Below are 57,126 nucleotides of genomic sequence, written 5' to 3'. Positions count from 1 at the left end.
CGTGCAACGCGGCGCTCCAGCTGGAACTTGTTGTCGTTGAAGATCCAGGTGCTCGGTGGCTGCACACTGCGCCGACGATCGCGGGTTTGCGCATTGGTCGTGCTGCGCATGTGGTAGTGCACATCCTCGGACAGCAGGTCCAGCCAGTCACGGAACTGCCAGTCATCCAGCAGTTCGGCTTCCTGGTACAAAAAGTCGGCAATCTCGTGATGCAACTGCATGTCGACGATGGCCGCTTGAGTCGGCTCTTGAATGACGGCGCTCATTTCACCAGCTCCTCTTCGTAGGCACGGCTGCGTTCCAGTACTTCATCCCAGGTCTCGGACACCATCAGGTCGGCCCAGTACTTGTACAGGCCACGGGCGGCGGTCTCGGAGAAGATGTAATTGGTCACACCGGGTACGCCATCGCTGCGCAGCCCTTCGTTACCCAAGCCCATTTCCATGCACAGTTGCGTGCCGCGAGCGCGTTTGCCACGCAGGATTTTCTGGATTTCAGCCCAGTTCTCGGAGTCGTCCTGTTCCAGGAAACCGGCGGGACCGAAGGCGCGGGTAGCGCTGCGCTCGAAGGCGGCTTTTACATCGTCGGGAGCGGCTGCATCGGCAATGCAAAAGGCCCAGACTTCTACCTGATTGGGGCCACGGGGATGCCAGACGCGTAGTGTGGCGGTGCCGTTCAACCAGCTCAGGGTAGGGAACATATTGTTGTGACCGGCCAGGCGCAGGGCGCGGACTTCACCCAGGCGTTCGTGGGCTTCGGCATAGGTGTCGCGGAAGTACTGGGAGACTTCACCGTCCACCCACACGTTGGCGTCAGGCTGCTCGGTAAAGAAGAAGCCACTGCCATGGCCGCGCTGGCCGTACTGGACGGCGTCCTTGGCGGTTTCCCAAACCGGGCGTGCGGTTTGTCCGGCGCCCAGAGCCTTGTCCTCGTCACCGGGTTTCTGGCCCAGCACTTGCACGGCAGAGGCGTGCGAGAACAGGGCGTGATACTGGTCGGAGGCAAACTGTTCGGCGGGGAATTTCCAGTTGCATTCGATGGTCCATTTCTGAACACCACCGATGATTTCAGTGCCGCCTTCGCGTCGGTCCAGCACACCGTCCAGGTACCAGGCAATGTCGCCCATGTACTCTTCCAGATCAGGCGCTGTGGCGTCCCAATTGCCAAAGACCAGGCCTTTGTATACTTTGACGCGGGTTACTTCCTGCAGGCCCCACTTTTCCTTGCACAAGCCTTGCGGATAAGCGCGCGGCTCCAGCGGTACATCCACCAGATCGCCGTTGGTGCCGTAGCTCCAGCCGTGGTAGGGACAGGTAAAGGCTTTGGTATTGCCCGAGTCTGCATAAGACACGCGCATGGAGCGGTGTCGGCATTGGTTCAGGAAGGCCTTGATCGAGCCGTCTTTCTGACGAACCACGATGATCGGGTCCTCGCCCATATAGGTATTGAAGAAGTCTCCCGCTTTGGGAATCTGGCTGGTGTGGCACAAGAACAGCCAGGTGCGGCCAAAGATGCGCTCCAGCTCCAGCTCATAAATATCCGGGTCGGTGTAAATGGAGGGGGTGACGCGTCCATTACGTGCATCGACCAAGGCTTCGATTTTTTCAGGGTTGATTCCCATCGTTTGCTCCTCGCTATTGCAATGCGTGCTTTTGCAAAACAGGTTTTTGTCGCTAGCGGCAAAATGTAGAAGCTTGAAATGAATCCGACCAATACTTGCTTTAGATCGGGTGATCGGCAAACCCGATAAGTCCCTCTAAAACCCCTTGCTTGCATGTGGGTTTCGGGTTCAGGCCAGTATTGATGCGGCTTTGGCGACACCTAGGGTTTACGCTAGCTATGATTGCTGCGCTGCAGCATTGAAGATTGGGTCTGCTTTTCAGGGCGTGGGAGCGGCGACAATAGTGCCTAAAAGAAAGGCTTGTTTTGGTCCTCACAGCAGGCTGCGTCCAACGCTGTGCAGGTACGTTCCGGGCAGGGAACGATCAATTTGACAGGAGACAAACTTGGAGTTGCGACACTTGCGTTACTTCGTTGCAGTCGCGGAAGAGTTGAATTTCACCCGTGCTGCCGAGCGGCTGTATACCTCTCAACCCTCCTTGAGCGAGCAGATCCGAAATCTGGAAGAGGAGATCGGTTATCCGTTGCTGAACCGCACGCGCCGTAAAGTCGAATTGACCGAAGCAGGTGTGATTTTTCTGGATGACGCGCGCGAGATCCTGCACAAGGTGGAGGAGGCCGTACAGCGGGCCGGCAAGGCGGCCTCGCAGGCGCGGGAAGTGCTGACGATAGGCTTTGTGCCCGCGGCCGAGGTGCGTATCTTTCCAGCAGTGCTGCCCGCTTTTCGTGCAGCCTTTCCTCAGGTCGATGTAGTGTTGCGTAGCCTGACTTCCAATGAGCAGGAGGGAGCGCTGGCGCGTGGCGAGCTGGACCTGGGGTTCATGCGCGGCCCGGTGCGCGCCACCAATGTGTTCAGCGAAGTGGTGCTGGATGAGCCCTTGCGAGTGTATCTGCCTCAGGGGCATAGCCTGGAGGCTTATAGTCTGATCCCGCCGGCACGCCTGAATCGCTTGCCCATGATTGCGGTGGATCGCTCCTATGGCCGCTCCATGCACGATGTGCTGGCCCGCTATCTGGCTCATCATAAAGTGGTGCCCGAGCACACCTATAACTCGGCCAACCCCCTGATGAGTATTAATCTGGTCGCTGCTGGCCTGGGCTATACCTTGCTGCCTACCTACGCGGAATACTTCATGCCCAAGAATGTGGTGTCGCGCCCCTTGATCGGTGGCGGCCCGCGCTGTGAATTATTGATGGCCTATCCACGAGATACTGGCTGCATGAGCGAGGCTGCGGTCAGCCTGATAGAACGTATACGGGAGCTGGCTCGCTGGCACGGTTCGGGCCCCTCGGCTGCCAGTCATTTGAAACTGGCTCCCAGCAAAATCGCCTGTATGTAGTTGCACATACAGGCGAGGGCGTTTTTCAAAAATACGGGCTCTATCTTATTGTTTGATAATGTGGATCTCGTTTGACAGTTCAGGCGTATTTATTATTGTGTCCAGAACTGGGCAGGTTCTTTCAATGAAATTGACGAATTCTTCTATTTCTTCATCATTGTTATTGGCCTGGATATAGTATTTGCACGTAATTTGATGAAATCCCATTTTGGCCTCTTTATTGATCCCGTAGAAGCCATCTGTGTCTATTTCACCGTCCATCTCGATTTTGATGTCGATTAAGTCAATTTTTTGACTCTTTGCAAAGCTTTTTGCAGCAATGCATTTACAGGCGCCAATTGCTGAAAGCAGGGCCTCCAGGGGAGTCATCCCGCCGCTGCCATTATCTCTCTTGCCGGGTTCATCCAGAACAATGGAAAAATCCCTGGAAGTGCATTCAATCTTTAGTTGGTCTATTAACGTTGCGGTTGCAGAAAAAACGTGGTTGCTCATGGCTGTTCCTTTTGCTTATAGCTTGTTAATTGGCTAATGATTCCAGGCTTCTGTCTCTTTTTTAAAATTGGATAAGGGTGTGCTTTAGTGTGCTCCGGTGGGAGCGTGCGGCGCTTTTGGGCTTGAAAGGTAGTTTATATATTTTTTTTGGCTGCGGCATTTATTTTGAAAATTAGCTGCCTAAGCTAATAACTGCCTGGTATGGCACGAGCTGCTGCTTGCAGACTCGGCAACGGCACTGGCTATTGCTTCCAATAGGTTATGGTGCTGGCGTTGCCGGTCCTTGGTTCAGGGACTGTCGCTGCCCTATTTATTTATCTTCTACAAAGCGCATGCGAAAGCGTCGGCCTTTGATGTTGGCGTTGGCAATGCGGTCAAAATATTGACGTGCAATCTTGCGGTCCAGCGCCACGTAGGAACGGGCGTCGGTAATCGCAATCTTGCCGACTTGCTCACCTTTCAGGCCCACATCGCGGGTCAGGGCACCAAGCAGGTCGCCGGGGCGCAGCTTGTCTTTTTTGCCACCCTGAATTTCCAGCGTCATCATGGGTGCGCGCAGCGGCTCTTTGGATTGAGGGCGCAAGCCTTTCAGATTGCTCCATTTCACTTCGCTGCCCTGGAACTCCTCGATCAACTTCACCCAGCGCTGCTCGCTGCGCGAGACCAGATTCAGGGCCAGGCCTTTCTGATCACCCCGGCCGACCCGACCCACGCGATGGATATGCACTTCGCTGTCTTTGGTGACGTCTACGTTGATGACGGCCCCCAGATTCTGAATGTCCAAACCGCGTGATGCCACATCGGTCGCGACCAGCACGGCACAGCTCTGGTTGGAGAACTGCACCAGAATCTCGTCGCGATCACGTTGTTCCAGGTCGCCGGTCAGAGCCAGGGCCTGGATGCCTTCGGATTGCAGTTCTTCCACCACTTCCTGGCAACGCATCTTGGTGTTGCAGAAAATCAGGGTAGAGGCGGGGCGGAAGTGCTCCAGCAGGGTCACCACGGCAGATAGACGTTGCTCAGGGTGAACTTCATAAAAGATCTGTTCGATCTGGCTGGCATCGTGCAGCGCTTCCACTTTGACTTCTGCAGGGTTTTTCAGAAAGCGGGCGCTGAGCTTGCGGATATTTTCCGGATAAGTGGCGGAGAACAGCAGGGTTTGACGGCGTGGTGGGCAGTGCGAGGCAATGGCCACGATGTCATCGTGAAAGCCCATATCTACCATGCGGTCGGCTTCGTCCAGGACCAATGTTTTCAGGGCGGACAAGTCCAGATTGCCGCGCTCCAGATGGTCCTGAATACGGCCCGGCGTTCCCACCACCACGTGCGCACCATTGCGCAAGGCTTCGGTTTGCGGACGTGAAGGCACACCACCGCACAAAGTCAGCATGCGCACGTTAGGAATCTGGCGGGCCAGACGACGCAGTTCCGTGGTGACCTGATCGGCCAGCTCGCGCGTGGGGCAGATCACCAGGGCTTGCGGAGTCAGCTTGCTGGGGTTGAGGGTTTGCAACAGACCCAGGCCAAACGCGGCGGTTTTGCCGCTGCCGGTCTTGGCTTGGGCGATCAGGTCGCGGCCTTGCAGAATCAAGGGCAGGCTTTGTTCCTGAATGGCCGTCATTTTTTCAAAACCCAGGCTATCCAGGGTTTCAAGCAAGGCGGGCAGAAGGGGAAGGGTACTGAAAGAGGTATGGGGCACGATGGGTGACATCAAAAAGGACTGCAAAATAAAGGATTTAGCGACAGTTTACCGTTTGCGGGCCGATCGCTGGGAAATAGAAAGCAGGGAAGATGGTTGGATGTTGGCAAGCAAGTAAGCAAGTAAGCAAGCAGGCAGGCAGGCAAGCAGGCAGGAAGGTAGCGCAGCTCCTGCGATTTACTGGTTTTCTTGCAAGGCCTGGCGGGGGTGACAGTCCAGGCCAGGGTTCATAGGCCTGCGCTTTATAAACAAACTTCAGGGTAGATGCCGCTACCGCCTTCTGGATCAAGAAATAATTCAAACAAAAAGGGGCTGCTGATGCCGCCCCTTGTTTTTATAACGTGCTGTGCAGGCTGGAAAAAGCTTATGCCTTGCGCGACGCCCCCAGGCGTTCTGACAGGCGATTAGCCAGCTTGCGCATGGCTTCACCGGCACGGCGCTGGGCTGCTTCATCGGCTTCCTGGGTCAGCAAGCTGACGGCCACTCCGGCCACGGCAGCGCGGTTATTGGAATCAAACACGGCAGCTCCAAAGCAGTGCATGCCGTCACGTACGCCGCAGGCGTCCACGGAGTATCCCAGGCGCTGCACATCGTTCAATTCCACCATCAAGTCTTCCTTGCTGCGCGGGCCATGCACGGTAAGCGGTTCGGGCCAGGGGTGATTCAAGGCCTGCTCTAGCTCCGATCCCGGCAAGGTGCTGAGCATGGCTTTGCCGGTAGCGGTATAGACCGCAGGCAAGCGCATCCCGGCACGGAAGGTGAAACCCAGCGGGCGGGTTCCGTTGCGGCAGGCAATGTAGACCACGTCTTCGCCATCCAGAATGGACAGGGTGATGGTCTCTTCAGGCAGGACGCGCATATCGTCCCAAGCGGCAAAAAACTCCTGCGTCAGATCCAGCTGAGACAGGAAGGCATTGGCCCAGCCCATCACGTGTGTACCCAGGGTGAAACTGCCATTTTCCAGCTTACGGATCAGGTGCAGATCCAGCAAGGTGGTGCACAGACCATACAAGGAACTTTTGGGCATACCCAGGCGTTTGACCAGGTCCGTAAATGACAGGGGCTCCGGCGAGGCCGCCAATTCGTCCAGTACGGTGACTGCACGTACTACAGCCGGAACCAGTTTCTTCTCTTCCACTACGACTAACTCCATAACGACACACAGGAAGTCCAATAAGCCCGGATGGACAGGGCTGAACTCTGGGAACAGGGGCAGGGTTCTGTCAGCACAGCCAGAAGCATCTCATAGGGCAATCAGCCTACAGACCAGGCGTACAGGCCCTGAATTAGGCCAGATTTGCTGTCGGGATGCCAACTCTACATTGTGCCTTCAAATGCCCCAAAACAAAAAATACGGCGACTGATGTTCTACGGGTAAACCCGTAAGCCGATTCGTTGACGTCGCGATTTTTCGGCTCCTATAATTCTACCAAGTTCACTATAAGAGAAACGGGTTCAGCATAATGAACAATATCGCGGCATCATTGATTAGCAAACTGAAGGATCCCAGCCTGGCAAAAGATCAGTCCTGGACCGCTCAGGGTTGGGTCTCGGCAGGCGATGGCAATACCTTCGCCGTTCTTAATCCTGCTACGGGTGAGTGCCTGGCCAATGTCGCCAGCCTGGCCACAGCGGAAATCGAAGCGGTCATCAGCGATGCTGAAGTGGCCCAGCGCGAGTGGAAGGCACGTAGCGGGCACGAGCGTGCCAAGCTGTTGCGCGCCTGGTTCGATGCGCTGGTTGCCAACGCGGACGACCTGGCCACCATCATGACCATGGAACAGGGCAAGCCCTGGGCCGAGGCTCGTGGTGAAGTGCTGTACGCCGCTTCCTTTGTGGAATGGTTCAGCGAAGAAGCCAAGCGTGTGTATGGCGACGTGGTCGGTCACCCCCAGGCGGACAAACGCATTGTGGTGGTCAAGCAGCCCGTCGGTGTGTGCGCTGCCATCACTCCCTGGAACTTCCCTGCGGCCATGATTACCCGCAAGGTAGCGCCAGCTCTGGCTGCGGGTTGCAGCATTATTGTTCGTCCTGCCGACCTGACTCCCCTGACCGCCCTGGCGCTGGCCGTACTGGCCGAGCGCGTGGGTATCCCTGCTGGTGTGTTCCAGTTGGTCACCGGTCAATCCCGTGTGGTGGGCGCCGCTCTGACGGAAAGCCCTATTGTGCGCAAGCTGTCCTTTACCGGCTCCACCGAAGTGGGTCGTTTGTTGATGGCGCAGTGTGCTCCAACCATCAAGCGTCTGTCGCTGGAACTGGGTGGTAATGCCCCGTTCATCGTGTTTGACGATGCGGATCTGGACGCCGCCATCGAAGGCGCCATGGCCTCCAAGTACCGCAACAGCGGGCAGACTTGTGTGTGTGCCAACCGCTTCCTGGTGCAAGACGGTATTTACGATCGCTTTGCCAAAGCTCTGGGCGAACGGGTTGCTGCCCTGAAAGTGGGCAACGGTATGGAAGAGGGCGTGGAGCAAGGTCCGCTGATCGAGCAAAAAGCCGTCAACCGCCTACGCGAATTGATTGATGACGCCGTTGAAAAGGGCGCCAGCGTTCTGCAAGGTGGCCAGCCTCATCCTCTGGGCGGCACCTACTTCTCGCCCACCGTGCTGGGTGATGCAACACCGGCCATGCGCGTGGCCCGTGAAGAATTGTTTGGCCCTGTGGCGCCGTTGTTCCGCTTCAAAGACGAAGCTGAAGCGATCGCGATGGCCAATGACACCGAATATGGTCTTGCTGCCTACCTGTTCACCCGCGACAACGCACGTGCCTGGCGCATGGGCGAAGCGCTGGAGTACGGCATGGTTGGCGTCAATACCGGTTTGATTTCCAACGAAGTGGCTCCCTTTGGTGGCGTCAAGCAATCCGGTCTGGGTCGCGAAGGCTCCCGTTACGGAATCGACGAGTACCTGGAAATCAAATACATGTGCCAGCAGCTGTAAGTTGATACATGCCCGCGCCCAGCGCAGCGAAGGGGGCCGCTCTTATATATAGAGCGCCCCATCAGCAGAACCCCACAATAAGCTAAATAAAGGAGACGCTATGTCTATCCTGTCTGCAACCCCACGAAAATTGACTTTGGCCCTGACACTGGCCACCGCCGGCCTGATGGCCAGCACGACTGCCAACGCTGATGATGTCAAACCCATCAAGATTGGTGTGGTGACTTTCTTGTCCGGCGCTGCTTCCGGTCCTTTTGGCGTTCCTGCCAAAAATGCCGCTGAACTGACGGCTGCCCAATTGAATGAAGGTAAAGTACCTGCCCCTTACAACACCAAGGGTCTGGGTGGCGCACCGATTGAACTGGTTTTCATTGACGAGAACGGCGGCACCGCCAAACAGGTCAGCGAATACCGCAACCTGGTTCAGCAACAAAACGTGGACATCGTGGTTGGCTACATTTCCTCGGGCGATTGTCTGGCCGTGGCCCCCGTTGCTGAAGAGCTGAAAAAACTGACGCTGATTTTCGACTGCGGTACACCCCGCCTGTTTGAAGATGCCAGCTACCAATACGTCTTCCGTCCTGTGGCCCACGCCACCATGGACAACGTGGCTGCTGCCCGCTTTGTGCTGGAGCGCAACCCCGAGTTGAAGAGCTACGCCGGTATTAACCAGAACTACGCCTGGGGCCAGGACGCCTGGCACGACTTTGAAGGCACATTGCAAGCCCTCAAGCCAGGTGTAGAAGCCAAGACCTCGCAAATGCCCAAGCTGGGCGCTGGTCAGTACAACGCCGAAATCTCGTCCTTGATGGCTGCCCGTCCTGAAGTGATTCATTCCAGCTTCTGGGGTGGTGATCTGGAAGGCTTCGTGGTGCAGGCTCTGCCACGCGGTCTGTTCCGCAATACCCTGACCGTGCTGACCGCCGGTGAAACGGCAACACACCGTGCCAACAACCAGATCCCGACCGGCACCATCATCGGTGCTCGTGGCCCACACGCTGCTTTCGCTCCTGACAATGAATTGAACCGTTGGTTGCGCGCCAGCTACCGCGAACAGTTCAATGCAGATCCTAGCTACCCGTCCTACAAAATGACGCAAACTCTGCTGGGTCTGAAAGCGGCTTACGAAAAAGCCCAGGCTGCCAACGAAGGCAAAACCCCTTCCACCGAACAAGTGGTTACTGCATTCGAGCACCTGACTTTCGAGAGCCCATCGGGCGACGTGACCATGTCCTTGGGTAAAGGCCACCAGGCTGTTCAAGGTACGACCTTGGGCGTGGTGAAAAACGATAAAGGCGTGATCAGCTACACCGACTTGCGTCACTTCAAACCTGAAGAAGTCACTCCACCCGAAGGCGTGAAGTCCATCGACTGGATCAAGGGTGGTCTGAAGTATTGATCCGAGCAGACGTCCTGAAAAGGACGCTGCCCTGACAATCCGGGCATGCAAGACCGTTTTTTGCATGTCCGGTTTTTACCGCCGGGCCGCTCCCAAGGTTAAGGCTCCCTGTAAGGGGGACACCGAAGGCGTCGCCAGTGGTATGTGCATTACCGCCGAGTTGCTTGCCAGGTAAAGGCTTCTCCCATAAGGAGAAGTACACCGAGCTTGCGGCGTGGTGGCATTTTTTATTCCCTTTCCACAGAAACCGACTATGTCTCTTCTTTCTGCTGCCCTAATAGATGGCATCATGTACGCCGCCTGGCTGTTTCTGGTCGCGGTCGGACTCACGCTGATCTATGGTGTGATGAAGATCCTGAACATGGCCCACGGCAGCCTCTATACCATTGGCGCCTATACCGCTGTCACCATGGTGACGCAGTGGCTCTCTACCGATCAAAGCCCATACGGCAGCTATTTGATGCTGATCCTGGCCGCGGTTATTGCCGGTCTGGTGCTGGGGCTGGTCATTGAATATGGCCTGCTGCGCTTCTTCTACCAGGAAGAACCTGTTGTCTCTTTGCTGATTACCTACGCGGTCTTCCTGATCCTGGAAGATACCGTCAAGCTGGTCTGGGGCGTGGATCCTTATGTGATCGCCGAACCTTATGGTTTGCTGGGTAACGTCGAATTCGGCGACCTGTTCTACCCCACCTACAGCTTTGTGATTGTTGTGGCTGCCATTCTGGCTGGCCTGTTCCTGACCTTGTTCCTGAAGTATTCGCGTCAAGGCCGCATCTTGCTGGCCGTGATTCATGACCGCGAAGTCAGCCAGGCCATGGGCATTAACGTGCAACGTTACTTCCTGCTGACGTTTATTGCTGGTGCCACGCTGGCCGCCCTGGGTGGCGCGCTGACGGCTCCTACCATCTCTGTCGCTCCCGGCATGGGCGTGGAAGTCATTGTGATGGCCTTCGCCGTGGTCGTGATTGGTGGTCTGGGCTCCTTGCCCGGTGCTGCTCTGGGCGCTGTGATTGTTGGCCTGGTGCGCTCCTTTGCTGTGCATTACTGGCCCGAAATCGAACTTTTCTCCATCTACGCGGTTATGGCACTGGTGTTGGCCGTCCGTCCTAAAGGATTGTTTGCTGCCGCCGAGGCCCGAAAGATATGAACAAGACCAACATTACGCTTAAGCAGGGCATGATTGCCCTGGTCATTACGGTGGCCGCCCTGATTGTGGGCTTTGGCCTGCCATCCTGGCAGTTTCTGATCACGGTGGCGCTGGCCAAGGGCCTGGTTGCCCTGGGCGTGGTGCTCTTGCTGCGCTCTGGCCTGGCCTCTTTTGGTCAAGGCTTGTACTACTGCATCGGCGCCTATGGTGTCGGTATGGCCATGAACTACCTGGACTGGCGCGAAGCCGTGATCCTGCTGCCATTTGCCGCTGCTTGCGCTGCGCTGCTGGCCTGGGTTCTGGGGTTTCTGCTGGCTCGCTACCGCGATATTTTCTTCGCCATGCTGAGCCTGGCCCTGTCCATGATCATGTACGGCTTGCTGGTGCGTAACCCCAGCCTGGGTGGCAGTGACGGCTTTAACGTGCACGCGCCTTCCTTCATGTGGGGTGCCTTTGCTGAAACCCTCTCGCGTCCAGGCGTGTTTGTCCTGACCGTGGTGCTGGTGGGTTTTGTGCTGTGGGCCATGCAAGGTTTCCTGCGCAGCCGTGCCGGTCGTCTGGGACCAGCCATCAAGGACAATGAAATCCGCGTTGAATACCTGGGTGCTTCGGCTTACCGCAATATTCACCTGAGCTACGTGCTGGCGGCGGCTCTGGCTGGTCTGGGCGGTGCCTTGTCCTCGCTGAGCATCGGTCACGTGGACCCTGAACTGGCGTTCTGGACCACCTCGGGCGAGTTCATCTTTATTGCTGTGCTGGGCGGTACTCGTAACGCTTACGCTCCTTTCCTGGGTGCGCTGAGCCTGGAACTGATCCGCACACTGGCTTATCAATATGCTCCTAACACCTGGCAGATTGTCATGGGTGTCAGCATGTTGGCCCTGATTGTGTTCTTGCCCGGTGGCCTGATCAGTATTCTGAACCGTCGCAATGCAGCGGCTACCTCCAACGATTCTTCTTCACCGACAGGGGCCCGCTCATGAGTCAGTCACCCTTGATTTCTGCTAAAGGTTTGTGCAAGCAGTTTGGCGCTGTCCACGCTGCGCGCGATATGACCGTTGATATCCATGCGCAAACCATTACGGGCCTGATCGGTACCAATGGCGCAGGTAAAACCACCTTCGTGAACATGTTGACCGGCTACATGAAGCCGGACTCCGGCAATATCTTTTTTGCCGGTCGCGAGATCACGGGTTTGCCACCCCGGGAAGTGACCCGCATGGGGATCGCCCGTTCTTTCCAGATTCCTCAGCTGTTCACCTCCTTGAACGCCTTGGAAAACGTGGAAATTGCCCTGGGCGTGGCCAAGCAGCCCTTGTCCGAAGCCAGTGCGATTCTGGAGCGTTTCGGCCTGAGCGCCTTCGCCCAGTCCCAGGCAGGCACCTTGCCTGAAGGGATTCGCAAGTTGCTGGACATTGCCTTGGCCATGGTGGCCCAGCCTAAAGTGCTGTTGCTGGACGAGCCCACCAGTGGTGTGGCCAGTGACGAGAAATTTGAAGTGATGGACCGTGTCATGAAAGTGGTTCGTGATGCGGGCGTGACGGTTCTGTTTGTGGAGCACGATATGGAAATCGTGCGCCGCTACAGCGATCGCGTGCTGGCTTTCTACGACGGCACCATTTTGGCCAACGGCACTCCGGACGAAGTGCTGGCCCATGAGCAGGTCCGTGAATACATCATCGGCGAGCCGGTGGGACGCAATAAACAGGAGGCCGATAATGCTGCTTGATGTCAAAAATCTGGATGTACGTATTGGCCCCACCAGCATCCTGCGCCAGGTAAACCTGCAAGTGCGCCAAGGCCAGATCGTGGGCCTAGCCGGTCGTAACGGTGCGGGTAAAACCACGCTGATGCGCACGGTGATGGGCTTGCTGGCTGTGGACAGTGGCTCGGTCATGTTTGATGGTCAGGAACTGGCCAAGATGCCCGCTTACCGTCGCACCAGTTTGGGCATGGGCTTTGCCCCCGAGGATCGCAAGCTGATCCCCGAGCTGAGCGTGGAAGAGAACATCCGCCTGCCCGCCTGGGCCTTGAAATCCCAGGACATTGAAGAGCGTCTGGATCGCGTCTGGCGCATTATTCCCGAGCTGAAAGTATTTGGCCCACGCCGCGCCCTGCAATTGTCGGGCGGTCAACAAAAGCTGGTCGCCATTGGCCGTGCCTTGATGACGGCTGACAAGCTGCTTTTGCTGGACGAGCCTTTTGAAGGCGTTGCTCCTGCGCTGTCCAAGCGTATTGCAGAAGTGGTGGGCGAGTTGAGCAAAGAGGGCTTCAGTGCCTTGTTGTCCGGTGCTGACTTGCAGCACGCAGGCAATGTGATTGATTACACCTACCGGATGGACCGCGGCCGTATCGAAGTACCGCAGCCCGCCATACCATAAGGAGAAAGCCCATGTCGGCATTCGAGTTCAGAACCACCCCCGCTATTTATGTTGAAAGCGGAGCCGCTGCCCGGCTCGGTCAGATCCTGCGCAAGCGCTACTCGCAAGAGCGCGTTTGTCTGGTGACTGACCGTTTCCTGCACGAAAGCGGCTTGCTGGATCCTGCCCTGGCTGATCTGAAAGCCAACGGCTGGACCGTGCAAGTGATTGACGATGTTATTGCCGATCCTCCAGAGCACATTGTTTTGCAGGCAACGGAGCGCGCTCGCCAGGCCAAAACGGAAATCGTTGTTGGCCTGGGTGGCGGTTCGTCCATGGACGTGGCCAAATTGCTGGCTGTCCTGCTGGCGTCAGACCAGCCCCTGCAAGAAATGTACGGTATTGATAATGTGCGCGGCTCGCGCCTGCCCTTGGTGCAGATCCCGACCACGGCGGGAACAGGCTCGGAAGTGACGCCTATTTCCATCGTGACCACCGGCGAAACCACCAAATCCGGTGTGGTGGCGCCCGAGCTGTACGCTGATCTGGCCATTCTGGACTCGCAACTGACATTGGGCTTGCCACCGCGTATCACTGCGGCGACGGGTATCGACGCCATGGTGCACGCCATCGAGGCCTACACCAGCCGTATTTTGAAAAACCCGCTGTCGGACAATCTGGCCAAACAAGCCCTGCGTCTGATTGGCAGCAAGCTGGTGCACGTTTGTCGCAACGGCCAGGATGCCGAGGCTCGCCAGGACATCCTGCTGGGTGCCACGCTGGCTGGTCAGGCTTTTGCGAACGCTCCCGTGGGTGCCGTACACGCCTTGGCTTACCCGATCGGCGGTATTTTCCACGTGCCACACGGCTTGTCGAACTCGCTGGTCCTGCCACACGTTCTGCGCTTTAACGCCTCGGCCGCAGCCCCGCTGTATGCCGAACTGGCGGAAGTGCTGATCCCCGGCATCCAGGGTGATGAGGCCTCCAAGACCGAAGCCTTCATCAATTTTATGGAACAGATCGCCATTGATACCGGCATCGAGCGCCAATTGCGCGAAGTCGGCATCAAGGAAAGCGACCTGCGCCGTATGGCCCAGGAAGCCATGAAACAAACCCGTCTGCTGGGCAACAACCCCCGCGACGTGACTGAAGACGACGCCTTCGCTATTTACAGCGCCGCGTTCTGATAGACCGCTAACAGCGGAAACCTTTTAGCCTGAGTCCGGTGCTGTGCCGGCTCAGGTTTTTTTTTGCCTGCGAAATGGTGGTAGCGACCTTAATAGAGAGGGAGTGGAAGTTAGGGGGAGTAGCTGTGAGCTATGACGCTTCGATTTCCGCTTTGGTAGGCGGCAGGATAACGGTGTGGTGTCTGCTTGATGAGTGTCAGAACGAACGAGCAGGTCGTACTTTGGGATGGGCTGGTTGTACTAGTCGTGATTTTTTAGGTTATTAGGGTTATGGTATTATTAATCATCATAAATAACCTTCAAGGAGTATATCCATGAGCGTCCTGGTAAGTAGTCCCAGTGTCTCGACCTTGGTGGGTACGCCCAAAGAGGTTAAGGCTCGCTTGGGCCGTTCGCAGGCCGAGCAGGTGCTGGTGCTGGCTTTCGATCACATCAAGCCCGCCGCTTTCAAGGCTTTGGCCGAGAACTTCACCAATGTGGTCTCGTCCATGTTCGAGGTCTTGCAGGAGCGGCAGGACAAGGAGTCGCTGGAGCGTCTGGCTGAAGTGCTGGTGCCCCGCACGCCACCATCGCCCCGTCTGCTGAAAGAAGCCGCCATGCTGGTTCAGGCCCGCACCGCGGTGTTGGAAAGCGGGGATTGGCTTAGCGCTGCTGATGTGGCGCAACTGGCGGGCTTAAGCACCCGCAACCCTAGCGCCCAGCCTAATAAGTGGAAGAAGCAGGGGCAGATTTTTGCCATCAATCATGGTGGCGCGGATTACTTTCCTGGCTATGGCCTGGACCCGGCTACCAGCTTCCGTCCTGCCAAACCATTGGCTCAGGTTCTGGAGATTCTGGCCGGGCATAAAGATAGCTGGGGCATGGCCTACTGGTTCATGTCCAGCAACAGCTTTTTGGGTGGCAAGCGGCCGCAGGACTTGTTGATGTCTGCACCGGAAAAGGTCATTGCCGCTGCTCAAGACGAAGTACAAGCCGTGGCTCATGGCTAAGCCAGCGTCGCCCGCGGCCGCTGATAAAAAGCACATTCCGCAGGAGGGGGGATCGGCAATCTCCGCTCCAGGTGGTGAGCTGCGTTTGACCTTGATGGAGTGGCCCAAAGGGCAGTTATTGCATCGCGTTCATCAAGATAAGTATTTGGCGACCCAGTTCAACCCAGGTATGCAGGGCAATGCCCGTTTCAGTCCAATTCAGGATGAGAAGGGCAGGGCCATTCCCACCTTGTACGGCGGCACCAGCCACGATTGCGCCATGATGGAAACCGTCTTTCATGACGTGCCGCACGCCGCTGGCTTTAAAAGTTATGACAAGAAAAAGCTGCTGGGGCAGGTGCATTCCACCGTGCTGCTGAATGCGCCTTTGGTTCTGGTCGATCTGGCCAGTGTCCCGCTAAGGAAACTGGGTGTGACACGCAAGCAACTGATCGACACCGAAAAAGATCAGTATCCGGCAACCCGTTTGTGGGCTGCTGCGATTTATCGGCAATGTCCGCAGGCCCAAGGCTTGTGCTGGGTGTCCCGGCAGGATGATTCGGCACGGGCCGTGATGCTCTTTGGGGATCGCATTGCCAAAAGCGCCTTGAAAGCCCAGGGCCCATCGCAGAGCTTGAGCGAAGATCCGGTCAGCTACGATGCCGTGCTGGATCTGGCCGAACGGATTGGGGTGGTGATCGTTCCAGGTAGTGCCTAAGTAATCGATATCTTCAGGCCTAACGTCTGCTTACAAGAGCGGCTCTATCCGGTACTGAGAGACGGCTCTTCACCGTACTAAACTAGCCCAGTTTTGCAGGGCATAGTCTGGGCTTTCCTTTTATGGCCTGATGTCGTCAGCAATGGTGCTTTCCATATGCTGTCATTGTTGAATCGATTGCTTTTTACTCTCCATGACCGCGATCTCACTTTCTTCCTTACAAAACCGGCGGACGCTGACTTTATGTCTGGCCGGTGCAGTGCTGGGCCTGCTTGAATGGGTGGCCTTCAGCAATCTGATGATGCCGCCCGCGCCGCGTGAGCATATCTGGGTGTCCTTGCTGTTGGCGGTGGGAATCTTTGGGGTGGCCTCTTTCACCTTGCTGATGCACATTTCTGTGCGCAAGGCCTTGCTGGTGTCCCTGGGGCTGGGAGTGGCCAGCGCGGCGCTGATCTTGCAGGCGCAAGGGGGATATGCTGAGGTCGCCCTTTTTTGGCGAGCCCCGCAGATGTGGGTGGCAATGGGGCTGCTGGCGACTATTACTCTGCCATTTCTTGCCATTCTGGTAGAGCGTCCACGCGATTGGGCTGATTACCGTCGCCTGTTCGAGCTGAGTTGGTCCATGGTGTGTTCCTGGGCCGTCGCATTGTTCTTCTGCGGCCTGGCCTGGGGCGTGTTGATGGCGTGCCATATGTTGCTCAGCTTTGTCGGCATCACCCTGTTAGGGGATGTGCTGCTGGAACCCACGGTTGCGGCTGTGGTGTCTGGTGCTTTGGTGGGAGCTGGTCTGGCGCTGGCCTCGGACTCGGATGGTGGCTATTTGTCCCCCATTCTGTTGCTGAAACTGCTGCGTTTGCTGACCCCTGTTTTGCTGGTGGTGATGGTGGTGTTCATCGTCGCCTTGCCCTGGCGTACGGGTGAGGGCTTGCCACTGGCCGCCCTGTGCGTGGCGGCGGTTCTGGGGGCGTCGACTCTGGTGTCTTCTGTTGTTGCGGACGAGGACACGAATGCCAGCGCAACCCCTTTATTGCGCGCCTCGGCCCGTTTACTGGGTTTTGTCATGCCCGTGCTGGCAGGCGTTGCCTTGTGGGCGATTTGGGCGCGGGTTGCTCAATATGGTTGGACCCCCAGTCGTGTTCTGGTCATGACAGCAGCGCTGGTGGCAGCGGGCTATGGTTTGAGTTACTTCTGGGCTGCCTGCCACCCTCAACACTGGATGGCGCGAGTACGCCGTTCGAATGTGGGGATGGCGTTGGCCCTGATAGTGCTGGCCATTATCTGGCTGCTGCGCATTGGCTCTCCCGAAGCGATTTCGGCGGCTTCGCAAGTGGCTCGGCTGGAGGCCGGTACCTTAAGCGCGGATGACTTCCCGGATACGGAAATGAGAATGTATTGGGGACTGCCAGGGCAAAAGGCCGTGGACTATGTGGTTGAGAAGAACTTGCTGGTCGGGAAGTCCGAGGATAAACCTGAAGAGGCTGTGCCGGATCAAGAGCTCGAAGTCTGGGACATCGGTGAGGACAAGGCGCGGCAGATGCTCTTGGGCTCCTTGCCCAGCTCTCCGGCTGATCATCCTTTACGTCAGTCCTTTATCGAAACCTATCCAGGTTGGGACATCGCCTATCTGGCCAAGGCTTGCGAGACTCGAACTCCGGGTAACCACGCCGGTTGCTTGCTGGTATTTGTGGATTTGTTGCCGGGCGAAGCGGGAGACGAAGCGATTGTTCTGTCGGTCAACAACCCCATGAATAATGGTGCTGTCTTTGTGCAGACTGCTAATGGGGAATGGGAGAAGGCGACCGCTTTCACGCCCGGTTTGTCGCTGGATAATATGGGCGCCGTCATTGATGGCATTCACGCCAAGGGAGCGGTCATTGAGCCCGCGCCTTTCAGTGTCTTGAAGTTGCCGGACGGCGGCTTTATAGGTGCAGCTCAGCGCCCTTGAGGGCAGGGCGCTGATAGAGCGATCAGTGGTGATGCCTTTGGTTTGAAGGCATCACGGCTGGGCCGCAAGTCGCAGAGCAGGCTTCAAGGAGGCGGCCAGCATCTGCCCGTGGTTCAAGTCGCTGAAGTTTTCGTAGCTGACGTTCAGCCCTGCATCCTGCAAATGCTTGGCCATATCCTGTGCGGACCATTGAGCCGCAGCATCATTGCTCATGGAGGTACTGCGGCGCTGCCCGCCCACCATGATGGCAATGCGCTTGTCCTTGGCTAGCGTTGTATCAAAAGCCTGAGCCGTCTTGACCAGAATCCCGTCATACCACCACAGGGAGGGATCGCCCGCCACGTAGCGCTGGTACAGATCAGGATGGGTGAACAGGGTGTGCAAGGCGAACAGGCCGCCGTAAGAGTGGCCCCACAGGGTCTGGCGGGAGCGATCAATAGGCTCGCGTTCTTCCACGGCAGGCTTGATGTGGGTTTCTATATAGTCCAGAAAAATATCTGCACCGCCGCCTGAACGGCCTCGTACTTCCACAGGCTTGCTGACGCCGTTTTCCGTAACGGGAGGCGTGTAGTCGAAGGCGCGGGCAATCACATCGTGACGCGCTTCGGTGTCGTAGCCAACGGCAACCAGGACCGGGGCAGACAAGGCGCTGATGGCTCTCAGGTCGTCCACATCAATACTGGCCATGGCGGCATTGCCATCCACCATATAAATCACCGGATGGCCGCGTGCGGGGGCGGGACGGTTGGGCGTGCCTATCTGTATTTTGTAGTGCCGCTTGCCGTCTTCCGAGGACATGATCAGCGTCTCGAAGCGGTACAGGCTTTGTTGCTGGTCCACGATGGAGGGGCCGGCTGCCTCGTTCCAGGGGCGCTGGGTTTGCTGGGCGTGGGAGGGAAGTGTGAACGCCAGGCAGAGCGTGGCGGCACTGATCAGAAAGCGGGGCAGGGAGGTCATTATCAAAGTGTAGGGCGATAAGGTAAGTTGATAATGATTATTATTACATCCCGCGGCCTCTGTAGTGACGAATCAATTTATACAGCTGGTAAGCCGCGATGCTGCTAAAGAACAAAGCGGGGACAGACCAGACTGCTCCCCCACTGATCAGGTTATTACCTTCAGGCCCATAGCAGCTTGAAGAAGCGGCTTGAATGCAGTCGCGATACTGGTAATAGCGTTCGTAAAATAGCCACCAGAAAAAGAGAGCAGCGATGGTATGGATTATAAATTTCATGCTGGTTCAGCGTACAGAGACAGGCTTGCCTGCCAGTCTATCCCGATAGCGCAGGTTTCATGACGGCAAGAGTAGAAATATAAAGCCGCCATATAATTGAGAATGTGTGCTATTCTCATATGGCCTATTTCACCCTTTCCTGCCATCCGCGCCATTAAAGAATTATTTGCGGGCCTGGCTCGGGCTGCTTGCTCCCACACTCCTATGATCAGATTTACGGTATCGGACTTTGACCGACTCGGTAGTCCGACGGGTTTTCGCTATTGCTTGCCGGATTACAACGGTCCCAAGCAGGACATGGAGCAGGTTTGTATTGCCGAAGGGCGCGTGCAGGAATACGAGGTCCGGCCCGGCATGAAGATGGTGCTTTCAGACATCATTACTCACCATCAGTACGAGGCGACCTCTTTGGCTGCGCCGCAGTTCTCGGCCATTGTCATGTTGCAGGGTCGAGCGCAGACTCAGCTCGCCAGCCAGAACACGGTCAGCATGATGGCTCAAAGTGGGGCCACCATTGCACATGCGGACGCGGTGGCCATGACAGGAACTCATCCTGCTGGGCAGCGTCTGCGTGGCTTGAACATCACTTTACATACGCCTGACAGCTTGGCTGATTCGCCCTTGGGAGAGATGCTGGCCAACGTCATGGGTTCTTCGCGGATACGATTGCAACGCTGGGCGGTGCCCCCGCATTTGTTGACCGCGATCGATCAGTTGATAGACAGCCCCTGGCAGGGCACCTTGCACAATCTGCTGCTGGAGGGGGTCAGCTTGCAAGTGCTAGCTCATGCGCTGGATGGCCTGGCCCGAGAAACAGAAAACGATTCTCCCGTCTCCGCACGTGATCGGCAATTGCTGGAGCGTGTCAGAGAGCGCCTCTACCATTCGCCTGGCGAGGACTACACCTTGGCAGATCTGGCCAAACTGGCCTGCATGAGTCCCAGCACTTTGCGGGTGAAGTTTCAGGCGGTCTATCAGTGCTCGGTATTTGGCTGGCTGCGTGAGCGCAGGCTGGAACTGGCGCGAGAGTATCTGGCGCAAGGCTGGAGCGTACAGCAGGCAGCGCACTATGTAGGCTATCGCCATGCCACCAACTTCGCCACGGCATTCCGTGAGCGCTATGGCATCTCACCCAGCGAGTTGAATTAGGCTGTCCCGTCATTGCCCAAAGCTCTTCAGGCGTTGCGCATTCCCTGACGACGATTACGTCGGTCATGCTGAAAGACCCTGCCCCTTGTGGGCTGCTTCTTTTTGTATGTGACTGTGCCGCCTTTCCTGCTTCCTCCGTATCCCTTGATGGTTTTGATGTTGGGCCTGCTGGCCTGCGTGGCACCGGCCACCATTGATGCCTATTTACCTGCATTCAGCGCTCTGGAACAGGAATTCAATGTGCCGCCACACAGCGTGCAGCAGACCCTGGGTGTGTATATGTCTGCGTATGCGGCCATGTTGCTCTTGCACGGTACCTTGTCCGATGCCTGGGGACGCAAGCCGGTGGTGCTGGTGTCCTTGCTGGTTTATGTGGCAGGTTCTGTGATGGCGGCTGTAGCGCCCAGCTTCTCGTTCTTGTTGGCGGGCCGTGTCCTGCAAGGTTTGTCCGCCGGAGCCGGTCTGGTAATCGGGCAGGCCATGGTGCGTGATTGCTATCAGGGGCAGCAGGCGCAGCGTACATTTTCTTATATCGTGCTGGTGTTCAATGTCTCGCCCGCGCTGGCGCCGATTGTGGGCGGGCAGTTGATCGCCCATCTGGGCTGGCGCTCGGTGTTCTGGATGCTGGCCGTATTGGCCGCGCTGGCGGCTTGCTTGTGTGCGCTGCGCCTGCCAGAGACCTTGCCGACGTCCAGACGTCAGCCTTTGGTCTGGTCGCAGTTGCGGGTCGAGCTATGGCTTTTGTTGCGCAATATCCCTTTTATGGGGATGAGCCTGGCTTTGAGCTTGTTGATCGGTGCGCAGGCATTTTTGATTGGTGCCGCGCCTGATTTCATTACCCATACCTTGAAGCTGCCCGAGACCGCGTTTGCGGCCTTGTTCGTGCCCTTGGTGATTGGGGCCAGCGCGGGAGCCTTGGCCTCGGCTCAGCTCTCCCGTCTTTGGGAAGCGCGCAAGCTGATTACTTGTGCCTATGGCTTGATGCTGGGGAGCTGCCTGGCCTATGTCGCCTACCTGGTACGTGCTGCAGAACCCGCATTGCTGTGGGCGGTCGGGTTGCCGGCATTCTTTGCCGCCGGGCTGGCCATGCTGTTTCCGGTGATGACCATGCAGGTCTTGGCGCAGGTTCCCGCACGCTCGGGGCTGGCGGCTTCCTTGCTGGGGTTTTGTCAGATGGCTACCTTTTCCCTGGTCAGTGGCTGGTGCGTACCTTGGGTTTACGGGCAGCCTGTGCGCATGGCGGCCGCGATGCTGTTGGCCGTAGTTGCCAGTCTTGTCGCTTGGCTTTGGCTGCAAAAGCGTGCAGATCGGGCCGTGTCATAGGCAGGACTGATGTTTGGCATAGCGTTTTTGCGTTTATGAATACATCGCTCTCAAACATGAAGATGATAATTGTTCGCATCTAAAACCTTTGCTGAGATCCACCTTCATGTCTGCCGTTTTTTCCAGCTCTGCTCGCCTGCGAGTGCGTTTGCTGACACCTCTTACTCGCTCCGCCATGCTGTTGGCGGCCGCGGGCAACCCAGCCTGGGCACAGGACAAGGCTCCTGATCAATCCCCCGTGGAGCTGTCCACAATTACGATCAAAGGCAATCGAGATCCGGGGGTGACCGAAACCAGCCAGTCCTATACCACCAAGGCCATGAGCACAGCCACGGGCTTGTCATTGTCCATTCGTGAAACACCGCAGTCGGTCAGCGTGGTGACCCGCCAGATGATGGAAGATCGCGGTATGCAGACAACGGCCGATGCCCTGCAAAGCGCCCCGGGTATTTCCGTGACGCGCAGCGATACCAACCGTTATTCCTTTTCTTCGCGTGGCTTTGGTATCGATAACTATCAGTTTGATGGCTGGACCCAGCCTGTGCTCTCGCCCTGGGCTTTTGGTGAAAGCAATCTGGACCTGGTGGTGTTTGATCGGGTTGAAGTGGTGCGCGGTGCGACAGGTTTGATGACGGGGGCGGGCAGCCCCTCGGCCTCGGTCAACTATGTACGTAAGCGTCCCTTGCGTGATTTTGCAGCATCGGGGGGCGTGGACGTAGGCAGTTGGGACTTTGCCCGTGGCTATGCCGATGTTTCCACACCCATTACCGAAGATGGCCGTATTCGCGGGCGTATTGTGGGTGCTTATGGCAAGGCCAACAGCTACACCAGTTTGCAGGACACCAAGACGCGCACCTTGTATGGCGTGATTACGGCTGATCTGATGCCGGGCATGGAGTTGACCGGTGGCGTGGCCTATCAGTCCAGCTCGAACAATGGCTTTGGCAGTGGTTTCCCGCTGTTCTATAGCGATGGTTCGCGTACAGACTTCAAGCGTTCCGTTTCCAACAATACGGACTGGTCGCGTATCGAGAATGACACCACCACAGGCTTTCTGGATTTGAGCCATCAGTTTGCCAATGACTTGAAGCTACGCCTGACTTATAACCAGTCGCACACCGATGCATCCATGAAGCAGATTTTCCGGGGCGGCTACCCGGATCGGGAAACCGGCTTGGGTACCGCTAACTCCTATTCCTATTACAAGGGGGATGTGCGTCGCAAGGCATTCAATGCCTCTTTGTCCGGCCCCTTCGAGCTGTTCGGTAAAGAGCATGAGTTCTCTGTGGGCTGGATGATGTCCCAGGACCGTGTCTCCTTCCCGCAGTATCGCGCCCTGGCACCTTTGCCGGATGCGGGCAGTTTTTATCAGCCGGGCCGCGTGCCCGAACCCGTGTGGTCAGGCGAGCCCTCCCAGGCGGATGACATGAACAACAGACAGTCTGGTGCCTATGCCGTGGGGCGTTTTGCCTTGATGGATAATCTGCGCTTGATGGTAGGTGGACGCTTGAGTAACTGGGAGACGGACCAGACCTACTTTGGTGCCAAACGCCAGTATCGCAACCGCAATGAGTTCATCCCTTATGCCGGCCTGATCTACGACTTTGACGACACCTACACGGCTTACGCCAGCTATACGGAAATCTTCAAACCGCAGAACGCCCGCAACGAACAGGGTGATCTTCTGGCTCCCATCACGGGTAAAAGCTACGAACTGGGCTTGAAGGCCGCCTGGCTGGATGGCCGCTTGAATGGGGCGGTATCCGTGTTCCAGACTCGCCAGGATAATCTGGCCGAAGCCACTGGCAATAACGTGATCGGCGCGCCGCCCAATACCCCCGCCTATCGCCCCGTGTCGGGAGCCAAGGTAGAAGGTATCGAACTGGAGCTGGGCGGGGAGTTGATGCCCGGTTGGAACTTGGCCAGCAGCTTGACGACCTTCACGGCCAAGGATGCACAAGGCAAACCCATCAACACCAGCAAGCCACGTACTTTGTTCAAGCTCTACACCACCTATCGCTTGCAGGGCGATTGGCAAGGGCTGACAGTGGGTGGTGGTATCGACTGGCAAAACCGCATGTACCAGGATGCGACCGCACCGGGCCGTAAAGTGGTCAAGGTAGAGCAGGGCAGCTATGCCATCGTCAATCTGATGGCGCGCTATGACTTCAACAAGCGCATGTCCGCCACGCTGAACGTGAATAACCTGTTCGATAAGAAGTACTACTCGCAGATCGGTTTTTATAACCAGGGCTGGTATGGGGCGCCCCAGAACGTGATGCTGTCCTTGCGGGCGCAGTATTAAGAGGGGGCAGGCAGTAAAGCCTGATGCAAAAGCCTGCTTGGTGATCACAAGCAGGCTTTTTTATTGGAAGCGGATATGTCGATTGCTGCATCTCGGACACCGAGATCTTGTAGCCCTTGAGCTACAAGAACAGCGCTATCGGTCTGCTTTGAGGCCTGCGGGCTACAAAATCAGGACACCAAAGCCAATAAATCAGTCACCCCAATATCGACACCTGCCTGATACAACAAGGTGCTGGCCTGACCGCGATGGTGAGTCTGGTGATTAAAAAAGTGCGTCACTAAAAGCGCAAAATCCTTCTCCATGCCCTGGCCCGCCATATTGCTGTAGCGTAGCGTTTGGCCCAGTTGCTCCGGTGTCAGCGTGGCGGCCCAATCAATAATGATCCGGTCCAGCTTGTGACGGTACTGATCCAGTTCCGCCAAGGTGTCGAACAACTGCTGGTCCAGTGCACGTGGCTTGGCAAATACGCCGATTTGCTCGCGCAAGGCGTGAGCATCAGGATGCTCGGCAAAGCGGTGCAGCCAGACGGTGTCCCCCACCGCAATGTGCATCATGGTCTTGAACAGCGAACCGAAGAAAGCCCCCCGTTCCTGATACAAGTCCTGCGCTGAAAGACTGGCCGCCGCATCGTAAAGACGGCGGTTCATTTGGCTGTTGTAGGATGCCATGCGGGTGGCGGTTTGGGGTGTCATGTTTTTTCCAGGCCAAGGTTCAGTACAAGGATTATTTGATTAAAAGGAAGTATGGATCAAGACGGATCTGCTTCTTCAGACTTGTGCCTCATTAATTCACTTGACCCAAATATAAGTAGTCAGCTACATTTCAGCCATGATAATTATGTGGCAGCGCGATGTTTGAACTCAAAGACCTTCCTAGCTACGACACTCTGGTAAAGATGGGCGTCGAGTACCGCAACCCGGATGTGGATGGGTTGCAGGCTTGGCTTATCTGGGCTTCGGCTACCAGTGAAATGTTGTCGGCTTTTGAGGCCAATCTTGATCGCACTTCCGGTTTGTCGCAGACACAGTTTTTTGTGCTGATTCTGCTCAAACGCAATCCGGATGGCTTGAGCATAGGCACGCTGGCAGATGGGGTGTCGGTTACGTCGCAGACGATGACTCGCATTATTGATCGCATGGAAGTTGCCGGTTTATGTGATCGGGAGCAGCACCCTCAGGATCGTCGTGCCTGGTTGGTTCGCCTGACAGAGCATGGGGCCCAGGTTTTGGGTAAAGCCTTGCCGGCTCACTATGTGTGGGTGGCTGAGCTGATGAGTCATTTCGACGCGCAAGAACGCGATGTGCTTGTGCGCTTGATGCTCAAGCTCAATCAACAAGGCATCTTGCCCAAGACAAGCGGCGGCTGATTGTCGGCCGTTTTTTTAAATAAATATGTAGCTTGCTGTATAACAGCCAGGAACATTTATCATGAAAGTATCTGCTAGTGATCCGCAAGCTGTCGGGACAGGTTTGCGTGCCTTGATGGTTGTCTGCGCTTTAGCGGTTGTTTCGCTGCTTTACCTGCCTTTGCCCATTCTTGGAGTCTTGAAGCAAAGCCATAGCATTGATGCGACGGGCATGGTGAGCAGTTTTGGGTTTGCCTACGCAGCCGGGTTTCTGATCTTTGGTCCCCTGTCCGATCGAGTGGGGCGTCGCAATGTCATGGTCGCAGGCCTGCTGGCCCTGGTGGGTGCGACGGTGGTGCTGGCCGTAGCAAGTACCTCCTGGTCCCTAATGGTCGGCCGTGTGTTACAGGGCTTGGCGGCTTCTTCTTTCCCTCCCGTAGCGATTGCCTATCTGGCAGAGCGGGGTAGCCCACGTCAAAGGGTGTGGAGTGTGGCCTGGATGAGTACGGCATTTCTTTCCGCTGGTTTGTTGGGGCAGATTTATGGCGGACTGGTCGCTGGACCTTGGGGGCTGGCGGCTGCCTTTTGGCCGCTGTGTCTTGTATTCGCCTTGACGGCCTGGTGCCTGTGGAAGAAACCCGCTGATATGCAGGCGGGCCAAGGCTTAAGCGGATTTTTCAGCAATTACAAAGCCATAGGTGGCTTGTTGGCTGATGCACGACTGCGTCGTGTTTACCTGCCTGCATTCTTCCTGCTGATGTGTTTCGTTGCTTTCTACATGACTTTGGATAGCAAGCTCGGGATGCAATTTGCGCAGTTGGGAATGTCTCCTTTGATGACACGGGCTGTGGTGGCGCCTGCTTTTTTGATGCCCCTGCTGGTGGCTGTCGTGATGCCGAAGCTAGGGCCTCAGCGAACCTTATGCTCTGGATTAGCGTGTGCCGCTGCTGGCTTGGCCTTGAGTGCATGGGCAGGGGAAGAGCACCTGATGGCTTTGCTGGGTGCCAGTTTCCTGTTTGTGGCCGGGCTGGGCATCAGCGTTCCTAGCCTGATTGCCCGAGTGGCAGCAGTCAGCGATATCTCGGTGCGGGGATTGGCCGTGTCGCTCTACACCTTTGTGCTGTTTATTGGCGCAAGTCTGGGGCCACGGCTGGCTCAACAGACTGCGGATATGACTTTGGCCAGCACCTATTTGCTGCTTGCCGGTGTATTGGCCATCTGCGCGATCTACGCCGTTTTTTCCAACTAGGAGTTCACAACGATGCGAGTTCGTCTTCCCCTTTCTGCTGTGCTTGCTGTTGCAACGTTGCAAGCTGCCTGGGCTTTTCCTGTGCAGACACAGAACAGTCTTTCTACTACGGAGAATGTCATGAGTACCACAAGCAACAATCCGGCTGCCGCCTTTGTTCCTGAGGCTTACGTTCAAGTGGCCCAGCGGGCTGTCAGCGTGGATGGTGAAGCCGTTGTATTGACTCGTTATGAGCGTGAAGATGGTCGAAATTCAGGTTTGGAAGGTGAGCACTTCAGCTCTGTAGTGTCTGAGTCCGGGCGGCTGAAGGGCTTTGCGCATATCTCTTTGGACATGGTGGATCGGCCCTTGCCCAGCGCTGAACGTAGTGAGGCGATCGCTCGTGCTTTCTTGAAGGAGCATGCCCCTGACCTGTTGCCAAAAATGGAGATTCATTGGGTCGATACCCATGATGAGCCTATCCGTGTAGAGCGGAATGGTCGTACCGAAACAGTGGCCTTGACCGGTATGAAAGTGAAGGCGCGCAACCTGGAGGATCGCCTGTGGTTCTGGGTCATTGTTGGGCCGGATGAGCAGCCCATAGTGTTCGAGCGCGACATTACTTGGATTACTTTCCCTGGCCATCGCAAGACAGAGAAGTGGCTGCATGACAGTTGGCTGAAGCAGCAAAAGACGGATTTTGCTAAGGGCACCCAAGGTGTTTAAGCTGCTTTCAGGGAGTATTTGACGCTACGTTGACAAGGCCCCGGTTCCGGTTTGGAAAGCCTTTGTGCAAGCGCAGTTTTAGCCGTTCAGGCCAAGACTGCGCGTGTTGGATTCAAGCCTTCCTCAGCTTTTATTTCATATATGGAATATCGTTTCTTACAGCTTTTTTAGCTTGATGCCTTTTTAAGCGGACAAAACTGTCCGTATAATTTCGGAATGAAAAACCGGAATTTACCTAATCGTTCTGATGCCTTGGAACGCCGGGAACTGTTGCTGGATGCGGCTAACACGGTCTTTAGCAAGTGTGGTGTCACGGCCCCTTTGGATCAGGTTGTGTCGCAGGCAGGGGTAGGACGGGCGACGCTCTATCGCAATTTCCCTGATCGGGCTGCCTTGATGGAGGCGTTGCTGATACGGGCAGCAGACCGGATTGAAGAGCGCTTCTTAAGCAAGCGCAAAGGCAATGCCCAGGACTTCAAGGTCTTGATGCAGGTGCTGGCAGGGTTCGCGCTGGAGTCGGCTCCCATGTCCGATTACTGGAAAGCGATTGATCCCAATCACCCCACCATTGTGGGGGTGCGTGCCCGTTTGGTTGATCTGGCGCGCGAACCCTTGGCAATGGGACAGGCTGCCGGGCAGTGCAACCCGGCCTTGCAGCCCACGGACATTCCCTTGTTGATTGGCATGCTGGCTGCCAGCTTGCGGGGGCGCACGGACAAGGAAAGGCTGCTGTTCGTAAAACGCTCGCTGAAGTTCTTGTGTGAAGGCGTGTTGTTGCAGGTGGACCGTAATGCTCCTGATTGGGAGCCTGAATGAGTCAGTACATCAAGCCGCATCCACATTGGGAAGACCATGAAAAGCCCTTCATGCCGGGCTCGCCATCGGCCCCTCACCACGAATCGCATATACGCGTGGCCTATGGTCTGGTCGCGATTCTAGTTGGTTTGACAGGTGGTTTGGGCAATGCCCTGGTGTCGGTGAATTTGCCCACCCTGCAAGGGGAATTGGGATTGACGCCCTCCGAGGCTGCCTGGTTGCCTGCAGCCTATGCCATGGTCAATATCACCGCCAATCTGCTGGTGTTCAAGTTCAGGCAGCAATATGGCATGCGCCTGTTTGCCGAGATAGGCCTGGGTTTGTATGCCGTTCTGGCTTTGCTTCATTTATCCATTAATAGTGCTGAATCACTGATTTTTCTGCGTGGTGCCAGCGGGTTTTCTGGTGCGGCGGCTAGCACCCTGGGCGTCTTGTACATGCTGCAAGCTTTCCCCAGACGCCTGCTAGGTAAGGCTTTGGTGCTGGGAGTGAGTATCACGCAAATGGCGACGCCCTTGGCCTGGGTGCTGTCGCCGTCCTTGATAGAGCTGGGGAATTGGCACGGCCTGTATAGCTTTGAGGCGGGCATGGCCTTGTGCTCCTTTGCGGCAGTAGTGCTGCTGAAGTTGCCCCCCGGCTATCAGATCAAGGCGTTTGAAAAACTGGACTTCCTGGCTTTTGCCTTGTTTGCTCCGGCTGCCGGTTTGCTGATCGCATTCTTGACGCAAGGCTATATCCGCTGGTGGTTCAACGACACAAGCCTGGCCTGGATGGCGATGGCGTCCTTGTTCCTGTTCACCGTCTGCTCCTTTCTGGAATATCACCGCGTCAATCCTTTGCTGAAAGTGCGGTGGTTGGCGCAGGGTTCCACCATTTACTTTGCCGTCGGGGCCATGATTTTGCGCTTCATCACGACCGAGCAGAACTACGGCATGGTCAATATGCTGCGCAGTTTGGGCATGGGCTCGGAGCAGATGCAGCCTTTGTTCTGGGTGGTGTTTGTGGGCATTGTGTGCGGCATTGTGCTCAGCGCCGTCACTTTTGGGCCCAAGACGATTCTGGTACAGGTGTTTGCCGCGATTTTGCTGATTGGCGTGTCCAGCTTCATGGATTTTGGGCGTACCAGCCTGGACCGCCCGCAGGACTTTTTCTATAGCCAGTTCGTGCTGTCCATTGGCGCGGGCATGTTCATGGGACCCTTGGTGATGATTGGCTTCAAGCAAGCCTTCAAGTATGGCCCCGACCATATCGTGACTTTTATTGTGCTGCTCAATGTCACTCAGACTTTGGGCGGATTGATGGGCACCGCGACCTTGAGCACGTTTCAGCAGCAGCGCCAGCAGCATCATTACGCGGCCATTGTCAGCCATGTGAATGTGGCTGAGCCTTTGGTGGCCAATCGTCTGAAACAGCAGCAACAGGCTGTAGGGCCAACAGTGACCGATCCGATGTTGAGGGCGGCGACGGGCACGGCTCAGTTGGCACAGATTGCCCGCCGCGAGGCCAGTGTCAGGGCGTACAACGATGTTTTTCTGTTGATTGGCATTCTGGCGACGGGCTTTTTGCTGTGGCCCGTGTTGCTGGCCGCTGGCCCCGCTATTCAGTCCAGACGAGCGCAAGCCGCTGCTGGCACTTCTTCGAATTCTTAAACCTGGTCCGTATTTATGAGTCAAGACACTTCATCTGAAAATCAGGATCGCAATAGTGAGCTTGCCGCGCCGACAGACTCGGATAACGATGGCAAGCTGGGTCCGAATACTGAACCTTCTCTGCCGCCCAAGATCATCAAACCCAGCAAACGCAGTGTCATTGCGATGGCCTTTGTATTGTTGGGAGGTTTGCTGTTGATCTTGTGGGCTTGGAACCTGGGGCCGTTCAACACCACTCGCGTCACTACCGACAACGCCTATGTACGTGGGCAGATGACGGTGCTGGCACCGCAGGTAAGCGGTTATGTGTCCGAGGTACTGGTGCAGGACTTTGAGCGAGTCCAGGCGGGCCAGCCTTTGGTGCGCATTGATGAGCGCATTTATAAAGAAAAACTGCATCAGGCGCAGGCTCAACTGGATGCGGCTTTGGCTGAGTTGGCGAATCTGGATCAAGCCCAAGCACAGAACCGCGCCAGCCTGGATGCTCGCAAGGCGGCCTTGGTGTCTGCTCAGGCTGAAGCCCGTCGCTCCGAGGCGGATCGTAATCGTGCCAGGGAATTGGCAAACAAAGGTTCGATCTCGGTGCGAGAGCGAGATCAGGCTGTAGCGACTGCCGAGCTGGGGCGCGGCAATATGCTGCAAGCTAAGGCAAACATTGCGATTGCCGAAGAAACCATCAAGTCCACCGAGGTGGCTCGGGCGACCTTGCAGGCCAAGGTGAAATCCGCTGAAGCCGCCTTGGGCTTGGCTCGCATCGATATGGATAACACCGTGGTGACCGCGCCTGCAGCCGGTCAGGTCAGCGAAGCGTCTGTGCGTCAGGGGCAGTATGTGACGGCAGGTTCGCAACTGCTGTTTCTGGTGCCGGATACCCGTTGGGTAGTGGCGAACTTCAAGGAAACGCAGACGGCGGGTATTCATGTGGGGCAGGTGGCCCGATTCACCGTTGATGGTCTGGATGGCACAGAGTTTCAAGGTCATGTAGAGCGTATTGCCCCGGCCACGGGCTCCGAGTTTTCTGTGCTGCGCGCGGATAATGCCAGTGGCAACTTCACCAAGGTTGTTCAGCGCTTGCCGGTACGCATTGCTATCGATGCGGATCAGCCCGGTATGGAGCGTTTGCGACCTGGCATGTCCGTGATTGCCAAGGTGGATATTTCCGATAAGCCTGATCAAACAAAACAGGAGCATGAACAATGATCCTGTCTGCAAGAACGTATGGCATGGCCTTGTTAAGTGCTGCGGCGCTGTTGTCCGGCTGTATGCCTGCTTACCGGGTCGCACCCGAGCAGGCGCAGGTAACCGTGCCATCCGGGTGGATAGGAGCATCCTCTGAAGGCACAGTCGTTGATTCGGCCTGGTGGAAAGCCTTTAACGATCCCGGCTTGAGTGCACTTGTAGAAGCTGCCTTGGCACGTAATAACGATATCTTGAGTGCTGCTACCCGCATCGAACAGGCAAGGGCGGCCGTGCAGCTGGCGGATTCGTCCTTGGGCCCTTCCTTGTCCTTTGACACAGGCGCGCATGCAGAGCGGGCCCTGGGGCCTGGCGGTATGGCAATCAGCCGTGCGGTACAACCTGCCGTGCAATTGAATTGGGAGCTGGATCTATGGGGGCGCTTGAGTTCGCAGGCTAAAGCGGCTGAACTCAAACTGTCTGCTACGCAGGCGGATTATGATGCCATTGCCTTGAGCGTCGCCTCCGAGACAGCACGTACCTATATTGCCTTGCTGGGTCTGGATGCACAGTTGCAGCAGGCCAAGGCCACCTCTACCTCCCGGACAGAAGCCTTGCGCCTGGCGCAGGAAAAGTTTGATGCGGGCTATATCTCCCAGCTGGAGTTGACCCAGGCCCAGTCCGAGCTGGAAGCGGTAGCGCAGCATATTCCACAGCTGGAATTGGCGATTAGCCGTCATCACAATGCTTTGCGCCTCTTGTCCGGGGAGTTGCCTGCGGCTTATGAACAGAACGCCAGTTCCACCTTGTCGGCTTTAGAGCTGCCTGCACCGGGCTCTGGCTTGCCGTCCGAGCTGCTACGCCGCCGTCCTGATATTGCGCGAGCAGAGCTCGGTTTGGCTTCCAAGGACGCGTCCATGGCCGCCAGCCGGGCTGCCTTTTTGCCGCAGGTTTCCTTGTCGGCACGGGCAGGGGCTTTGTACGTCAGCGCCTTGAGTTATGACCCGACCAAGATCTGGAGTTTGGGTGGCAGCATTCTGGCACCAATTTTTGACCGTGGTCGTTTGCAGGCGCAGTTTGATTCTGCAACAGCCCAGCGCGATGAGGCGGCCTTTGCGTACCGCGGCGTTGTTTTGACGGCCTTTTCCGAAGTGGAAAACGCCTTGGCGGGCCAGCGTCGTTTTGCGGAAGAGTTAAGTCACGTGACCGCGCGTCGGGACGTCTTGAAGCGCTCTTTGGAACACGCCCGCAATCGCTATGAGGCTGGCTATGCGTCTTATCTGGAACAACTAGATGCGCAGCGGAATCTGTACGAGGCAGAAAACCAGGTCATCGCCGTGCGGGAAAACCAGTTGCAGAATATGGTTGATCTGTACAAGGCGCTGGGCGGTGGCTGGGATTATGAAAAGGCGATGAAGCGGGAGTAACGTGAAAGGGACGGGAGGGGGGCTTTGTCAGGTGGAACATGTGTGTTCTTGGGATGCTGCCAGGGGTCTGAACCTTGGCCTGCGTTTGCAGCAGTAGCAGCAACAGAAAGGAGTAACTCCGTCAGCCTTCCTTCCTACCTGCGCCTTGCTACTGCTCCCGCAAAATCCGCCGAATTTCCAGAATTGCCTCGGGCGTCTCCTGCACACTGTGGGAGAACGGAATCACCAGCTCCGACGTCGCGCCGGGCAGATGAGAGCTTTGATAAGGCACCAGCCCATCGTCCGAATACAGCAGGTCTTTTTTGGGCGTGTCGTTGGCGATAATGCTGTGATACCGCACTTGCGTGGAGATCGGCATTTTGGAGGTAATCTGCATGAATGGATCGCTGTCGCGCAGGCTTTCCACGCCATTGGGCAGAATCAGCATCTCATCTTTGGCGGGCGTGTTGCCAACCGCCACCTGGCTAAGTTTGTTGAGTTGAGTCACCACCGTAACCGGCAAGGTAATCAGTGCTGCCGCCAAGCGTGAAATACGATTTCCCGCAAACGGTGTGCCCTTGTGAGGCGCAGCAATAAAGATCGCTGTCGTCACACCGGGCAGGGGAGAGAAGTGCACCACATTGCCAAACTCCTGATTCATTCTGGCAATGCTGACATCATCCATTTGATAACGGTCGCGGGCTGCGTCTTCCAGCAGATTGTCGGACGAGGACACCAGCAAACGTCCCAGCACACCGCCCATGCTATGGCCGATCACCACGATATTGTTTGAGGCAATGGCCTTCCTGTCCGGATCAAAATGCCGGAAGGTTTCCGTTAGAGCTTTCCGAATTTCGGCATTGTTGTAGGGCAGGGGCAGGTTGGTCGGATAGTAGACCTGCCAGATCTGATAGCGATCCCGTAATTCTTCATCGCCCAGCACCTCATTGGCGACGTTAATCCAGGCTTCCGGGCTGCTGGCCAGGCCGTGCAGCATGATGATGACGCGGCGATTCGGGTCATAGGGTTGCAGCAGGAACACATGCGGGGATTCAATACCACCGTCCCGTCCCAGGACGGTGCGCAAAGCCTGGGTCGAGAAGTCCGAGCGCGCCAGCCATAGCCCGTAGGCAGAGGTGTAATTGGCCGCCAAGGGCACTTGCACGTCTTTCAGCTTGACGCTGGTTTGCTGGTACGGATCGTAGCCAATAATGGTGGCGTCGTGAGTTTGCAGAACCTGGGACAGGGTTTCGCCGGGGAAAGTAATAATCCCCGTGACAGCCTGGAAAGGCGGTTCGCTGTAGGTGCTTTGAAAGCTGTTTGGCGTGACATCCTTTGACTCGTTCACGACCACCATCTCGGCTCCAAAACCGTCGCGCCGATAAATGCTGCGCACTCCGCGGAATGTTAATTGAGAGGCCGGAATCAGCTCATGGGGTTGAGGGGCGGTGGCATCGCGTACCTGGGACAGATCACCACGAATACGCCATTGGCCAATCGCTATGGTTTTCTGGAAGGCGTAGCTGGTGTCGTGGTACTTGGCGAACAGCAACATGGTTGCCTGCTGTACCGCGTAGTTGTAGTAGTCACGCACCTGGGTCTGGCGGTCTTCAAATGCCCGGTCTCCAGGCCTGCGATCCGTGAAGAACAGATAGGCGTAGGCATAGCGGGCGCTTTGCAGATAGGCATCGAACAGCTCGGTCGAGAAGTCTGGCCGGGCATTGCGCCGACCTTGCAAGCGCAAGGCCTCTTGCGTCCAGATCTCGGCCAAGGTGGCCATGCGCTGCTCGGTGTCCAGATTCCACAGCTCTGTCAGCCTGGAAGAGCAGTGGGGAATGTCTTTAGCGCATTGCTCGGGCGCGATAGCCAGACTGGTCAGCGTATCGCGTGCGGAGGCGCTGAGTTTATTAGTGGTAAGAATGTCGCCACGGCGTTGGGCAATGTAGTCCTCGGTGCTGACAGTGGCGATTTTGACGCCGGCGCAGCCGCTCAGCAGTATGGCCAGAACTGTGATGGCTCCAGCCTTGTATAGCCCGCTCCTATGCTTGCCAGATACAAGCCGTTTCAAGCTGGTCGCGACGGCTTGTACCGGTGCCAGGTCAAGCAGCGTGTTCCGTACAGGATTAATCAAGGCCATCACGTTCTACAGTGGGTTCGTTGACGGGTTTAGAGGAGCTTGGTACCGTGATACGGACTCAAGCAGCTGTCCAGCGGCGTCAAATCGGCAGATTTGCGGAATGTATCCGTGTGCGAAATGCGATATTAACCTAAAGGCCTGGTACTGGCAGCAGCCGGATCTGGGCTGTGCAAAGCGTGCTTAGTTTTCTTTGCTGCGGGCGCGGTAGGTGGCTGGTGTATTCAGTCTGTATGGAGGCACTGCGTTCGTAGGCGCAGCGTTCCAGGCATCGCTGCAATGTAGAGTGCTAATTCTTGGTGAGGGGCTAGTTTTAAGCGTGTGGGGTAGACCCGCATCAGAGCGGGGTGGAACTATCGGTTTGCTCTTATGGTGTTTTAGCTGCTCTAACGCTTGCTTGCAGCAGAAAAGAAAAAAGCCCAAACCGAAGTTTGGGCTTTTTGAATTTGGAGCGGGAGACGAGTCTCGAACTCGCGACCTCAACCTTGGCAAGGTTGCGCTCTACCAACTGAGCTACTCCCGCATTTTTTACTGCACTACCGACTTGTGACCAGAATTACTGGAGGCGCAAGCCGGAATCGAACCGACCTAGACGGATTTGCAATCCGCTGCATAACCACTCTGCCATTGCGCCGTGGTCGATTAAAAAGGGAAGCCTAGGCTTCCCTTAGGAATCTGGAGCGGGAGACGAGTCTCGAACTCGCGACCTCAACCTTGGCAAGGTTGCGCTCTACCAACTGAGCTACTCCCGCATTTTGCTGTGCAGATTGAATCTGTTTTCAGCGTTTTACTTATTAGCTATTGCTTATTAAGTAAAGAAAGCTAGTTTAGAGTGGCTATCTTTGTTTGTCAAGCGTTTTTGATATTTTGCCTAAGCTTTTTATCAGTACTGCCTAACGAACTAGCCTGCCTTCAAACTGCTTTTTGCTGCGAAACCGACGCTGCGCTAAACAAGAACGTAACTATAGACTGCAGCAAAGAAGCTTGTCAATAGATTCTGTAAATTTTTCCGGAAAATTGTCTGTCCGAGCTATGCTTACTGCTTTCTTTGATCGTGGGACAGGGCCGTGGACAGGCAGCGTAATGTGGATTTGAGCTCTTTTAATACCTTGGGTTTGGGCAGCCGCGCGCGCGACCTGGTGGTGTATGACAATGTTACCCAGTTGCCTGCCTTGCAAGCGCTGGTGGAGCAGGGGGAGCGTATCTTTGTGCTGGGCGGTGGCAGCAATGTGGTGCTGGCCGAGCAAGTTGATGCCCTGGTGATCAAGGTAGAAAGCAAAGGGATTGGTTTACTGCAGGAGCGGGACGATGCCTATATCGTGGAAGCGCAGGCGGGTGAATGCTGGCATGACTTTGTGCAGTATTGTTTGAATCAAGGCTGGCCCGGTCTGGAGAACCTGGCTTTGATTCCCGGTACGGTAGGTGCTGCGCCTGTACAAAATATTGGTGCTTATGGCTTGGAGCTGGAGCAGCGGGTGCACAGCGTGCTGGCCTGGAGCTTTAAAGAAGGCAAAGAGGTGGAACTGTCTGCGGCCGAGTGTGGCTTTGCTTATAGAGACAGTCGCTTCAAGCACGATCCGGCCGGGAGCTGGTTGATTCTGGCGGTGCGCTTTGCCTTACCGCGTCAGTGGACGCCGGTGCTGGAGTACCCCGATCTTAATAAGCAAGCTCATTTGGCGGGTGAGCCAGACCCGCAAAGCATTTTTGATGCAGTCTGCGAGATTCGTCGTCAAAAATTGCCTGACCCTCGTGTCTTGAGTAATGCGGGCAGTTTCTTCAAGAATCCCCTTGTGCAGACCGAGCAGCGTGATGCCTTGAAGCAGCAATGGCCCAATCTGGTTTCTTATGAAGTTGGGCAGGGCCAATGCAAACTAGCGGCGGGCTGGTTGATTGACCAGTGTGGCTGGAAAGGCAAGCGTGATGGTGCCGTGGGCGTGCACGATCGCCAGGCTTTGGTGCTGGTAAATCATGGTGGCGGAACTGCGCATGATATTGAACGCCTGGCCCAGGCGATTCGGGGTTCTGTTCGGGAACGCTTCGGCGTGGAGTTGGAACAAGAGCCCGTTATTGTCCATTAAACATCGACCGCGCCCCACCATCGCAGAGTTTGTGCCAGATGGTGGCGCACGGCTTCCATGGCCGCTTCGGGGTTTCCTGCCTGTAGCGTATCCAGAATCTGTAAATGCTCCTTCATGGCGGGCACGATGCGCTCGGGTAATGGGCGGCGCGAGTGCTGCAGCACATTGATGCGATCACAGTTCTCTTCGTAGATCGTCATGGCCGAGCGGTTCTGTAGTGCTTGAGCCAGATAGCGATGCAAGGCCCAGTCCACTTCCATGGCCTGAATCTGCAAAGCGGTGGTAACAAGGCCGCTTTGTGCCTGCTCCAGAATCTTCTCGTGTTTGTCCCGCAAGCTCTCCAATGCGGGCTGCTTCGCACAGCTAGCCAGTATCCTGGCCCCCTCCTGATCAAAGACACAGCGCAGCTGAAAGCATTCCCGTAGCGCTTCCGTGGTTGCCTCCAGAACCAGCACTCCCCGCTTGGGCAGGATGGACACCAGCCCGGCAGCCGCCGCGCGCTTGACCGCTTCACGCACTGGGGCCAGAGGGAAGTCGCTTAATTTCATCAGCTCCGCCATCGACACCATCTGCCCCGCGCGAACCTGCCCTGTAGCCAATAAATGACGAAATGCCTGAAACGCCTGGGTGGCCAGCAAAGTGTCATCAGAGGAGGAGGGAATACTCATTTGGCGTCTCCGGTTTGCGCGCGTCGGGTTTCGTATTTGATTTTAGTTATGTTTGGCATTTCAAATTATATATATTTTGAAATGCCAGACGGGATTTTAGCTTGCGGACTTATTCTTGAATAAACAGCGCTTTGCGCAGATTTATGGCGTATAAAAATAGGGGTTTTGATATCGAGTTTGGCTTGCTCAAACCCTTGCTTTGAGTAGCGGTTTATCTGCTTGTGGCGGGCTTGAGCAACTGGGGAGGGGCGCGTTCAGTTCGTTTTGTTTCTGAGCGGCAATGGGAATTGAGTTTGGCCATTCATAAGCTGGAAACCCGTGTCAGCGACCTAGGCTGACACGGTTTTTTATTGAGCGTTAAGTTAACTTATCATCAATTGAATCAGTCTTTTAAGCCGAAACTTCCTCCAGCGAACGCCCCTTGGTTTCCACCCCCAATGCAATCACCACCAACGCTGCAATAGAAAAGGAAATAGCCCCCAAGGTGAAAACGCCTGCATGACCGGTCCAGGGCAGGATAAAGCCCACCAGCAGCGGTCCGAATAAGGAACCCAGTCGGCCAATGGAAGAGGCAAAGCCCGCGCCTGTGCTGCGTGTCCGTGTGGGGTACAGCTCGGGGGTGTAGGCATACAAAACCGACCACATGCCAAACATGAAGAACTGCATGCACAAACCAGCGCCAATCAGTTGAGCAACAGGCGCCTGACTGGTGGCGACGTGGCCATAAATAAAGGCACAGCCTGCGCTACCGAATAGCATCAAGACCATGGTTGCCTTGCGTCCCCATTTCTCCAGCAACCAGGCCGAGAAGATGAAGCCTGGAATACCGGCCAGGGAAATATAGATGGTGTAGGTAACGGACTTGGTGACTTCATACCCGGCTTGTTGTAGCAGTGCGCCCAGCCAGGTAGTCAGACCGTAGTAGCCCAGCAAGGAGAAGAACCATAGCATCCACAGCATCAAGGTGCGGCGGGCGTATTGGCCTTGCCAAAGTTGGGCAAACAGCGCGCCACGTTTCAACTTCTCGCAAGGGGTGGGAGGCAGGGGAGAGGGCAGGGCCTGGCCGCCGTTGGCCTGAATAACTTTATGTTCAAAGGCCGTGGTGACTTGTTCGGCGCGGTCGTTATGGCCTGCTTCTTCCAGCCAGCGGGGGGACTCAGGAACCCAACGGCGGATCACAAACACAAACAGGGCGGGGATAGACAGGGCAATGAAGATCCCGCGCCAGCCTATATAGTCCAGGCTCAGGTAGGTCAGAATCCCGGCGCTGATAAAGCCCAGCGGCCAGAAGCCTTCCAGAATCGCGATGTACCGACCGCGACTTTTAGCGGGCACAATCTCCGAGACCATGGCCAGGCCGATGGGAAACTCCATCCCCATGCCAAACCCCAGCAGCACCCGAAACGCCATCAACTGCTCGACGTTTTGGGACAGGCCACAGGCCAGGCTTCCTACGCCCCAAAAAATCATGCTCCATTGAAAGACAGGTTTGCGCCCGTACTTGTCTGCCAGCATGCCCGCAATGGCAGCACCCAAAAACATGCCTAAAAAGCTGGAGCTGGCCAGCATCCCCGCTTGCGCGGTGCTGAGCCCCATTTCTGCTTTGATGGAACCTAAAACAAAAGTCATGATGCCCAGGTCCATGGAGTCAAAGAACCAGGCGGTCGCGATAATACCGAACAGCATGCGTTGATAGCGTGTCATGGGCAATCGCTCCAGGCGATTGGCCACATTGGGGGATACGGCTGTCATAGGTGTCTCCTGTAGGTCCGCTCTTGTGGCGGGTTTATGTATAGGTGACCTGCCGTCAGGCCATGGCAGGCCTTTTTTCTTCTACTAATATATTACATGGATACTAGTGGTATCTATTTTAAGATTAAATAATGGTATGTACTTAGCTGGCTAATTAATTGTGGGTCAGTGCTCCGGCTAAAGAGCCCTCAAAAGCGTGTTGAATAATGCGTTGATAGGCGCTGGTGCAGTCAGCAACCGGGAAGGCTTTGGCAAGACGAGTCACTTGCAGGGCGTCGCTCAACAGGCGCTCCAGCTGATGCTCCTGTACGCTGCATTGGCTCAGGTCAGAGGGGATGTCCAGTTGCTCGACCAGCGACCGCACATAGGCAGGCAGGGCCAGTAAGGTATCTTCCGGCTTGCCGGTTGGCATGCCCAGTAGTTGGGCGACTTCCAGCAATTCCGAGGCGCGGGTTTCACGCAGTTCGTCCAGAACGTAGGGCAGCAGCACGGCATTGGTGGTGCCGTGAGATTGATGCGTCAAACCTGCCAGTGCGTAGGCAATGCCGTGCACCGCATTCAGACCTGCCGTGCCGTAGGACAGGGCGGCATAGTAGCTGGCGCTGGCCATGCCATCACGGGCCTCAGTGTCGGTGCCGTCGCGATAGGCTCGCAGCATGTATTGGCCGCACAGGCGTATGGACTCGCGTGCAAACATCATGGTCAGGCTGGATCGGCCACTATAGCCAGGGTCGGGGCTGCCACCACGATCAAACAGGCTGGCATCCTGCGTCACAAAGGATTCAATCGCGTGGGTCAGGGCATCAATACCGGCGTCGGCAGTGATGCGGGGTGGGCAGCTATCGCTGAGTTCCGGATCGATGACTGCAATGGCGGGACGCAGCGAATTGCCCATGACGGCAATTTTGGTGGCATTGTCGGGGTCGACCAGAATGGCTCCCGGTGTTGCTTCTGATCCCGTGCCGGAGGTGGTGGGCAGGGCGATCAAGGGCAAGGGCTTGGTGTGGGCGGGCCAGGTCCCGCTGTAGGTGCGTATGGGCTCCCCGGTGGGGACGGTCAGACACAGGGCTTTAGCCAGATCTATATTGCTGCCGCCGCCCAACGCCAATACGAAATCGATAGGGTGATCGGCCAGGTGGGCACGTACTTGCAGCGTGGCCTGATCACATAAGGTAGTGGAAGGATCTGGCTCGCCCCCATCAAAAACCACAAGTTCAATTCCCTGTTCTCTACAGGCGGCGATGTGGTCCTGAACCCAGGTGGTTTGAATGGTGAAAAAACGGTCGGTAATCAATAAGCCGCGACGCCAGCCCAAGTGCGCAATCAAGGCAGGTAGTTCATGGCGGCAGCCGCGTCCCATCAGGGTGCGGGGTGGTGGGCAAAAGAAAACGTGCGTGTTCATACGGCAGTCCTTGCGGTGTGTAGAGAGCAGAAGGGGTCTATCAATGAGGCGATCAGTTCAGTGTGTGAGCCCAGGATGCTGTGGCCCGCATCAGGCAGGCTGTGCAAGGTGGCTTGTGGCAGTGCCTGTGCCAACCGGTGGGCGTGCTCAATGGGACAGTCCTGATCCTGTTCGCCATGGATGATCAAAGAGGGGATGGAAATACGGGGAAGTTGCGCATACAGGTCGTGGTGCCGATTAGCCAGCCAGGTCCAGGCCACATCTTGATGACCTGCGGCCTCCAGCAGGCCCAGGCGCTGTTCCCGTTCTGCAATTTCTTGCAGCAAGGCAGGCGTGTCCTGGGCCTTGAACCATTGAGTCCGGTTCAGGCTGGCTGTGCCCGATAACAACAGCAGGGCTTGAGGCAGGGGGGCCTGTTCGTCCAGTAAAGTCAGATAGGTTTGCAGCACCACTGAGACGCCCAGGCTCCAGCCTGCCAGGACATAGGGTGTGTGTTCAGGCAAGGCTTGAATGCTGGCGCGTAGATCCTGCACAAAGCCGTCCAGCCCGTAATCTTCCTGGCTGGAGCCACGAAAGGTATCGCCTCGGCCTCGCAAGTCCGGGGTGTGCCAGGACATCAAATTCGAGCTGGCGTTGACCACTGGCAGCCAGCTGCGATGGGTGCCCTGAATCCCATGCACGGCAATGATGGTGGTCGGTTTTGAATCGCAGGCAATGCTCATGTGGCTTCCTGGAGTAGATAAATACAACTAAGATATGAGGCTGTTGCCCAGTTCCGGCCTTGTACTTGCAGGGCCAGAGCAGGCGTCAGAGTTTGGGTGTCAGCAGCAAACGCTGCGTTTTAAAGGCAGGGTCAGCATGGTTACAAGCAAGCGGAAGGTAGCGGGAAAAGGGCAGGCTCAAGATGAGGTGCTGGACATCAAGGCCTTGACGGAACCCAAGCCCAAGCTCACAGACATTGCTTATGAGCGTTTGGAAGAAGCCATCATTACCCTGAAGCTGCCGCCGGGCAGCATCGTGTCCGAGCTGACCTTGAGCCAGATGTTCGAGATTGGCCGCACGCCGATTCGGGAGGCTATTCAACGGCTGGCACGCGAACATTTGATGCTGGTCTTGCCGCAGCGTGGGCTGTTGATTCCAGAGCTGGACATGCCCAAGCAACTGCGCCTGATCGAGACGCGACGGGAGATCGAGCGTCTGATCTGCCGTAGTGCGGCCAAACGGGCGACACGCGATCAACGCGAGCAATTCAAGAGCTTGCATGATGCTTTCCTGGAAGCAGCCACCCAGAACGATGAAGTCAGTTTTATCCGGGCAGATCGACGGTTGAATGAGCTGGAAATCGAGGCGGCTCGCAATGAGTTTGCCGAGGCAGCGATGCGTCTGACACATGGGCTATCCCGTCGTTTCTGGTTCTGCCACTATCAGCAAAATCCGGATTTAACGGAGATGGGCAGACTGCATGCCAACTTGGCGATGTCCATTGCCGGGGGCGATATGGACCAGGCCGGTCAAAGCCTGGATCTCTTGATGGACTACATCGAAGAACTCGCCCGCACGACCCTGATTTCCAGCTTGTAAGGACAGGCAGGGTCTTAGCTGGCCAGACCACGCTCAAGGGCGTGGGCCTCTTCTTTTTTCAAGGCCGGGCCGTCCGTGGTGTCGCCAGTATCTTCAAAACGGAAACGGCGAATAATGGGCTTGAGCTCTTCCTTGACGTGCTTTTCGCTATAGCCATTGAACAGGTGGCCAAGCAGACCGCGACGCAGATCCGTAGTGCCCATGGCCCAGTCGGCGATCGGGAACGTCAGGTTCATGTTGTACTTCATCATGATGCCCTGATTATGGTGGGCGGTATGGTGGCGGCGAATGGTGTTGATGAAGGGCATATTGCGTACAAAGCTGTTCTCATGCACATGACAGCAGTAGTGAAAGGCCTCGTACACCAGGTACTGCGCCACCATGGTCATGAATACAAAATAGCCTGCATTGGGGTTGATGATGGTTGCGGCCAGCCAGCCCAGAATCCCGCCGCCTACCCCCAACGTGGCCAGAACGCGCCAGGGGAAAAACACAATCCGGAACTCCTTGCTGGAATCAATTGTGGCTTCGTTGTCGGTGAAGTACTGGTGATGCTGGCGGGTGTGGCGTTCGTAGATTTCCCGCAAGCCAATGATGTTGATGCGTCGGTGCATCACATAACGGTGCATGGCCCATTCAACAAAATTACCCGCCAGAAAAACGGGGATCACAATCAGCCATTCCCAACCTACCGGGCCTAGCTGGGTGATGCTGTAGTAAATCGCTGCCAAGCCCACGATATAGGTCACTACCACGTGAACAATGCCGTTGTAGGCGGGGCTGATGTTGGATTTGTAGTCCTCTCGGAACTTGCGTTGGCGTTCGCTCATCATGTCGGTTGTCTCCTGCGGGAAAAGGTTTATTCTTTAAATATCCAACTGACATATTAGTGATATTTTTTTCTGCGTCAAGCAGGGAAAACAGGGGGGAGGGAATGTGACAAGGGGGCGACTTAAGGGGAGAGCCCGCCACAGCGTTTGGTGGAGCAGTTTTTCAGGCTGGGTTCAGGGCTGGTTTTACAGTTTTACTGGCGAACTTGGAGCTGCTTTTTTTGTGATGAGGCGAGTTGGGAAGGGACAAGACGGGACACACTGGATCAAGGCTGGAGCAGGAGAGGAAAGGACGAGTGAAGGACAAAGCAAGGTAAAGAGTAGGGACAAAGGCAAAGGCAAAGGGATAGGTGCTGGTCAGATCAATCCAGAGTGGCCACTTTCGGAAAGTAGCCAACAGGAGGAGGCTCTGTTAAGCGAAGATAAAAAAAGCCGGCTCGAAAGCCGGCTTTTGGTCAGAGCGTTTGCAAGTCAGGAACTTACAGGCCCAGCACGTCTTGCATGTTGTACAGGCCAGTGTTTTTATCGCCCAGGAAACGGGCTGCACGCAGGCTGCCGTTGGCATAGCCAGCACGGCTGCTGGAGCGGTGCGAGATTTCGATGCGCTCGCCTTCGCCGCAGAAAAAAACGGTGTGGTCGCCCACAATATCGCCACCACGGACGACGGAGAAACCAATGCGGCCATCCTGACGGGCACCGGTGTGGCCGTGACGGGCCCAGTCAGCGACATCGTTCAGGGATTCACCCCAGGTTTTGGCAATGGCTTCGCCCATAGCCAGAGCTGTACCCGATGGCGCATCCACCTTGTTGCGGTGGTGGGCCTCAAACACCTCGGCGTCGTAGCCCTGGTTCAGCAAGGCAGCCGCCATTTCAATCAACTTCAGGGTGGCATTGACGCCTACGCTCATGTTCGGAGCGAAGACAATAGCAATTTCACGGCCAGCCGCCAGAATCTGTTGTTTCTCTGCTTCGGAAAAACCGGTGGTGCCAATGACCAGACGGGTGCCGTGCTGCATGCAGGCGTCCAGATGGGCCATGGTGCCTTCAGGGCGGGTGAAGTCGATCAGGCAATCTGCCTGGGCCAGGGCGTTCAGGTCGTCCGTGACTTTGATACCTGTGTCTTTACCCAGAAAGGCTCCTGCGTCCTGACCAATGGCTTTGGAGCCGCTGTGGTCCAAGGCCGCGGCCAGTGTCAGGTCGGTACTGTTCAAAACAGCTTCAATCAGCATACGGCCCATTCGGCCGTCTGCGCCAGCAATGGCAATGCGCATGTATCCAGTGTCCTTAACGTAAAGCTTAAAGCGTGGGCTGGTTGCCGCTCACGCTGGGCGTTGGGGCGGCTTGGTCGGCGTCAGCGGGGGGCGGGGTGTGTTTCTTGCCTGTGTCGCTGCGCTCGAAGGGCTGGCGGTCAGGTTGCTCGTCGCCTTCCCAGCGAACCAGAGTGTCGCCTTCAAACCAGACGGTAAAGGTGCGCTGCTCGCTCTTGCCGTAGCCAGGCTTGTTCAGGTAAGGGTAGTCCCAACGGTCGGCGTGGAAAATGTCCTGCAAGGTGGGCGAACCCAGCAGGTAACGAACCTGTTCGCGTGTCATCCCCGATTGCAGGCGGGCCACTTGCTCGGCAGTGATCCAGTTCCCCTGCTGAATGTCGGCGCGGTATGGGAAGCCCCATTTAGAGGATCCGCAGGCGCTCAGGGCGGCGGCAGCCAGGCTGGCTGCGAGTATGGCGCGGATGACAGGAGTGAATGAATTGGCCTTCTTCTGCACGAAATGCCCCAGTAGGAATAAAATCGTTATCATATAAGGGTTTAGGAAAAAGCGCATGAATTGCGCATTGAACCGCCTCAAGACGAGCTGGTTTTCAACCAGGACGGACTTGAGATCCATCCCCATCAAGATGCGATAATTTAGCCATGAACGATCAAAATGAACTGAAGAACATGGGGCTTAAGGCGACTTTTCCGCGCCTGAAGATTCTGGATATTTTTCGCCGCTCCGACCAGGACGGTCAACGCCACCTGAGCGCTGAAGACGTATACCGCCTGCTTATTGCCGAAGAAGTCGATATTGGTTTGGCCACGGTTTACCGTGTGTTGACCCAGTTCGAGCAAGCCGGCATTTTGGTGCGCAGCCAGTTTGACGGCGGCAAAGCCGTCTTTGAACTGAATGACGGCGATCACCACGATCACCTGATCTGCACCAATTGTGGCGTTGTGGAAGAGTTTACCGACAGCAATATCGAAGCCCGCCAGCACCAGGTCGCCAAAGACCACGGTTTTGTGCTGGAGAGCCATACCATGCTGCTGTACGGCATTTGCCCCAAGTGCTCGGAAGCAGGCAAGCAGGCCAAGCCTACTTTGCGCAGTTAATCCCTTTGTAGAGGGTCCGCCGGTGCGGGATCTGATGATTGGGGGCAGGATAGCCAGGGCGGCATCCTGAAAATTCAAAGAACAATCAGATCCGGATCATAGGGCCTCACGATTGGATACAAAAAAACCACCAGCTGCTTCGGCGCTGGTGGTTTAGCTTGCGTTTCAAAATTGCTTAACGCTGACGTGCCAGCATTTCCCGCGCATGTTCACGCGTTGTTTGTGTAATTTCCAGACCACCCAGCATGCGGGCGATTTCGTCCACGCGTTCGTCTTGCGTCAAAGGACGGATAGAGGAAAAGGTCTGACCTTGCTCGGTCGTTTTCTCGACCTTCAAATGATGGTTGCCGCAAGCGGCCACTTGGGGCAGGTGGGTCACACACAAGACCTGATGACGTGCCCCCAACTCTTGCAGCAAGCGTCCCACCACTTCGGCCACCGCGCCACCGACACCCGTATCCACCTCGTCAAAAATCAAGGTAGGCACGCGGGCTGCCTGGCTGGCGATAACAGACAGTGCCAGGGAAATTCGGGCCAGCTCACCACCCGAGGCCACTTTGGCCAGCGGACGTGGTGTTACCCCTTCGTGACCAGCCACCAGAAACTCCACCTGCTCTGCGCCGTGAACCTGAGGTGTGCAAGCGGTCAGGGCGACCTCGAAGCGACCGCCTTGCATGGCCATGGACTGCATCGCCTGGCTGACCTGTTTGCTCAGTTGCACACTGGTTTTGCGTCTTGCGGCACTTAGCTTGCTACTTAGCTCCTGGTACTGCTTTTCAGCCTGCTGAGCCTTGGCTTGCAAGGCTTCCAGATCAAAAGACTGTTGCAGTTGTGCCAGCTGTTCCTGCCAGGTTTCCAGCAGGCTGGGCAGTTCTTCGGGCTCCACTTTCAGCTTGCGTGCGGCACTGAAAATGGCAGAAACCCGTTCTTCTGCCTGCGCCAGACGCTCGGGGTCCAGCTCCATATCGCTTAGATAACTGTTCAAGTCCGAAGCTGCTTCGGTGACGGCAATTTGTGCCGACTCCAAGGCATCCACAATCGCTTGCAGGCCTGGGTCATGACGCAGCAGGGCGCTCATTTCGTGGCTGGCTTTGCCCAGCAGTTGCTGTACCGAGGTTTCCTCGCCATCCAGAGCCGTCAGGGCCAAGGCACTGCCGTCAATCAAGGCCTGGGCATGGGACAGGCGGGTGTGTTCTTGTTGCAACTGGTCCCATTCACCAGCACGCAGATTCAGGCTGGACAGCTCGTTGATCTGCCACTCTAGACGCTCCTGCTCTCGTTTGCCCTGCTCAGCACTTTGACTGGCCTGTTCGACGGCTTTGCGTGCCTGGCTCAATTGCTGCCAGGACTGCGCCACTTGGCGCGCCAGGGGTAAATGGCCGCCTTGGCTGTCGAGCAGATCGTATTGGCTTTGAGGGTTCATCAGACTTTGATGAGCGTGCTGACCGTGAATATCCACCAGCAATTCACCCAGCTCGCGCAATTGAGTCAGGGTTGCAGCGCTGCCATTGATGTAGCTGCGGTTGCGACCTTGCTGGTCGATCAGTCGACGCAAGATCAACTCGTCCGCGACATCGAAGTCACGCTCGCGCAGCCAGCTTTGAATGTCTTGTTCACAATCGAAGTGCGCGCTGACTTCAGTGCGCGGACAGCCCTCGCGGATGGCTTTGGCATCGCCGCGTGCCCCCAGCACCAGGGAGAGCGCGTCAATCAGAATGGATTTACCAGCGCCGGTCTCTCCGGAAAAAACCGTGAAGCCGGAGTCGAAATCAATCGTGGCTTGATCCACGATCACAAAGTCTCGAACGTGCAGGGTACGGAGCATAGGGGTTTATTCGTTTTCGTCGTTAGGCAAAGGGATGTGATTCCAGCCCAGCTTCTGACGCAGGGTGGAAAAAAAGCTGTAGCCCTTGGGATGGATAAAGCGAATGGTGTCCTGGGAGCGACGCACGTCAATGCGGTCTCCCTGCTGACAGTCCGACCAGGTTTGCATGTCAAAGTGCACGCTGCCACCCGATTCCACCCGGCCCAGAGCCGTAATGGTCAAGTTCAGGGTGCCTGTGTCGGGTAGCACGATAGGGCGGTGCGACAGGGTTTGCGGAGCAACGGGGACCAGCAAAAATGCCTTCAGGGAAGGGTGCAGCAAGGGACCACTGGCCGCCAGCGCATAGGCCGTGGAGCCCGTGGGGGTGGAGATGATCAGGCCGTCGGAGCGCTGGCGGTACATGAATACGCCGTCAAGCTCGACACGCAGCTCGATCATGCCGCCGCGCCCGGCACGGTTGATGACCACATCGTTCAGGGCCACGCCTGAATACAGCACTTGCCCGTCACGCACCACGCGGCCTTCCAGCATGGAGCGCTCTTCAATGTCGTATTCGCCTTTCAGCACGCGCAGCAAGGCGTCGTTGGCGTCATCCAGGGGAATGTCGGTAATGAAGCCCAGGCGGCCGTGGTTGATCCCAATCAGGGGAACCTTGCTGTGGGCTAATTCGCGCGCAGCGCCTATCATGGTGCCATCCCCGCCCATCACGATAGCCAGATCGGCGCGCTCGCCAATTTGGGCATAATCGCCGATGGGGAATTCGGTAATACCGGCATTCTGGGCGGTTGTGGCCTCAAGCAGCACCGAGCAACCAGTGTTGACCAGGGTTTTAGCCAGCGATCGGATGGGCGCATCCAAGCCGGAGTCCTGGTATCTGCCAACAATGGCAACCGTTTTGAAATGCATGGGGCGAAAACCTTATGATTGATGAAATAATGGCGATCAGTGGATTATAGAGTTGCCACTCTAGGCTTGGCTGTAAGATTCTCCCCTTTATCATGCAGAGCTGGTGTTTTTAAGTGACGTACGCGACATGGATGACAGAGCAAATGCCTTGTTGAAAGTGCTGATCGAGCGTTACATCGCCGATGGTCAGCCGGTAGGGTCCCGTACCTTATCGACCATTTTTGATTTTTCCCCGGCCACGATTCGTAATGTGATGGCCGAGCTGGAAGGCCTGGGCCTGATTCATAGCCCCCACACCTCGGCGGGGCGCATTCCTACGCCCAAAGGCTATCGCCTGTTTGTGGATCGCCTCCTGGCTGCCGAGCGTTTCGAGCGGCCCGATGCACGCAACCTTAGCCAGTACCTGCCTTTTGACGAGCCCAACCGGGCGGTCAGTTCTGCCGCTTCCTTGCTGTCGAATCTGTCGCAGTTTGCCGGTGTGGTGCTGGCGCCGAAAAAAGCCCAGACTTTCAGGCAGATTGAATTTATTCGCCTGTCTGACAAACGGGTGTTGCTGATTATCGTCACGCCGGATGGTGATGTGCAAAACCGCATTCTGTTCGTGCCGCGCGATTATCTGGAGCAGGAGCTGGTTGAGGCCAGCAACTTCTTCAATCAGCATTTCTCGGGCATGTCCTTCGAGTCGGTCAAGCTGGCCTTGTCGCAGGAACTCAGCTCCTTGCAGGCGGACATTTCGCGCCTGATGCAACAAGCGGTGGATGTGGGTAGCCATCAGCCCGATAGTGAAGAAGCCGTGGTGATCGCTGGAGAAAGCAAGTTGTTGAACGTGACGGAAATGGTGGCGGATATGGACCGTTTACGCCGCCTGTTTTCCCTGTTCGAGAAAAAAACCGATCTGCTGCACCTGCTGGATGTTTCCAGCCAGGCCGATGGCGTACAGATTTATATAGGCGGAGACTCCCAGCTTTTGCCTTTGGACGATGTGTCCGTCATTACTGCGCCGTATGGCGTGGATGGCAAGGTCGTGGGCACGCTGGGTGTGATCGGGCCATCGCGGATGGCGTATGATCGTGTGATTCCTATCGTGGACATTACGGCCCGGCTATTGTCCAATGCCTTGAGCCATCACTCTGCCAGTTAAGGGATGGACCTTCGGCCTGCTGTTGGGCTGAGGGCCATCTGGCTGTCTAACGTACTAATCATCATGCCCAAGTTGTTTGCTTCTCCTTATTTGCCCGAAGCGCAGGACGCCGATATGTTCAATGATCAGGCTCCGGTACGCGAGGCCGGGTCCATCGGTATCTTGCTGGTCAATCTGGGCACGCCGGACCAGCCCGATGCTGCGTCCATTCGTCGCTATCTGGGTGAGTTTCTGTCTGATCCTCGGGTCATTGAGATTCCGCAGCCGGTCTGGCAGATTATTCTGCGTCTGTTCATCTTGCCGCGCCGCCCCAGCAAGCTGGCACCGCGCTACAGGGATATCTGGTTGCCACAAGGCGCGCCCTTGCTGGTCTACAGCCAGGCACAGGCCGATGGCCTGCAAGAGCTGCTGCAATCGCAAGGCCATGATGTGAAGGTGGAGCTGGGTATGCGTTATGGCAACCCGTCCATTGCTAGTGGTCTGGATAAATTGAAAGCAGCGGGTTGCGAACGAATCTTGAGCTTGCCCCTGTACCCGCAGTATGCAGCCAGCACCACGGCTACGGCGGTGGATTGCGTGGCGGAGCACCTTGGAAAACAGCGCAATCAACCTGAGCTGCGCTTCCTCAAGCGTTACCATACGCACCCGGACTACATTGGCCCGCTGGCGGCACAGATACGCCGCTACTGGGATGAACATGGCAAGCCAGAGCGTCTGCTATTGAGCTTTCACGGCTTGCCGCGCCGCTGCGTGGAGCTGGGCGACCCTTATTACCGTGACTGCCGTGAAACAGCGGATGCCTTGCGTGCGGCGCTGGATGAGCCTGCTGTAGAAGTGCATATGGCATTTCAAAGTCGCTTTGGTGCGCAGCGCTGGCTGGAACCCTATACCGAGCCCACCTTGCGCGAATGGGGCAAGCAGGGCGTGGGGCGTGTGGATGCCGTCTGCCCCGGTTTTCTGGCCGATTGTCTGGAGACGCTGGAAGAAATCCAGGTGGAATGCCGCGACGCTTTCCTGGAAGAAGGTGGCCGCGAGTTCCATTACATACCTTGCCTGAATGACGATCCGCAATGGATTGAGGGTCTGGGACGGCTGGCCGTGCAGCATCTGGGAGGCTGGTTGCCCAGCCGTCTGGTGCCAGCCTGATAGCGGTATTGGACGTTTTCCAAGGGACTGGCCAGCAAAATATGCAGGCGGGTCTTGAACTGGGGGCAGATGCCCCCATTTTTATGCGATCAACGAATTCTGTAGTGGAGATACATCGAATGGCTACACATGCCGATCCCAATAAGCCTCTGGACGGGGAAGTGACGGAAAACACGCCTGAACAGGCACAACAGGGCACCCCCGAGCACGAGCAGCCAGAGATTTTGGCTCAGCAGCCCGAAGAAAGTTCGGCTGATCTGGCCACCGAGTTGGCTCAGGCCCAGGAAAAAGTGTCGCAGTACTACGACCAGCTGCTGCGTGCCAAGGCCGAAGTGGAAAACATTCGCCGCCGTGCGGAGGATGATGTCTCTAAAGCCCGCAAGTTCGGCACCGAGTCCTTTGCTGAAAGCCTGATTCCCGTGCGTGACAGCCTGGAAGCGGCTCTGGCCCAGACCGAGCAAAGCACGGACGCCTGGAAAGAAGGCGTGGAAACTACCTTGCGTCAACTGAACAAGGCTTTTGAGCGCAACAACCTGAAAGAAGTGGCTCCCCAAGCCGGTGACAAGTTTGATCCGCACCTGCACCAAGCCATTTCGGCCGTACCTTCGGAGTTTGAAGAAGGCGCAGTGGCTCAGTTGCTGCAAAAGGGCTACACCATTTCGGATCGCGTGTTGCGTCCCGCCTTGGTGATGGTGTCGGCCCCCAAGTAATAGAGCCAGCCTGTCTGTGCGCGCAGGCTGTCCGGAATCAAGGCGTTTTTGACTGCTTTTTCGGATCAGCCGCTTGCACGGTAAAAAAATAAGGCCATTGCTCTTGAAATGCACGCAGAGTTCCCCATATGCATTTCATCAAATAATTTGCTTTCGCAATCAATCTTTTAGTCAGGTAAAAAATCATGGGCAAAATCATTGGTATTGACCTTGGAACCACCAATAGCTGTGTATCGGTGTTGGATGGCGACCAGGTTCGTATTATCGAAAATGCCGAAGGCGGTCGTACGACCCCTTCCATCGTGGCTTACATGCAGGATGGCGAAATCCTGGTTGGCGCTCCTGCCAAACGCCAGGCGGTCACCAACCCCACCAACACTATCTTCGCTGTCAAGCGCTTGATCGGTCGTAAGTTCACTGAAAAGGCAGTTCAGACAGACATCGAGCACGTGCCTTACACCATCACTGCCGCCGACAACGGCGACGCATGGGTGGAAGCTCAAGGCAAGAAGATGGCACCTCAGCAAGTGTCCGCCGACATCTTGCGCAAAATGAAGAAAACCGCCGAAGACTACCTGGGCGAAGAAGTAACCGAGGCCGTGATTACCGTGCCTGCTTACTTTAACGACAGCCAGCGTCAGGCAACCAAGGACGCAGGCCGCATTGCCGGTCTGGAAGTCAAGCGCATCATTAACGAGCCTACCGCCGCAGCTTTGGCTTTCGGTCTGGACAAGGCTGACAAGGGTGATCGCAAGATCGCTGTGTACGACTTGGGTGGCGGTACGTTTGACGTGTCCATCATCGAAATCGCCGACATCGACGGTGAGAAGCAATTCGAAGTGCTCTCCACCAACGGTGACACCTTCCTGGGCGGCGAAGACTTTGACAAGCGCATCATCGACTACATCATTGACGAGTTCAAGAAAGAAAGCGGCGTTGATCTGTCCAAAGACGTGCTGGCCTTGCAGCGCCTGAAAGAGTCCGCTGAAAAAGCCAAGATCGAACTGTCTTCCACGCAGCAGACCGAAATCAACCTGCCTTACATCACGGCAGACGCTTCCGGTCCCAAGCACTTGAACCTGAAGATCACTCGCTCCAAGCTGGAAGCGCTGGTTGAAGACCTGATCGAACGCACGATCGAGCCTTGCCGTGTTGCCATCAAGGATGCGGGCGTGAAGGTTTCGGAAATCGACGACGTGATCCTGGTCGGCGGCATGAGCCGTATGCCCAAGGTGCAAGAGCGCGTTAAAGAGTTCTTTGGCCGTGACCCACGTAAAGACATCAACCCTGACGAAGCTGTTGCCGCTGGTGCAGCCATTCAAGGTTCCGTGTTGTCCGGCGATCGTACTGACGTCTTGTTGCTGGACGTGACTCCTCTGTCCCTGGGTATTGAAACCCTGGGTGGCGTCATGACCAAGATGATCCAGAAGAACACCACGATTCCTACGCGTCACTCGCAAGTGTTCTCCACGGCTGACGATAACCAGCCTGCTGTGACCATCAAGGTGTTCCAGGGCGAGCGTGAAATCGCTGCCGGTAACAAGGCTCTGGGCGAGTTCAACCTGGAAGGCATTCCACCAGCAGCACGTGGCCTGCCACAGATTGAAGTGACCTTCGACATCGACGCCAACGGTATCTTGCACGTGTCCGCCAAAGACAAGGGCACAGGCAAAGAGAACAAGATCACCATCAAGGCAAACTCCGGTTTGTCCGACGAGGAGATCGAGCGCATGGTGAAAGATGCCGAGGTCAACGCAGCAGAAGACCACCGCATCGCTGAGCTGGCTGTTGCACGCAACCAGGCCGAGGCTTTGATTCACTCTACCCGCAAGTCCATGACGGACTACGGCGACAAGCTGGAAGCGGAAGAGAAAGAAGCCATCGAGAAGGCCATCGCTGATCTGGAGGAAACTCTGAAAGAAGGCGATAAGGAAGCCATCGACGCCAAGGTGGAAGCACTGGGTGTGGCCTCGCAGAAACTGGGCGAGAAGATGTACGCCGACATGCAGGCTCAAGCCGCAGCACAGGAAGGTGCTGAAGGCACAGCCCAGCAGCCCGCCGACGAGAACGTGGTCGACGCTGACTTTAAAGAAGTCAAACGCGATCAGTAATTGCGAGCCTGAATAAGGTTCCCTGGCCCGATCTTTGGCGGCATACGCTGGAGATCGGGCATTATTATTCAAACAGCGGCGTTTGGACGTCGTTAATCAAACATGGCAAAACGCGATTTATACGAAATTCTCGGTGTGGCCAAAAATGCGACGCAGGATGAAATCCGCAAGGCGTATCGCAAGCTGGCCATGAAGTTCCACCCTGACCGTAATCCGGATAGCAAGGACGCCGAGGAAAAGTTCAAGGAAGCCAAGGAAGCGTACGAGATCCTGTCCGACGAACAGAAACGCGAAGCCTATGACCGCTATGGTCATGCCGGAGTCGATCCCAATGCCGGCATGGGCGGTATGGGTGGCGGCATGGGCGGGGCCGGATTTGCAGACGCCTTTGGCGATATATTTGGCGAAATCTTTGGTGGTGGCGGCGGACGTCGTGGCGGTGGCCCTCAGGTTTACCGTGGCGCGGACTTGCGCTATTCGCTGGATATCAGCCTGGAGCAGGCAGCAGCCGGTTTTGATACTGAAATTCGTGTACCAAGCTGGGAAAACTGCGAAACCTGCTCGGGTTCGGGTGCCAAGCCCGGTACCTCTGCACAGACTTGTCGCACTTGCCAAGGTAGTGGCGCGGTCCGTATGCAGCAGGGCATTTTCAGCATGCAGCAAACCTGCCCGACCTGTCACGGTAGCGGCAAGGAAATTCCTGATCCCTGCGTGGTGTGTCACGGCGAAGGCAAGGTCAAGAAGACCAAGACTTTGCAGGTCAAGATTCCAGCCGGTATTGATGATGGCATGCGCATTCGCTCCAGCGGCAATGGTGAGCCTGGCGTTAACGGTGGTCCTGCCGGTGACTTGTATGTGGAAATCCGCATCAAGCCGCACGGTATTTTCCAGCGTGATGGCGAGGACCTGCATTGCGAACTGACCATCCCCTTTACCACGGCGGCCTTGGGCGGAACGGTGGAAGTGCCTACCCTGACAGGGCGTGGCGAAATCACCATCCCTGAAGGCACCCAAGTGGGCAAGACCTTCCGCTTGCGTGGCAAGGGTATCAAGGGTTTGCGTTCCAGCTACCCCGGTGACTTGTACTGCCACATTCAAATCGAGACACCTGTACGTCTGAACGAAGAGCAAAAGAAATTGCTGCGTCAGTTTGAACAGGCCTTGAGCGATGGTGGCGTCAAGCACTCGCCAAAAAGCGAATCCTGGACGGACAAGGTGAAGGGTTTCTTCTCCTGAATCCTGGCAGGGCTCCAGCAAGGAGTCGCCAAGTAGAAAGTAAAAAGCCCGGTACTTTTGTACCGGGCTTTTTTACGCCTGCTCAAAGTTCAGGCAAGCGGGGTTGCTGGCTTGATCAAGGTTGGGCATCCAGTGGCTCTGGAGCCGGCGCTGTCACCGGAGCCTGTTCTGCGGTTTCAGGTGCTGGCGTGGCGGCACCTTGCTTTTGACGCTCATGGTCAGCGGCAACCGCTACGACCATTTCCTTGGGTTTCAGGTATTTGCGCAAAACCGCATTGACTTGCTCCGCATTGAGTTTTTGCAGATCCTGGTCCATTTTCTCGGACCATTCAAAGCTGCGGCCCAGGTCCAGGTAATTCAACCACGCACTGCTGACCACGGTGTCCTGGCTGCGCGACAAGCGGCGGTAGTTCAGCAAGGCATTCACACCTTCCTTGACCTCTTGCTCGCTAAAGCCATCTTTCAGTGTTTGGGCCAGGACCTCGTCGATAGTCTTGCTCAACTTATCGCTATTGCTGGGAGCGTGAATGGCATAGACCGTCCACGAACCCTTGGGTTCATAGCTGGACGCATCCACCTGGCTGCGGACGTTGTAGGACAAGCCATCCTCTACGCGCACACGGTTCCACAAGCGCGAGGTTTCAGACAGGCCCAGCAAGTAGTTTGCCAGGTAGACAGCCGGAAAGTCCGCATCGCTGTCTTGCAGTTTCAGGCCCAGGTCCGCCAGATAGAAGGCATTTGCCTTGTCCGGCGTGTTGATGTCAAAGACCTTGGGAGCCACGGTCTGCAGTGGATCGTCCGGACGCTGGTAGGTCGGGGCTTTGCGCCAGCCTTTCAAACCATCGGCCAACGCCTTGCGAACCTCGTCCTTGTCAAAGTCACCCACGGCGCTAAAGGCGACATCACCCGTACCGTAGAATTTTTGATGGAAATCCCGCACCTGTTTGATGTTAATCGCCTGGACTCGCTCTATGCCTTCTTCAAAGCTGGGCGTGTAGCGGATATCGTCTTTGGGCCATGGGTTGGTGTAGCGTTCAATCGCTTGGCTGGCCAAAGCAGCAGGTTCAGTGCTGGCCGATTTCAGATCGGTGACCACGGCTTGCTGATATTTCTTCAGCTCGTCCTCGGGGAAGTTTGCGTTGCGCAGCACGTCCAGCGCCAGAGCAATGGCTTTGGGCAGGTTCTCGCGGTTGGAGGACAGGCTCAGGTACAGACGACCATTGGAGCCGCTGGTGCTGAACTGGGTTTGCATGGCGGTGAACTGATCAGAAATCTGTTCGCGGTTCAGTTTCTTGGTACCGGTGCTCAGCAGGCTGGCGACGGCTGCAGCGGTAGCGGTCTGGTTCTTGAGCTGATCAGGTGAACCAAACTTGAAGGACAAGCGAGCCTCCACGCGTTCCGCGCGAGTTCCCTTGGGCAGCAGGGCCATTTTCACTTCGCCCAGATCCTTACCCAAGGATAAGGGCTGCAGATCGGTGCGGGCCATGATGTTGGCAGGGCTAGGATCAAAGGCTTCTACCGTTTTGCCGCCATCCTTGCCGGTGTAGTCCTGGACCAGCTTGGCCACATCAACGGTGCTGGCTTCAGGAGCGCGCAGCGGTTTTTCTGTGGGGATGTACAAGCCATTGCTGCGGTTGCTGGCGACTAACCAGGTTTCCAGTGCCTTTTGAACTTGGGGCAGCTTGGCGGCTTCTACCCGGTCGCGCTGCAGGAAAAACAAACGCCAGTCGCCGCTGGCCGCGGCTTCGGATAACGCGCTGGCCAGACTGGAGGGGTTGGCATAAGTTTGTGTCCAGCCCGTCATCCACTGGCTGCGGATGCGCTCCAGGTCCGTATCTTTCAACGGGGATTTGGCCAGGCCTTCCAGCGTGTCATTCATGACCTTCAAGGCCTTTTGCTGATCCATATCAGGTTTCAGCTCCGCACCAAACAGGGCGTAGCCTGGATCGTGGCTTTCGGAATCAAAGCTGAATACGCTGGTGGCCAGGTTCTTGTTGACCAGATTCTTGTACAACTGTCCGCTGGGGGTGTCGCCCAAGGCGCTGATGCCCAGGCTCAAGTCCATGTATTCCGGGCTGGCAGCGCTGGGCAGGTGGTACAGCGACATGATCAAGGGCGCACCACCGTGACGGCGCAAGGTGACTGTGCGGGTACCGTCTTGCACGGGTTCAACCGTGTATTCGGGGCGCAGCGTGCGAGTCGGTTTTGGGATGGAGCCAAAGGCCTTGGCAATGTGCTCCAGAGTCTGATCGGTGTCGAACTGCCCGGTCACAAACAGCACCGCATTATCGGGCTGATAGTAGTCGTGGTAGAACTTGCGCAGTTGTTCAATATCCACGTTTTCGACGTCGGAGCGGGCGCCAATCGTGGTCTTGCCGTAGCTATGCCATTGGTACGCAGCGGCTGTCAGCTTTTGCATCAGAACACGGAAAGGGCTGTTTTCACCGCTTTCCATTTCATTGCGCACCACGGGCATTTCCGCTTCCAGATCCTGCTTGTCGATCAGAGCGTTGACCATCACGTCGGCTTGCCAGTCCAGATACCATTTCAGGGTCTCGGGATCAGCGGCGAAGCTGGCAAAGTAATTGGTACGGTCGCTGGAGGTGGTGCCGTTGGCTTCCAGGCCACGTTTGGAAAATTCTCCCAGCGCATTGCGCAGGGTGGGGGTGCCGCGAAACAGCATATGCTCCAGAAGGTGAGCCATGCCGGTTTGCCCATAGTTCTCGTGTCGCGAGCCGACCAGGTAGGTCATGTTGACGGTGGTCGTAGGTTTGGAATCGTCTGGGGCCAGAACAAGGCGCAAGCCATTGTCCAGCGTGTATTGAGTGACGCCTTCGATAGAGGGGCCTTGGGCCAGACCTGCGGGTAGGGCATAGGCTGCCAGCGAAGTGGACAGCAGCGCAGCCCCTGCAAGATGGCGCAGGCGCAGGGCGGCAATCAGTACAGAGAGTTTCATGAACACATCCTTACGGTTTTAGCGATGAAAAAGCCAGCCAAGCCGACCAGTGTCTTTTGTAGCATGGGGCCGTTTGGCTGGGTAGGCGACTTCTCTCGCAAATGTCC

Annotated in this window: 47 protein-coding genes and 3 tRNA genes (1 of these 50 cut by a window edge); 29 read left to right on the top strand and 21 right to left on the bottom strand. The window is 56.4% G+C overall.

Annotated features, from left to right (window positions below; all coding sequences use genetic code 11):
* Together hcaF and hcaE are read right to left on the bottom strand one after the other, a co-directional pair.
* Positions 1–266, bottom strand: partial view of a 3-phenylpropionate/cinnamic acid dioxygenase subunit beta gene (gene hcaF / locus OSH04_RS04845; RefSeq protein WP_009459254.1) — the beginning only. The gene continues 283 nt to the left of window position 1, outside the view; only the first 266 of its 549 coding nucleotides appear in the window; its start codon is at positions 264–266; its stop codon lies off the left edge, out of view.
* Positions 263–1,621: a 3-phenylpropionate/cinnamic acid dioxygenase subunit alpha gene (hcaE, locus tag OSH04_RS04840; protein WP_009459253.1), complete on the bottom strand. Its 1,359-nt coding sequence runs from the start codon at positions 1,619–1,621 to the stop codon at positions 263–265. The genes hcaF and hcaE overlap by 4 nt, the downstream gene beginning before the upstream one ends.
* A 385-nt stretch (positions 1,622–2,006) precedes the next feature.
* Here hcaE and OSH04_RS04835 point away from each other — a divergent pair, with 385 nt between their 5' ends.
* Complete coding sequence (locus OSH04_RS04835) at positions 2,007–2,960, top strand: LysR substrate-binding domain-containing protein (RefSeq protein ID WP_009459251.1); 954 nt, start codon at positions 2,007–2,009, stop codon at positions 2,958–2,960.
* A gap of 45 nt (positions 2,961–3,005) precedes the next feature.
* On the opposite strand, the gene OSH04_RS04830 is transcribed toward OSH04_RS04835, so the two are convergent.
* The 3 genes from OSH04_RS04830 to OSH04_RS04820 form a co-directional block, all read right to left on the bottom strand.
* The gene (locus tag OSH04_RS04830; protein ID WP_266108027.1) at positions 3,006–3,452 is read right to left on the bottom strand and encodes an OsmC family protein; all 447 of its coding nucleotides are present in this window, start codon (positions 3,450–3,452) and stop codon (positions 3,006–3,008) included.
* A gap of 310 nt (positions 3,453–3,762) precedes the next feature.
* Positions 3,763–5,163 (bottom strand): ATP-dependent RNA helicase DbpA, encoded by a 1,401-nt coding sequence (dbpA, locus tag OSH04_RS04825; RefSeq protein ID WP_009459240.1) that lies wholly within the window; start codon positions 5,161–5,163, stop codon positions 3,763–3,765.
* 352 nt (positions 5,164–5,515) lie between these two features.
* Positions 5,516–6,304 (bottom strand): IclR family transcriptional regulator, encoded by a 789-nt coding sequence (locus OSH04_RS04820; protein ID WP_031232690.1) that lies wholly within the window; start codon positions 6,302–6,304, stop codon positions 5,516–5,518.
* 310 nt (positions 6,305–6,614) lie between these two features.
* Here OSH04_RS04820 and OSH04_RS04815 point away from each other — a divergent pair, with 310 nt between their 5' ends.
* The 10 genes from OSH04_RS04815 to OSH04_RS04770 all read left to right on the top strand — a co-directional run bounded on the left by OSH04_RS04815 (position 6,615) and on the right by OSH04_RS04770 (position 17,817).
* On the top strand, positions 6,615–8,090 hold the full coding sequence (locus OSH04_RS04815) for an NAD-dependent succinate-semialdehyde dehydrogenase (protein WP_115633967.1): 1,476 nt from the start codon (positions 6,615–6,617) through the stop codon (positions 8,088–8,090).
* Positions 8,091–8,190: 100 nt separating this feature from the next.
* Positions 8,191–9,489, top strand: coding sequence for an ABC transporter substrate-binding protein (locus OSH04_RS04810; protein ID WP_035272059.1), 1,299 nt, complete (start codon positions 8,191–8,193; stop codon positions 9,487–9,489).
* 253 nt (positions 9,490–9,742) lie between these two features.
* Positions 9,743–10,639, top strand: coding sequence for a branched-chain amino acid ABC transporter permease (locus OSH04_RS04805; RefSeq protein ID WP_035272061.1), 897 nt, complete (start codon positions 9,743–9,745; stop codon positions 10,637–10,639).
* Positions 10,636–11,622 carry a branched-chain amino acid ABC transporter permease gene (locus OSH04_RS04800; protein ID WP_021446921.1) on the top strand — a complete coding sequence of 329 codons (987 nt, stop codon included), beginning with the start codon at positions 10,636–10,638 and terminating at the stop codon, positions 11,620–11,622. Before OSH04_RS04805 ends, OSH04_RS04800 begins: the two co-directional genes overlap by 4 nt.
* Entirely contained in the window at positions 11,619–12,368 is a 750-nt protein-coding gene (locus OSH04_RS04795; protein ID WP_009459230.1) for an ABC transporter ATP-binding protein, read from the top strand. The genes OSH04_RS04800 and OSH04_RS04795 overlap by 4 nt, the downstream gene beginning before the upstream one ends.
* Entirely contained in the window at positions 12,358–13,020 is a 663-nt protein-coding gene (locus tag OSH04_RS04790; RefSeq protein WP_009459228.1) for an ABC transporter ATP-binding protein, read from the top strand. The genes OSH04_RS04795 and OSH04_RS04790 overlap by 11 nt, the downstream gene beginning before the upstream one ends.
* A gap of 11 nt (positions 13,021–13,031) precedes the next feature.
* A complete protein-coding gene (locus tag OSH04_RS04785) occupies positions 13,032–14,186 on the top strand; it encodes an iron-containing alcohol dehydrogenase (protein ID WP_266108025.1) in 1,155 nt (384 codons plus the stop codon).
* A 314-nt stretch (positions 14,187–14,500) separates the two neighbouring features.
* Positions 14,501–15,175, top strand: a complete 675-nt coding sequence (locus tag OSH04_RS04780) for a hypothetical protein (protein WP_266108024.1) — start codon at positions 14,501–14,503, stop codon at positions 15,173–15,175.
* Positions 15,168–15,872 carry an RES family NAD+ phosphorylase gene (locus OSH04_RS04775; protein WP_266108023.1) on the top strand — a complete coding sequence of 235 codons (705 nt, stop codon included), beginning with the start codon at positions 15,168–15,170 and terminating at the stop codon, positions 15,870–15,872. Before OSH04_RS04780 ends, OSH04_RS04775 begins: the two co-directional genes overlap by 8 nt.
* A 193-nt stretch (positions 15,873–16,065) precedes the next feature.
* Positions 16,066–17,817, top strand: a complete 1,752-nt coding sequence (locus OSH04_RS04770; RefSeq protein WP_266108022.1) for a DUF4153 domain-containing protein — start codon at positions 16,066–16,068, stop codon at positions 17,815–17,817.
* Positions 17,818–17,868: 51 nt separating this feature from the next.
* Here the strand turns inward: OSH04_RS04770 and OSH04_RS04765 are convergent, their stop codons facing one another.
* A complete protein-coding gene (locus OSH04_RS04765; protein ID WP_266108021.1) occupies positions 17,869–18,774 on the bottom strand; it encodes an alpha/beta hydrolase in 906 nt (301 codons plus the stop codon).
* Between the two features lie 481 nt (positions 18,775–19,255).
* On the opposite strand from OSH04_RS04765, the gene OSH04_RS04760 reads away from it, so the two are divergent.
* From OSH04_RS04760 to fauA, 3 genes are all read left to right on the top strand, one after another.
* Positions 19,256–20,200 carry a helix-turn-helix transcriptional regulator gene (locus OSH04_RS04760; protein WP_266108020.1) on the top strand — a complete coding sequence of 315 codons (945 nt, stop codon included), beginning with the start codon at positions 19,256–19,258 and terminating at the stop codon, positions 20,198–20,200.
* 147 nt (positions 20,201–20,347) lie between these two features.
* Positions 20,348–21,523 carry a Bcr/CflA family efflux MFS transporter gene (locus OSH04_RS04755; protein ID WP_266108019.1) on the top strand — a complete coding sequence of 392 codons (1,176 nt, stop codon included), beginning with the start codon at positions 20,348–20,350 and terminating at the stop codon, positions 21,521–21,523.
* A 106-nt stretch (positions 21,524–21,629) separates the two neighbouring features.
* The gene (gene fauA, locus OSH04_RS04750; protein ID WP_266108018.1) at positions 21,630–23,828 is read left to right on the top strand and encodes a TonB-dependent alcaligin siderophore receptor FauA; all 2,199 of its coding nucleotides are present in this window, start codon (positions 21,630–21,632) and stop codon (positions 23,826–23,828) included.
* 170 nt (positions 23,829–23,998) lie between these two features.
* Here the strand turns inward: fauA and OSH04_RS04745 are convergent, their stop codons facing one another.
* On the bottom strand, positions 23,999–24,523 hold the full coding sequence (locus OSH04_RS04745) for a DinB family protein (RefSeq protein ID WP_266108017.1): 525 nt from the start codon (positions 24,521–24,523) through the stop codon (positions 23,999–24,001).
* 158 nt (positions 24,524–24,681) lie between these two features.
* Between OSH04_RS04745 and OSH04_RS04740 the strand changes: the two genes are divergently transcribed.
* The 7 genes from OSH04_RS04740 to OSH04_RS04710 all read left to right on the top strand — a co-directional run bounded on the left by OSH04_RS04740 (position 24,682) and on the right by OSH04_RS04710 (position 32,198).
* Entirely contained in the window at positions 24,682–25,197 is a 516-nt protein-coding gene (locus OSH04_RS04740; RefSeq protein WP_060186383.1) for a MarR family winged helix-turn-helix transcriptional regulator, read from the top strand.
* Between the two features lie 61 nt (positions 25,198–25,258).
* Positions 25,259–26,425, top strand: a complete 1,167-nt coding sequence (locus OSH04_RS04735) for an MFS transporter (protein WP_266108016.1) — start codon at positions 25,259–25,261, stop codon at positions 26,423–26,425.
* Positions 26,426–26,545: 120 nt separating this feature from the next.
* Positions 26,546–27,130, top strand: a complete 585-nt coding sequence (locus OSH04_RS04730) for a hypothetical protein (RefSeq protein ID WP_266108015.1) — start codon at positions 26,546–26,548, stop codon at positions 27,128–27,130.
* A 216-nt stretch (positions 27,131–27,346) separates the two neighbouring features.
* Positions 27,347–27,946 carry a TetR/AcrR family transcriptional regulator gene (locus OSH04_RS04725; RefSeq protein WP_009459745.1) on the top strand — a complete coding sequence of 200 codons (600 nt, stop codon included), beginning with the start codon at positions 27,347–27,349 and terminating at the stop codon, positions 27,944–27,946.
* Complete coding sequence (locus tag OSH04_RS04720; protein WP_045930294.1) at positions 27,943–29,595, top strand: MFS transporter; 1,653 nt, start codon at positions 27,943–27,945, stop codon at positions 29,593–29,595. Before OSH04_RS04725 ends, OSH04_RS04720 begins: the two co-directional genes overlap by 4 nt.
* Positions 29,596–29,610: 15 nt before the next feature.
* Positions 29,611–30,795: an HlyD family secretion protein gene (locus OSH04_RS04715; RefSeq protein ID WP_266108014.1), complete on the top strand. Its 1,185-nt coding sequence runs from the start codon at positions 29,611–29,613 to the stop codon at positions 30,793–30,795.
* Positions 30,792–32,198, top strand: coding sequence for an efflux transporter outer membrane subunit (locus OSH04_RS04710; RefSeq protein ID WP_266108013.1), 1,407 nt, complete (start codon positions 30,792–30,794; stop codon positions 32,196–32,198). Before OSH04_RS04715 ends, OSH04_RS04710 begins: the two co-directional genes overlap by 4 nt.
* A gap of 148 nt (positions 32,199–32,346) precedes the next feature.
* On the opposite strand, the gene OSH04_RS04705 is transcribed toward OSH04_RS04710, so the two are convergent.
* The 4 genes from OSH04_RS04705 to OSH04_RS04690 all read right to left on the bottom strand — a co-directional run bounded on the left by OSH04_RS04705 (position 32,347) and on the right by OSH04_RS04690 (position 35,063).
* Complete coding sequence (locus OSH04_RS04705; protein ID WP_266108011.1) at positions 32,347–34,314, bottom strand: esterase/lipase family protein; 1,968 nt, start codon at positions 34,312–34,314, stop codon at positions 32,347–32,349.
* A 444-nt stretch (positions 34,315–34,758) separates the two neighbouring features.
* Positions 34,759–34,834 (bottom strand) — tRNA-Gly (locus OSH04_RS04700).
* 37 nt (positions 34,835–34,871) lie between these two features.
* Positions 34,872–34,945: transfer RNA gene (locus tag OSH04_RS04695), tRNA-Cys, on the bottom strand.
* A 42-nt stretch (positions 34,946–34,987) separates the two neighbouring features.
* Positions 34,988–35,063: transfer RNA gene (locus OSH04_RS04690), tRNA-Gly, on the bottom strand.
* A gap of 315 nt (positions 35,064–35,378) precedes the next feature.
* Between OSH04_RS04690 and murB the strand changes: the two genes are divergently transcribed.
* Positions 35,379–36,389, top strand: coding sequence for a UDP-N-acetylmuramate dehydrogenase (gene murB / locus OSH04_RS04685; RefSeq protein ID WP_266108010.1), 1,011 nt, complete (start codon positions 35,379–35,381; stop codon positions 36,387–36,389).
* On the opposite strand, the gene OSH04_RS04680 is transcribed toward murB, so the two are convergent.
* The 4 genes from OSH04_RS04680 to OSH04_RS04665 form a co-directional block, all read right to left on the bottom strand.
* Positions 36,386–37,057, bottom strand: coding sequence for a GntR family transcriptional regulator (locus tag OSH04_RS04680; protein WP_009459563.1), 672 nt, complete (start codon positions 37,055–37,057; stop codon positions 36,386–36,388). The two genes, murB and OSH04_RS04680, sit on opposite strands and share 4 nt — an antisense overlap.
* A gap of 390 nt (positions 37,058–37,447) precedes the next feature.
* Complete coding sequence (locus OSH04_RS04675) at positions 37,448–38,809, bottom strand: MFS transporter (protein WP_021446915.1); 1,362 nt, start codon at positions 38,807–38,809, stop codon at positions 37,448–37,450.
* Positions 38,810–38,963: 154 nt separating this feature from the next.
* Positions 38,964–40,211, bottom strand: coding sequence for an iron-containing alcohol dehydrogenase (locus OSH04_RS04670; protein ID WP_266108009.1), 1,248 nt, complete (start codon positions 40,209–40,211; stop codon positions 38,964–38,966).
* On the bottom strand, positions 40,208–40,933 hold the full coding sequence (locus tag OSH04_RS04665) for an alpha/beta fold hydrolase (RefSeq protein WP_266108008.1): 726 nt from the start codon (positions 40,931–40,933) through the stop codon (positions 40,208–40,210). The genes OSH04_RS04670 and OSH04_RS04665 overlap by 4 nt, the downstream gene beginning before the upstream one ends.
* Before the next feature lie 136 nt (positions 40,934–41,069).
* Between OSH04_RS04665 and OSH04_RS04660 the strand changes: the two genes are divergently transcribed.
* The gene (locus tag OSH04_RS04660; RefSeq protein ID WP_026483247.1) at positions 41,070–41,792 is read left to right on the top strand and encodes a GntR family transcriptional regulator; all 723 of its coding nucleotides are present in this window, start codon (positions 41,070–41,072) and stop codon (positions 41,790–41,792) included.
* Between the two features lie 14 nt (positions 41,793–41,806).
* Here the strand turns inward: OSH04_RS04660 and OSH04_RS04655 are convergent, their stop codons facing one another.
* The 3 genes from OSH04_RS04655 to OSH04_RS04645 all read right to left on the bottom strand — a co-directional run bounded on the left by OSH04_RS04655 (position 41,807) and on the right by OSH04_RS04645 (position 44,419).
* Positions 41,807–42,625, bottom strand: coding sequence for a sterol desaturase family protein (locus OSH04_RS04655; RefSeq protein WP_009459555.1), 819 nt, complete (start codon positions 42,623–42,625; stop codon positions 41,807–41,809).
* Between the two features lie 476 nt (positions 42,626–43,101).
* Entirely contained in the window at positions 43,102–43,893 is a 792-nt protein-coding gene (gene dapB, locus OSH04_RS04650) for a 4-hydroxy-tetrahydrodipicolinate reductase (RefSeq protein ID WP_026483245.1), read from the bottom strand.
* A 25-nt stretch (positions 43,894–43,918) separates the two neighbouring features.
* Entirely contained in the window at positions 43,919–44,419 is a 501-nt protein-coding gene (locus tag OSH04_RS04645; RefSeq protein ID WP_196784070.1) for an outer membrane protein assembly factor BamE, read from the bottom strand.
* Positions 44,420–44,532: 113 nt separating this feature from the next.
* On the opposite strand from OSH04_RS04645, the gene fur reads away from it, so the two are divergent.
* A complete protein-coding gene (fur, locus tag OSH04_RS04640) occupies positions 44,533–44,988 on the top strand; it encodes a ferric iron uptake transcriptional regulator (RefSeq protein WP_035272094.1) in 456 nt (151 codons plus the stop codon).
* A 175-nt stretch (positions 44,989–45,163) separates the two neighbouring features.
* On the opposite strand, the gene recN is transcribed toward fur, so the two are convergent.
* Together recN and OSH04_RS04630 are read right to left on the bottom strand one after the other, a co-directional pair.
* Positions 45,164–46,813 carry a DNA repair protein RecN gene (gene recN, locus OSH04_RS04635; protein ID WP_247966569.1) on the bottom strand — a complete coding sequence of 550 codons (1,650 nt, stop codon included), beginning with the start codon at positions 46,811–46,813 and terminating at the stop codon, positions 45,164–45,166.
* Positions 46,814–46,819: 6 nt separating this feature from the next.
* Positions 46,820–47,719: an NAD kinase gene (locus tag OSH04_RS04630; protein WP_009459550.1), complete on the bottom strand. Its 900-nt coding sequence runs from the start codon at positions 47,717–47,719 to the stop codon at positions 46,820–46,822.
* A gap of 127 nt (positions 47,720–47,846) precedes the next feature.
* On the opposite strand from OSH04_RS04630, the gene hrcA reads away from it, so the two are divergent.
* The 5 genes from hrcA (at position 47,847) to dnaJ (ending at position 54,063) form a co-directional block, all read left to right on the top strand.
* Positions 47,847–48,860, top strand: coding sequence for a heat-inducible transcriptional repressor HrcA (gene hrcA, locus OSH04_RS04625; RefSeq protein WP_009459549.1), 1,014 nt, complete (start codon positions 47,847–47,849; stop codon positions 48,858–48,860).
* 63 nt (positions 48,861–48,923) lie between these two features.
* Entirely contained in the window at positions 48,924–50,006 is a 1,083-nt protein-coding gene (hemH, locus tag OSH04_RS04620; protein ID WP_266108007.1) for a ferrochelatase, read from the top strand.
* A 119-nt stretch (positions 50,007–50,125) separates the two neighbouring features.
* On the top strand, positions 50,126–50,716 hold the full coding sequence (gene grpE, locus OSH04_RS04615; RefSeq protein WP_009459546.1) for a nucleotide exchange factor GrpE: 591 nt from the start codon (positions 50,126–50,128) through the stop codon (positions 50,714–50,716).
* A gap of 185 nt (positions 50,717–50,901) precedes the next feature.
* Positions 50,902–52,827 carry a molecular chaperone DnaK gene (dnaK, locus tag OSH04_RS04610; protein ID WP_035272098.1) on the top strand — a complete coding sequence of 642 codons (1,926 nt, stop codon included), beginning with the start codon at positions 50,902–50,904 and terminating at the stop codon, positions 52,825–52,827.
* Positions 52,828–52,929: 102 nt separating this feature from the next.
* Positions 52,930–54,063: a molecular chaperone DnaJ gene (gene dnaJ / locus OSH04_RS04605; protein ID WP_009459542.1), complete on the top strand. Its 1,134-nt coding sequence runs from the start codon at positions 52,930–52,932 to the stop codon at positions 54,061–54,063.
* Positions 54,064–54,178: 115 nt separating this feature from the next.
* Here dnaJ and OSH04_RS04600 read toward each other — a convergent pair whose 3' ends face one another.
* Entirely contained in the window at positions 54,179–57,019 is a 2,841-nt protein-coding gene (locus OSH04_RS04600; protein ID WP_266108006.1) for a M16 family metallopeptidase, read from the bottom strand.
* Positions 57,020–57,126 lie beyond the last annotated feature (107 nt).

Origin of the sequence: Alcaligenes nematophilus (assembly GCF_026344155.1) — a bacterium.
Lineage (GTDB): Bacteria > Pseudomonadota > Gammaproteobacteria > Burkholderiales > Burkholderiaceae_B > Alcaligenes > Alcaligenes phenolicus.
This window is presented reverse-complemented; position numbering and strand designations above follow the sequence as displayed.

What these genes read in the sequence shown, in the direction of transcription:
- hcaE (WP_009459253.1), bottom strand. Translation starts at nt 1,621, where the DNA reads ATGGGAATCAACCCTGAAAAAATCGAAGCCTTGGTCGATGCACGTAAT.
- OSH04_RS04830 (WP_266108027.1), bottom strand. Translation starts at nt 3,452, where the DNA reads ATGAGCAACCACGTTTTTTCTGCAACCGCAACGTTAATAGACCAACTA.
- dbpA (WP_009459240.1), bottom strand. Translation starts at nt 5,163, where the DNA reads ATGTCACCCATCGTGCCCCATACCTCTTTCAGTACCCTTCCCCTTCTG.
- OSH04_RS04820 (WP_031232690.1), bottom strand. Translation starts at nt 6,304, where the DNA reads ATGGAGTTAGTCGTAGTGGAAGAGAAGAAACTGGTTCCGGCTGTAGTA.
- OSH04_RS04815 (WP_115633967.1), top strand. Translation starts at nt 6,615, where the DNA reads ATGAACAATATCGCGGCATCATTGATTAGCAAACTGAAGGATCCCAGC.
- OSH04_RS04810 (WP_035272059.1), top strand. Translation starts at nt 8,191, where the DNA reads ATGTCTATCCTGTCTGCAACCCCACGAAAATTGACTTTGGCCCTGACA.
- OSH04_RS04805 (WP_035272061.1), top strand. Translation starts at nt 9,743, where the DNA reads ATGTCTCTTCTTTCTGCTGCCCTAATAGATGGCATCATGTACGCCGCC.
- OSH04_RS04800 (WP_021446921.1), top strand. Translation starts at nt 10,636, where the DNA reads ATGAACAAGACCAACATTACGCTTAAGCAGGGCATGATTGCCCTGGTC.
- OSH04_RS04795 (WP_009459230.1), top strand. Translation starts at nt 11,619, where the DNA reads ATGAGTCAGTCACCCTTGATTTCTGCTAAAGGTTTGTGCAAGCAGTTT.
- OSH04_RS04790 (WP_009459228.1), top strand. Translation starts at nt 12,358, where the DNA reads ATGCTGCTTGATGTCAAAAATCTGGATGTACGTATTGGCCCCACCAGC.
- OSH04_RS04785 (WP_266108025.1), top strand. Translation starts at nt 13,032, where the DNA reads ATGTCGGCATTCGAGTTCAGAACCACCCCCGCTATTTATGTTGAAAGC.
- OSH04_RS04780 (WP_266108024.1), top strand. Translation starts at nt 14,501, where the DNA reads ATGAGCGTCCTGGTAAGTAGTCCCAGTGTCTCGACCTTGGTGGGTACG.
- OSH04_RS04775 (WP_266108023.1), top strand. Translation starts at nt 15,168, where the DNA reads ATGGCTAAGCCAGCGTCGCCCGCGGCCGCTGATAAAAAGCACATTCCG.
- OSH04_RS04770 (WP_266108022.1), top strand. Translation starts at nt 16,066, where the DNA reads ATGACCGCGATCTCACTTTCTTCCTTACAAAACCGGCGGACGCTGACT.
- OSH04_RS04765 (WP_266108021.1), bottom strand. Translation starts at nt 18,774, where the DNA reads ATGACCTCCCTGCCCCGCTTTCTGATCAGTGCCGCCACGCTCTGCCTG.
- OSH04_RS04760 (WP_266108020.1), top strand. Translation starts at nt 19,256, where the DNA reads ATGATCAGATTTACGGTATCGGACTTTGACCGACTCGGTAGTCCGACG.
- OSH04_RS04755 (WP_266108019.1), top strand. Translation starts at nt 20,348, where the DNA reads ATGGTTTTGATGTTGGGCCTGCTGGCCTGCGTGGCACCGGCCACCATT.
- fauA (WP_266108018.1), top strand. Translation starts at nt 21,630, where the DNA reads ATGTCTGCCGTTTTTTCCAGCTCTGCTCGCCTGCGAGTGCGTTTGCTG.
- OSH04_RS04745 (WP_266108017.1), bottom strand. Translation starts at nt 24,523, where the DNA reads ATGACACCCCAAACCGCCACCCGCATGGCATCCTACAACAGCCAAATG.
- OSH04_RS04740 (WP_060186383.1), top strand. Translation starts at nt 24,682, where the DNA reads ATGTTTGAACTCAAAGACCTTCCTAGCTACGACACTCTGGTAAAGATG.
- OSH04_RS04735 (WP_266108016.1), top strand. Translation starts at nt 25,259, where the DNA reads ATGAAAGTATCTGCTAGTGATCCGCAAGCTGTCGGGACAGGTTTGCGT.
- OSH04_RS04730 (WP_266108015.1), top strand. Translation starts at nt 26,546, where the DNA reads ATGAGTACCACAAGCAACAATCCGGCTGCCGCCTTTGTTCCTGAGGCT.
- OSH04_RS04725 (WP_009459745.1), top strand. Translation starts at nt 27,347, where the DNA reads ATGAAAAACCGGAATTTACCTAATCGTTCTGATGCCTTGGAACGCCGG.
- OSH04_RS04720 (WP_045930294.1), top strand. Translation starts at nt 27,943, where the DNA reads ATGAGTCAGTACATCAAGCCGCATCCACATTGGGAAGACCATGAAAAG.
- OSH04_RS04715 (WP_266108014.1), top strand. Translation starts at nt 29,611, where the DNA reads ATGAGTCAAGACACTTCATCTGAAAATCAGGATCGCAATAGTGAGCTT.
- OSH04_RS04710 (WP_266108013.1), top strand. Translation starts at nt 30,792, where the DNA reads ATGATCCTGTCTGCAAGAACGTATGGCATGGCCTTGTTAAGTGCTGCG.
- OSH04_RS04705 (WP_266108011.1), bottom strand. Translation starts at nt 34,314, where the DNA reads ATGGCCTTGATTAATCCTGTACGGAACACGCTGCTTGACCTGGCACCG.
- OSH04_RS04680 (WP_009459563.1), bottom strand. Translation starts at nt 37,057, where the DNA reads ATGAGTATTCCCTCCTCCTCTGATGACACTTTGCTGGCCACCCAGGCG.
- OSH04_RS04675 (WP_021446915.1), bottom strand. Translation starts at nt 38,809, where the DNA reads ATGACAGCCGTATCCCCCAATGTGGCCAATCGCCTGGAGCGATTGCCC.
- OSH04_RS04670 (WP_266108009.1), bottom strand. Translation starts at nt 40,211, where the DNA reads ATGAACACGCACGTTTTCTTTTGCCCACCACCCCGCACCCTGATGGGA.
- OSH04_RS04665 (WP_266108008.1), bottom strand. Translation starts at nt 40,933, where the DNA reads ATGAGCATTGCCTGCGATTCAAAACCGACCACCATCATTGCCGTGCAT.
- OSH04_RS04660 (WP_026483247.1), top strand. Translation starts at nt 41,070, where the DNA reads ATGGTTACAAGCAAGCGGAAGGTAGCGGGAAAAGGGCAGGCTCAAGAT.
- OSH04_RS04655 (WP_009459555.1), bottom strand. Translation starts at nt 42,625, where the DNA reads ATGATGAGCGAACGCCAACGCAAGTTCCGAGAGGACTACAAATCCAAC.
- dapB (WP_026483245.1), bottom strand. Translation starts at nt 43,893, where the DNA reads ATGCGCATTGCCATTGCTGGCGCAGACGGCCGAATGGGCCGTATGCTG.
- OSH04_RS04645 (WP_196784070.1), bottom strand. Translation starts at nt 44,419, where the DNA reads ATGATAACGATTTTATTCCTACTGGGGCATTTCGTGCAGAAGAAGGCC.
- fur (WP_035272094.1), top strand. Translation starts at nt 44,533, where the DNA reads ATGAACGATCAAAATGAACTGAAGAACATGGGGCTTAAGGCGACTTTT.
- recN (WP_247966569.1), bottom strand. Translation starts at nt 46,813, where the DNA reads ATGCTCCGTACCCTGCACGTTCGAGACTTTGTGATCGTGGATCAAGCC.
- OSH04_RS04630 (WP_009459550.1), bottom strand. Translation starts at nt 47,719, where the DNA reads ATGCATTTCAAAACGGTTGCCATTGTTGGCAGATACCAGGACTCCGGC.
- hrcA (WP_009459549.1), top strand. Translation starts at nt 47,847, where the DNA reads ATGGATGACAGAGCAAATGCCTTGTTGAAAGTGCTGATCGAGCGTTAC.
- hemH (WP_266108007.1), top strand. Translation starts at nt 48,924, where the DNA reads ATGCCCAAGTTGTTTGCTTCTCCTTATTTGCCCGAAGCGCAGGACGCC.
- grpE (WP_009459546.1), top strand. Translation starts at nt 50,126, where the DNA reads ATGGCTACACATGCCGATCCCAATAAGCCTCTGGACGGGGAAGTGACG.
- dnaK (WP_035272098.1), top strand. Translation starts at nt 50,902, where the DNA reads ATGGGCAAAATCATTGGTATTGACCTTGGAACCACCAATAGCTGTGTA.
- dnaJ (WP_009459542.1), top strand. Translation starts at nt 52,930, where the DNA reads ATGGCAAAACGCGATTTATACGAAATTCTCGGTGTGGCCAAAAATGCG.
- OSH04_RS04600 (WP_266108006.1), bottom strand. Translation starts at nt 57,019, where the DNA reads ATGAAACTCTCTGTACTGATTGCCGCCCTGCGCCTGCGCCATCTTGCA.